Origin of the sequence: Tumebacillus flagellatus (assembly GCF_000714935.1) — a bacterium.
GTDB classification, from domain to species: domain Bacteria; phylum Bacillota; class Bacilli; order Tumebacillales; family Tumebacillaceae; genus Tumebacillus; species Tumebacillus flagellatus.
In genome coordinates this window covers 1-51,088 of sequence record NZ_JMIR01000035.1, presented here as the reverse complement: position 1 = coordinate 51,088, position 51,088 = coordinate 1, and the positions used below count along the sequence as shown (strand labels likewise).

General features: G+C 57.0%; 47 protein-coding genes. 35 read left to right on the top strand and 12 right to left on the bottom strand.

The window, feature by feature from the left end:
• The first annotated feature begins 189 nt into the window (after positions 1–189).
• The 9 genes from EL26_RS19160 (at position 190) to EL26_RS19120 (ending at position 11,555) form a co-directional block, all read left to right on the top strand.
• Positions 190–1,095 (top strand): YitT family protein, encoded by a 906-nt coding sequence (locus EL26_RS19160; protein WP_052036589.1) that lies wholly within the window; start codon positions 190–192, stop codon positions 1,093–1,095.
• A gap of 1 nt (position 1,096) precedes the next feature.
• Positions 1,097–3,097, top strand: coding sequence for a transketolase (tkt, locus tag EL26_RS19155; protein ID WP_038092798.1), 2,001 nt, complete (start codon positions 1,097–1,099; stop codon positions 3,095–3,097).
• Positions 3,098–3,289: 192 nt separating this feature from the next.
• The gene (locus tag EL26_RS19150) at positions 3,290–3,739 is read left to right on the top strand and encodes a cupredoxin domain-containing protein (RefSeq protein ID WP_038092794.1); all 450 of its coding nucleotides are present in this window, start codon (positions 3,290–3,292) and stop codon (positions 3,737–3,739) included.
• Between the two features lie 152 nt (positions 3,740–3,891).
• On the top strand, positions 3,892–4,662 hold the full coding sequence (locus tag EL26_RS24105; protein ID WP_152559330.1) for a VanW family protein: 771 nt from the start codon (positions 3,892–3,894) through the stop codon (positions 4,660–4,662).
• Between the two features lie 90 nt (positions 4,663–4,752).
• Positions 4,753–6,963: a PAS domain S-box protein gene (locus EL26_RS19140; RefSeq protein ID WP_052036587.1), complete on the top strand. Its 2,211-nt coding sequence runs from the start codon at positions 4,753–4,755 to the stop codon at positions 6,961–6,963.
• A gap of 202 nt (positions 6,964–7,165) precedes the next feature.
• Positions 7,166–8,206: an N-acetyl-gamma-glutamyl-phosphate reductase gene (gene argC / locus EL26_RS19135; RefSeq protein ID WP_038092791.1), complete on the top strand. Its 1,041-nt coding sequence runs from the start codon at positions 7,166–7,168 to the stop codon at positions 8,204–8,206.
• Positions 8,207–8,225: 19 nt separating this feature from the next.
• A complete protein-coding gene (argJ, locus tag EL26_RS19130) occupies positions 8,226–9,458 on the top strand; it encodes a bifunctional ornithine acetyltransferase/N-acetylglutamate synthase (protein WP_038092789.1) in 1,233 nt (410 codons plus the stop codon).
• Between the two features lie 16 nt (positions 9,459–9,474).
• A complete protein-coding gene (gene argB / locus EL26_RS19125) occupies positions 9,475–10,380 on the top strand; it encodes an acetylglutamate kinase (RefSeq protein ID WP_038092786.1) in 906 nt (301 codons plus the stop codon).
• Complete coding sequence (locus tag EL26_RS19120; protein ID WP_038092783.1) at positions 10,377–11,555, top strand: aspartate aminotransferase family protein; 1,179 nt, start codon at positions 10,377–10,379, stop codon at positions 11,553–11,555. Before argB ends, EL26_RS19120 begins: the two co-directional genes overlap by 4 nt.
• A gap of 232 nt (positions 11,556–11,787) precedes the next feature.
• Here the strand turns inward: EL26_RS19120 and EL26_RS24100 are convergent, their stop codons facing one another.
• From EL26_RS24100 to EL26_RS24090, 4 genes are read right to left on the bottom strand one after another with little or no spacing between them, the layout of a single operon-like run.
• Positions 11,788–13,029 carry a helix-turn-helix transcriptional regulator gene (locus EL26_RS24100; protein WP_052036585.1) on the bottom strand — a complete coding sequence of 414 codons (1,242 nt, stop codon included), beginning with the start codon at positions 13,027–13,029 and terminating at the stop codon, positions 11,788–11,790.
• Positions 13,026–14,267 carry a helix-turn-helix domain-containing protein gene (locus EL26_RS24095; protein WP_052036584.1) on the bottom strand — a complete coding sequence of 414 codons (1,242 nt, stop codon included), beginning with the start codon at positions 14,265–14,267 and terminating at the stop codon, positions 13,026–13,028. Before EL26_RS24095 ends, EL26_RS24100 begins: the two co-directional genes overlap by 4 nt.
• Entirely contained in the window at positions 14,264–15,514 is a 1,251-nt protein-coding gene (locus EL26_RS19105) for a helix-turn-helix domain-containing protein (RefSeq protein WP_038092780.1), read from the bottom strand. Before EL26_RS19105 ends, EL26_RS24095 begins: the two co-directional genes overlap by 4 nt.
• Positions 15,511–16,746, bottom strand: coding sequence for a helix-turn-helix domain-containing protein (locus EL26_RS24090; RefSeq protein ID WP_052036583.1), 1,236 nt, complete (start codon positions 16,744–16,746; stop codon positions 15,511–15,513). Before EL26_RS24090 ends, EL26_RS19105 begins: the two co-directional genes overlap by 4 nt.
• Before the next feature lie 347 nt (positions 16,747–17,093).
• Here EL26_RS24090 and EL26_RS19095 point away from each other — a divergent pair, with 347 nt between their 5' ends.
• The 11 genes from EL26_RS19095 (at position 17,094) to EL26_RS19045 (ending at position 27,681) form a co-directional block, all read left to right on the top strand.
• Positions 17,094–18,095, top strand: a complete 1,002-nt coding sequence (locus tag EL26_RS19095; RefSeq protein WP_238546151.1) for an ABC transporter ATP-binding protein — start codon at positions 17,094–17,096, stop codon at positions 18,093–18,095.
• A complete protein-coding gene (locus tag EL26_RS19090) occupies positions 18,092–19,072 on the top strand; it encodes an ABC transporter ATP-binding protein (protein ID WP_038092777.1) in 981 nt (326 codons plus the stop codon). The genes EL26_RS19095 and EL26_RS19090 overlap by 4 nt, the downstream gene beginning before the upstream one ends.
• Positions 19,069–20,016, top strand: coding sequence for an ABC transporter permease subunit (locus EL26_RS19085; RefSeq protein WP_038092773.1), 948 nt, complete (start codon positions 19,069–19,071; stop codon positions 20,014–20,016). The genes EL26_RS19090 and EL26_RS19085 overlap by 4 nt, the downstream gene beginning before the upstream one ends.
• Before the next feature lie 12 nt (positions 20,017–20,028).
• Positions 20,029–20,940, top strand: coding sequence for an ABC transporter permease (locus EL26_RS19080; protein ID WP_038092770.1), 912 nt, complete (start codon positions 20,029–20,031; stop codon positions 20,938–20,940).
• A 103-nt stretch (positions 20,941–21,043) separates the two neighbouring features.
• Positions 21,044–21,535 carry a LiaI-LiaF-like domain-containing protein gene (locus EL26_RS19075; RefSeq protein ID WP_038092769.1) on the top strand — a complete coding sequence of 164 codons (492 nt, stop codon included), beginning with the start codon at positions 21,044–21,046 and terminating at the stop codon, positions 21,533–21,535.
• A gap of 78 nt (positions 21,536–21,613) precedes the next feature.
• Positions 21,614–21,865, top strand: coding sequence for a WXG100 family type VII secretion target (locus EL26_RS19070; RefSeq protein WP_038092766.1), 252 nt, complete (start codon positions 21,614–21,616; stop codon positions 21,863–21,865).
• A 37-nt stretch (positions 21,866–21,902) separates the two neighbouring features.
• Complete coding sequence (locus EL26_RS24710; RefSeq protein ID WP_081857339.1) at positions 21,903–23,048, top strand: DNA/RNA non-specific endonuclease; 1,146 nt, start codon at positions 21,903–21,905, stop codon at positions 23,046–23,048.
• A 2-nt stretch (positions 23,049–23,050) separates the two neighbouring features.
• Positions 23,051–23,527: an immunity protein YezG family protein gene (locus EL26_RS19060; RefSeq protein WP_038092763.1), complete on the top strand. Its 477-nt coding sequence runs from the start codon at positions 23,051–23,053 to the stop codon at positions 23,525–23,527.
• A 53-nt stretch (positions 23,528–23,580) separates the two neighbouring features.
• A complete protein-coding gene (locus tag EL26_RS19055; protein ID WP_238546150.1) occupies positions 23,581–24,576 on the top strand; it encodes an ADP-ribosylglycohydrolase family protein in 996 nt (331 codons plus the stop codon).
• 161 nt (positions 24,577–24,737) lie between these two features.
• Positions 24,738–26,015 carry a stalk domain-containing protein gene (locus tag EL26_RS19050; RefSeq protein WP_038092760.1) on the top strand — a complete coding sequence of 426 codons (1,278 nt, stop codon included), beginning with the start codon at positions 24,738–24,740 and terminating at the stop codon, positions 26,013–26,015.
• Positions 26,016–26,022: 7 nt separating this feature from the next.
• The gene (locus EL26_RS19045) at positions 26,023–27,681 is read left to right on the top strand and encodes a CocE/NonD family hydrolase (RefSeq protein WP_038092757.1); all 1,659 of its coding nucleotides are present in this window, start codon (positions 26,023–26,025) and stop codon (positions 27,679–27,681) included.
• Positions 27,682–27,786: 105 nt separating this feature from the next.
• On the opposite strand, the gene EL26_RS19040 is transcribed toward EL26_RS19045, so the two are convergent.
• Complete coding sequence (locus EL26_RS19040; RefSeq protein ID WP_038092755.1) at positions 27,787–28,110, bottom strand: hypothetical protein; 324 nt, start codon at positions 28,108–28,110, stop codon at positions 27,787–27,789.
• Between the two features lie 160 nt (positions 28,111–28,270).
• On the opposite strand from EL26_RS19040, the gene EL26_RS19035 reads away from it, so the two are divergent.
• From EL26_RS19035 to EL26_RS19020, 4 genes are all read left to right on the top strand, one after another.
• Entirely contained in the window at positions 28,271–29,947 is a 1,677-nt protein-coding gene (locus EL26_RS19035; RefSeq protein ID WP_081857337.1) for a thiamine pyrophosphate-binding protein, read from the top strand.
• Positions 29,948–30,168: 221 nt separating this feature from the next.
• Positions 30,169–30,621 (top strand): MarR family winged helix-turn-helix transcriptional regulator, encoded by a 453-nt coding sequence (locus tag EL26_RS19030; protein ID WP_038092752.1) that lies wholly within the window; start codon positions 30,169–30,171, stop codon positions 30,619–30,621.
• Positions 30,618–31,277 (top strand): beta-barrel domain-containing protein, encoded by a 660-nt coding sequence (locus tag EL26_RS19025; RefSeq protein ID WP_038092748.1) that lies wholly within the window; start codon positions 30,618–30,620, stop codon positions 31,275–31,277. The genes EL26_RS19030 and EL26_RS19025 overlap by 4 nt, the downstream gene beginning before the upstream one ends.
• A 411-nt stretch (positions 31,278–31,688) precedes the next feature.
• Positions 31,689–33,398 (top strand): DHA2 family efflux MFS transporter permease subunit, encoded by a 1,710-nt coding sequence (locus EL26_RS19020; protein WP_420802075.1) that lies wholly within the window; start codon positions 31,689–31,691, stop codon positions 33,396–33,398.
• Positions 33,399–33,461: 63 nt separating this feature from the next.
• Here EL26_RS19020 and EL26_RS19015 read toward each other — a convergent pair whose 3' ends face one another.
• Complete coding sequence (locus tag EL26_RS19015; RefSeq protein ID WP_038092746.1) at positions 33,462–34,397, bottom strand: serine hydrolase domain-containing protein; 936 nt, start codon at positions 34,395–34,397, stop codon at positions 33,462–33,464.
• Between the two features lie 100 nt (positions 34,398–34,497).
• Positions 34,498–36,459 carry an ABC transporter ATP-binding protein gene (locus EL26_RS19010; protein ID WP_038092743.1) on the bottom strand — a complete coding sequence of 654 codons (1,962 nt, stop codon included), beginning with the start codon at positions 36,457–36,459 and terminating at the stop codon, positions 34,498–34,500.
• 134 nt (positions 36,460–36,593) lie between these two features.
• Between EL26_RS19010 and EL26_RS19005 the strand changes: the two genes are divergently transcribed.
• Positions 36,594–37,457, top strand: coding sequence for a phosphatase PAP2 family protein (locus EL26_RS19005; RefSeq protein WP_052036582.1), 864 nt, complete (start codon positions 36,594–36,596; stop codon positions 37,455–37,457).
• Positions 37,458–37,607: 150 nt separating this feature from the next.
• Positions 37,608–37,691 carry a putative holin-like toxin gene (locus tag EL26_RS26770; protein WP_420802074.1) on the top strand — a complete coding sequence of 28 codons (84 nt, stop codon included), beginning with the start codon at positions 37,608–37,610 and terminating at the stop codon, positions 37,689–37,691.
• A gap of 125 nt (positions 37,692–37,816) precedes the next feature.
• Here EL26_RS26770 and EL26_RS19000 read toward each other — a convergent pair whose 3' ends face one another.
• Positions 37,817–39,010 (bottom strand): class I SAM-dependent methyltransferase, encoded by a 1,194-nt coding sequence (locus tag EL26_RS19000; RefSeq protein WP_038092741.1) that lies wholly within the window; start codon positions 39,008–39,010, stop codon positions 37,817–37,819.
• Between the two features lie 204 nt (positions 39,011–39,214).
• On the opposite strand from EL26_RS19000, the gene EL26_RS18995 reads away from it, so the two are divergent.
• Together EL26_RS18995 and EL26_RS18990 are read left to right on the top strand one after the other, a co-directional pair.
• On the top strand, positions 39,215–40,855 hold the full coding sequence (locus EL26_RS18995) for an MDR family MFS transporter (RefSeq protein ID WP_052036581.1): 1,641 nt from the start codon (positions 39,215–39,217) through the stop codon (positions 40,853–40,855).
• A gap of 100 nt (positions 40,856–40,955) precedes the next feature.
• Positions 40,956–41,540, top strand: coding sequence for a TetR/AcrR family transcriptional regulator (locus tag EL26_RS18990; protein WP_038092736.1), 585 nt, complete (start codon positions 40,956–40,958; stop codon positions 41,538–41,540).
• Positions 41,541–41,586: 46 nt separating this feature from the next.
• Here the strand turns inward: EL26_RS18990 and EL26_RS18985 are convergent, their stop codons facing one another.
• Positions 41,587–42,141: a GNAT family N-acetyltransferase gene (locus tag EL26_RS18985; protein ID WP_038092733.1), complete on the bottom strand. Its 555-nt coding sequence runs from the start codon at positions 42,139–42,141 to the stop codon at positions 41,587–41,589.
• Positions 42,142–42,172: 31 nt separating this feature from the next.
• On the bottom strand, positions 42,173–42,766 hold the full coding sequence (locus EL26_RS18980; RefSeq protein ID WP_038092809.1) for a DUF2087 domain-containing protein: 594 nt from the start codon (positions 42,764–42,766) through the stop codon (positions 42,173–42,175).
• Positions 42,767–43,275: 509 nt separating this feature from the next.
• On the opposite strand from EL26_RS18980, the gene EL26_RS18975 reads away from it, so the two are divergent.
• Complete coding sequence (locus tag EL26_RS18975) at positions 43,276–43,851, top strand: 5-formyltetrahydrofolate cyclo-ligase (protein WP_038092730.1); 576 nt, start codon at positions 43,276–43,278, stop codon at positions 43,849–43,851.
• Between the two features lie 77 nt (positions 43,852–43,928).
• Here the strand turns inward: EL26_RS18975 and EL26_RS24085 are convergent, their stop codons facing one another.
• Positions 43,929–45,056, bottom strand: a complete 1,128-nt coding sequence (locus tag EL26_RS24085; protein ID WP_052036580.1) for a GGDEF domain-containing protein — start codon at positions 45,054–45,056, stop codon at positions 43,929–43,931.
• A gap of 130 nt (positions 45,057–45,186) precedes the next feature.
• Here EL26_RS24085 and mobA point away from each other — a divergent pair, with 130 nt between their 5' ends.
• From mobA to tatC, 6 genes are all read left to right on the top strand, one after another.
• Positions 45,187–45,837, top strand: coding sequence for a molybdenum cofactor guanylyltransferase (gene mobA / locus EL26_RS18965; protein ID WP_052036579.1), 651 nt, complete (start codon positions 45,187–45,189; stop codon positions 45,835–45,837).
• Positions 45,830–46,333: a hypothetical protein gene (locus EL26_RS18960; RefSeq protein ID WP_038092727.1), complete on the top strand. Its 504-nt coding sequence runs from the start codon at positions 45,830–45,832 to the stop codon at positions 46,331–46,333. The genes mobA and EL26_RS18960 overlap by 8 nt, the downstream gene beginning before the upstream one ends.
• 16 nt (positions 46,334–46,349) lie before the next feature.
• Positions 46,350–47,324: a molybdopterin-binding protein gene (locus tag EL26_RS18955; RefSeq protein WP_038092724.1), complete on the top strand. Its 975-nt coding sequence runs from the start codon at positions 46,350–46,352 to the stop codon at positions 47,322–47,324.
• 61 nt (positions 47,325–47,385) lie between these two features.
• Entirely contained in the window at positions 47,386–47,913 is a 528-nt protein-coding gene (gene mobB / locus EL26_RS18950; RefSeq protein WP_052036578.1) for a molybdopterin-guanine dinucleotide biosynthesis protein B, read from the top strand.
• 29 nt (positions 47,914–47,942) lie between these two features.
• On the top strand, positions 47,943–48,200 hold the full coding sequence (locus tag EL26_RS18945; protein ID WP_038092723.1) for a twin-arginine translocase TatA/TatE family subunit: 258 nt from the start codon (positions 47,943–47,945) through the stop codon (positions 48,198–48,200).
• Between the two features lie 40 nt (positions 48,201–48,240).
• Positions 48,241–49,008 (top strand): twin-arginine translocase subunit TatC, encoded by a 768-nt coding sequence (tatC, locus tag EL26_RS18940; protein ID WP_038092720.1) that lies wholly within the window; start codon positions 48,241–48,243, stop codon positions 49,006–49,008.
• A gap of 450 nt (positions 49,009–49,458) precedes the next feature.
• Here the strand turns inward: tatC and EL26_RS24080 are convergent, their stop codons facing one another.
• Positions 49,459–50,793: a helix-turn-helix domain-containing protein gene (locus tag EL26_RS24080; protein ID WP_052036577.1), complete on the bottom strand. Its 1,335-nt coding sequence runs from the start codon at positions 50,791–50,793 to the stop codon at positions 49,459–49,461.
• Positions 50,794–51,088: the final 295 nt, after the last annotated feature.

The following is a 51,088-nucleotide window of genomic DNA, read 5'->3' as shown; positions in this document are numbered from 1 at the left end:
AGCTTTCCAGCGCCGATGGTACTCGGACCGCAGGGTCCCGGGAGAGTAGGACGTCGCGAGGCGAGTCACGCAACGAGAGAAAGACCTGAGCCGTGCCGGCACAGGTCTTTTTTTGTATCAAGGGTTTTGATATACTCGTGACGTTACTCGCATACTAAGGACAACTGGTGGAACAACAAAGGTGGAGACATGAAGAAGAGACAACGACGCAGCTACAATCCCCGCACGCTTCTGTTTTTAGACTACCTCTACATTACGTTGGGCTCGCTTCTCGTCGGCCTGGCTGTCACGTGGGTGTTCGTCCCGAACAAGACAGTCACCGGCGGGGTCACCGGCATTTCGATCCTGCTGTATTATCTGTTTGGTTGGAAGGTTTCGATTACCTCGCTTTGTATCAACATTCCGCTGTTTTGGGCGGGCTTCCGCTTTCTTGGCGGCCGCGAATTCGCGCTCAAGACGTTGTACGGGATCCTTGCGTTGACGCTGTGGTTGCAATTCTTGGAGCCGCTGAAACAACACCCGCTGACCGAAAACACACTGCTCGCTTCCATCTACGGCGGGCTGTTGCTCGGTGCCGGTCTTGGCATCGTGTTTCGCGGTCGGGCCACCACGGGCGGCACCGATCTCGCCGCACGGTTGGTGCAAAACTACACCGGCATCTCCGCCGGAACTCTCTTGCTTGTCATCGACGGCAGCATCATCACCGCAGCCGGCGTGATTTTTGGCATTGAGCGCGTGCTGTATGCGCTGATTTCCCTGTTTATCACGAGCAAGACGATTGACCTCGTCCAACAAGGCGTTGCCGTCGGCAAGGTCTCCTACATCATCACGGACCGGGAAGAAGAAGTTCGCCAAGCGATCCTCTTCAGCCTCATGCGCGGTTGCACGAAGATGCAATCCTACGGCGGCTTCACCGGAGTCGAACGGCCGATGCTCATGACCGTCGTCTCCCGCGCTGAAGTGTCCCGCCTGAAGGAACTCGTGCGCCAGATTGACCCGCGCGCGTTCGTGATCGTCTCCGATGTACAGGAAGTCCTCGGCGAAGGTTTTACTTTTGCCCAAGAACCGACGGCCCATGACGAAAGGAGCTCTTGACATGTCCGTTAACCTCGACCAACTAGCTATCACCGCGATCCGCACGCTTTCGATCGACATGATCGACAAAGCGAACTCCGGCCACCCGGGCCTCCCGATGGGAGCCGCTCCGATGGCGTATGAACTGTGGGCGCACAAGATGAAGCACAACCCGTCCAACCCGAAATGGTTCGACCGCGACCGCTTCGTCCTCTCCGCAGGACACGGCTCCGCGCTGCTGTACTCCCTGCTCCACCTGTTCGGCTACGACCTGCCGCTCGACCAATTGAAGCAGTTCCGCCAATGGGGCAGCAAAACCCCGGGCCACCCGGAATACGGCCACACCCCCGGCGTAGAAGCCACCACCGGCCCGCTTGGACAAGGCATCGGCATGGCTGTCGGCATGGCGATGGCAGAAGCGCACTTGGCGGCTACATACAACCGCGACGGTCACGACGTGATCTCGCACTACACCTACGCGCTCTGCGGCGACGGCGACCTCATGGAAGGCGTGGCGGCGGAAGCGGCGTCGATGGCCGGTCACATGGGCCTTGGCAAACTGATCGTGCTCTACGATTCCAACGACATCTCGCTTGACGGTCAACTGAGCATGGCGTTCACCGAAAGCGTGCAGAAGCGTTTCGAGTCCTACGGCTGGCAATACCTGCGCGTCGAAGAGGGCACCGACATCGAAGCGATCGGCCAAGCGATCGAACAAGCGCAAGCCGATGCAAACCACCCGACCCTGATCGAGATCCGCACGATCATCGGCTTCGGCTCTCCGAACCGCCAAGGCACCAACAAAGTCCACGGCTCCCCGCTCGGCGCGCAAGAAGCCGAACTGACCAAGAAAGCCTACAACTGGGAGCACGAAGCGTTCGAGATCCCGCAAGCGATCTACGACCACTACGCAACCTTCAAAGCTCAAGGCGAGAAGCTCGAAGCCGAGTGGCACGAGAAGTTCTCCGCGTATGAAAAAGCGCATCCGGAACTCGCGAAGCAGCTGAAGCTCGCGATCGACGGCGAACTCCCGTCCGGCTGGGACGCAGGCTTGCCGGCCTACACCCCGGACGACAAAGCGATGGCCACCCGCGAAACGTCGGGCGCCGCTCTGAACGGCCTCGCGAAACACCTGCCGACTCTCTTCGGCGGTTCCGCCGACCTCGCAGGTTCCAACAACACCACGCTCAAAGGGCTGCCGGTGTTCGACGTCAAGGACTATTCCGGCCGCAACGTCTGGTTTGGCGTGCGTGAACACGCGATGGGGGCGGCGCTCAACGGTCTCGCCCTGCACGGCGGCATCCACCCGTACGGCGGTACGTTCTTCGTGTTCTCCGACTACCTGCGACCGTCGATCCGCCTTGCCGCGCTGATGGGCCTGCCGGTGATCTACGTGCTCACCCACGACTCCATCGCAGTCGGCGAAGACGGCCCGACCCACGAACCGGTCGAGCACCTCGCCGCTCTGCGCGTGATCCCGAATTTGACCGTCCTGCGTCCGGCCGACGGCAACGAGACCAACGAAGCGTACCGCTGGGCGCTCACGCAACACAGCTCCCCGGTCGCGATGGTGCTCACCCGCCAGAAACTTCCGCAACTGCCGGGCACCGGTGAAAAAGCGCGCGAAGGTCTCGCCAAGGGCGCCTACGTCCTCGCCGACGCGGAAGGCGGCGCGCCGCAAGTCATCTTGATCGCGACCGGCTCGGAAGTATCGCTCGCCATGGAAGCGAAAAAAGCCCTCGACGGCCAAGGCGTCGCCACCCGCGTCGTCTCGATGCCGGCGGTCAACCTGTTCGAACAGCAAGACCAAGCGTACAAAGACTCCGTGCTCCCGCCGTCCGTCAAAGCGCGCGTCGCGCTGGAGATGGGCGTCACCGCCGGCTGGCACAAGTATGTCGGCGACAACGGCGCGGTGATCGGCATCGACACGTTCGGCGCTTCGGCACCGGGCGACCTCGTGATGAAAGAGTACGGCTTCACCGTCGACAACGTCGTGCAAACCGTCCAAAAAGTCCTCGGCTAATCACAGTCGGACACTTCCTTTTTTACAAAAAACGCCTTCCGCGCGGAGGGCGTTTTTTCTTGTTTTTCCTAGGGTTATCAGCAGATCTCCCCTTTCACAAATCGTTCATTCTTACAAGATAAACGATCCCCCCAAGGTTGCGGTGCGGGTGTATGATAGGAACGTATGAAACAAGGGAGGCGGATTTTCAGCATGAAAAAATTCACGGTTCTCGCAACGACCGCGGTTGTTGCTTTGGGTATGATTCTCGCTGGTTGCGGCGCCTCGAACGACGCTTCGTCGTCCTCGAACTCTTCCAGCTCCACGACCAACTCGAACTCCGGTTCCTCGACGACCGCTTCGTCCACCGCATCGACCGGTGACGAGCAAGTCGTGCACGTGACCGCCAAGAACTTCGCATGGACCTTGGACAAAACCGAAGTCAAAGTCGGCAAACCGGTCAAACTGGTGATCACCTCTAGCGAAGGCATGCACGCGCTCTCCATCGCAGGCACCGACGTCAAAGACGTCCACGCGATGGCCGGCCAAGAGCAAACGGCAACGTTCACCCCGACCAAAGCGGGCGATCTCGACTTGAAATGCACCCTCATGTGCGGTCTCGGCCACTCTTCGATGGTCACCAAGCTCAAAGTCACCGAGTAATCGCATCGCTTGAACAGTACTTGAAAAAAACAACCCTGCCATGCCCCTGCGGTTTGGCGGGGTTTTTATTTTTCAAGAATTTATAACTTGGACAAACTGTTCTCCGTCCTTCTTCATATACATGGGAAGAGGGATGGAGGGTGTTTGACAAGATGACCACAAACAAAAACACAAACAAGAAGAAAACCAACACGATCTGGTGGGGAGCGTTGCTCTCCACCGCTTTGATGACCGGGGCCGCTTGGTTCGGCCTGACCCAATGGCAAGACGCGCACCAAACGGCGGCCGCCGTCACACAGCCGGTGCCGCCCCAAAACAAACTCGGCCCCGCCGGGGACTTGCGCCCGGACATGGCGGGACTGCCGGACGATGCGTCCACCCGCCAGCACAACGTCGACGTGCGGGCCGCTCAAGAGCGCCACGATGCCTACCTGAAAAGCCTCTCCACCGCGCCGGGCACGCCGATCGGCACGTTCTCCACGTCGCTGGCCGGGCACAACGCCAGCGGCCGCGTACACAACATCATGCTCGCCTGCCAGAAATTCAACGGCAAAGTCCTCCTGCCGGGTGAAGAATTGTCGTTCAACCAAACCACCGGCGACTCCAACAGACCGGAGGACGGTTGGCAGCTCGCCACCGTGATCGTCGGCAAGCAATTTGAGCAAGGCTACGGCGGCGGCATCTGCCAAGTCTCAAGCACGATGTACAACGCCGTGCTGCGCGGCGGCTTGACTGTCACGGAACGCTACACCCATTCTCTTCCCGTCGGCTATGTGGAACCGGGCCATGACGCCACCGTCTCCTACCCCGAACTCGACTTCAAGTTCGTCAACTCCATGCAAACGCCCGTGCGCCTGCAAACGGTCGTGCAGGGGGAGAACGTGACCGCCACAATTCTCGCCTTGCCGCCCGAAACCCTGTAAGAGCCGCCAAAAGCGGTATAACAAGGAGAATTTGTCCGGGCGTTGAATATAGGGGGCGTACTGTTTTGGAGTTTGCAAAGGGGATGCCGTATGTACGACGCAAAGAGAACCCAACCGATGAAATACGACCTCGATTTTTATAGATCTCTATTTGAAAATCATCCAGATGCCGTCATGGCGTGGGCGGATGGTCGCTACACCTTGGTCAACGCGGCGGCAGAAGCGCTGACAGGGTACACGGAAGCCGAGTTGCGGGAGGAAGTTTCCTTTTGCGATCTCATCGAGGAAAGCGAAATTCCGCGCGCGGCAATCTGTATGGAAAAAGCGCTGGCAGGCGAGGCGCAGCAATTTGAAATCAAGGTCGTGCGCCGTGACAAGCGACGCCTTGACGTGCATGTGACCAAAGTGCCGATGGTGATCGACGGGCAGGTGCGCGGCGTGTTCAACATCGTGCGCGACATCACCGAACGCAAGCGGGCGGAAGAAGAGCTGTGCCAGAGCGAGTTCCGGCTCGCCCGTGCCCAACGCCTTGCGAAGTTCGGGTCGTGGGAATGGGACATGGTCACCGACTCCCTCTGCTGTTCTGAAGAAATGCACCGCATCCTCGGCGCGAAGCTCGGCGAGATCAACTCGTACGGCAAATTCATTTCGTTTGTGGTGGAAGAGGACCGCGCGCAGGTGCACGCCACGGCGCAAGCGGCCATCGAAGGCATAACGGTTGAAAACCAGTTTCGCGTTCGCCGTCCCGACGGGGAGATTCGCGTGTTGCATGCACAAGCGCAAGTGCAGTTTGACGAGAACGGAAACCCGTTGGTCATGTACGGCACCGACCGGGACATCACGGAGCAGTTGGAGCAAGAGCGCCGCATCCGCGAGCACGACGAACGGCTCCGCATCATCTCCGAGAACGCGCAAGACATCATCACCTACTCGTCGCCTGAAGGCATTGTCCTCTATGTATCGCCCTCCACGCGCACGTTGCTCGGGTACGAGCCGGATGAAATCATCGGGAAGCACGCCGACACCTACTACCATCCGGAAGACAAACTGCGCATGGCGAACAACGAGTTCGAGCTAGCGGAGGACGGGATGATCTTCTCCTGCCGCATCTTGCACAAGGAAGGCCGCTGGATCTGGTTTGAAACCAGCGTCAAACGCATCCGCGATGAACACGGAGCGGTCGTGAAACTGCTCGGCATCGGCCGGGACATCACCTTGCGCAAACGGGCGGAAGAGCACTTGCGGGCCACGCGCGACCAGTTGGATTCGTTTATCGAAAACAACGTCGATGCGATCGGCCTGCTCGACCGCGAAGGAAAGTTGCTGCGCACCAACCCGGCGTACGAGCGGATGTTTGGACTCAAACTTCGCGAGATCCTCGGGAGTGATTTCCGTACGATCCCGGCGATCCCGGAGAATTTGCGCGGGGAGATGCAGATGCTCTTGGAAAAAGTGCGGCACGGCGAGGCGGTGCTCGGGCACGAAACGTACCGCTTCCACCGCGACGGCACGAAGTTGAACGTCTTGCTCTCCCTCTCGCCGGTGCGCGACGTGGAGGGACGGGTCGACGGCTTCTCGGTTACGATTCGCGACATCACCGAACGCAAACGCACGGAAGAGCTGCTCCTGCAATCGGAAAAACTCGGCATCGCCGGACAGTTGGCGGCGGGCATCGCTCATGAGATCCGCAACCCGTTGACGGCGCTCAAAGGGTTTGTGCAACTGATGCAAGTCGGAAACAACGACCCCAAATACCTCGACGTGATGTCGTCGGAACTCAAGCGCATCGAAAGCATCGTCAGTGAACTGCTTGTGCTCGCCAAGCCGCAAGCCGCCCTGCATAAGCCGGTTCGCTTGCAAGCGGTCCTCGCGCATGTGCTCACGCTGATCGAGACGCAGGCGATCCTCAACAATGTGGAAATCCTCGCCGCATGGGACGCCGACACGCTCCCGACGCTGACGTGCGACGAAAACCAAATGAAGCAAGTCTTCTTGAATTTCCTGCAGAACGCCATCGACGCGATGCCAAACGGCGGACGGGTCACCCTCGACGTGGAACGTCCGACGCCGCGCTCCGTGCGCATCTCCATCGCCGACGAAGGCGTGGGCATCGCACCGGACTTGATGCAAAAACTCGGCGAACCGTTCTACACCACCAAGGAAAAAGGCACCGGCCTCGGCCTGATGGTCTCCAAGCGAATTCTGGAACAGCACCAAGGCCGCTTGCAGATCGACAGCATCTTGAACGAGGGCACGACCGTCCAAGTCTTGTTGCCGTGCCTAGATGATGAGCAGTCATAAATGAGAACAGACCTCTCAAAATCGGGGTCTGTTTTTTAGTTTAATAATAATTACTTGATAGTTGATCGAAAATTCGATATGTTTCAAGTGAGGACAAGCCGTTGCGAGCGGGGGGATTTTTTATACAAAGTCATTGCAACTTTATTCATACACTCGTATAATGATTCGTATCATGAAAACAGAGGCAGAGGTGAGAGAAGAGATGCAAATCGCCATCTTGGGCGCAACGGGCTATACAGGATTGGAAGTGGTGCGCTTGCTGCATAAGCACCCGGAAGCGGAAGTGACGTACGTGTCCTCCGACTCGCAAGCGGGGGCTGAACTTGCAGACGTGTACCCGCATCTGCGCGGCGTGCTCGCGTACACATTGGAAGGAGCCGATCCGGCGGAGATCGCCAAGCGGGCGGACTACGCGTTGGTCGCGTTGCCGTCGGGGGTATCCACGAACTTGGTGCCGGGCTTGCTGGAAGCGGGCGTGCGCGTGATCGACCTCGCGGGCGACCATCGCCTGCCGGACGATGTCTACGCGAAGTGGTACAAAAAACAACCGCCCGCGCCAACCGTCCTGGAGCGTGCCGTATACGGCTTGCCGGAACTCTACAAATCGCAAATCACCGGCGCGTCGTTGATTGCCAATCCCGGTTGCTATCCGACGGCGACGCTGCTCTCGCTGCTCCCGCTGGTGAAGAACGGACTGATCGACCCGCACTCGCTCGTCATCGACGCCAAATCGGGCGTTTCGGGCGCGGGCAAAGCGCTCTCGGCGGGCACGCACTTCGTCGAGGTCAACGAAAACTTCAAAGCGTATAAAGTCGGCGAACATCAGCACATCCCGGAAATCGAGCAAGTGCTGACCGACGTGAACCCGAGCGGGGAAGCGGTGACGATCTCGTTCACCACCCATCTCGTGCCGATGATCCGCGGCATTCTCACGACGAGCTACGCCAAATTGACCGGATCGTATTCCACCGAAGACCTTTTGGCGGTCTACCGTGAATTCTACCGCGACGCACCGTTTGTGCGCCTGCACAGCGCGGGGAACTTCCCGCAAACGCGCGACGTGACGGCGAGCAACTTCTGCGACATCGGACTGCGCGTCGACCCGCGCACGAACCGCGTGACGGTGATCGGCTGCATCGACAATTTGGTCAAAGGCGCGGCAGGCCAGGCGATTCAAAACCTCAACCTGCTCGCCGGACTTCCGGAAACCACGGGACTCCTAAACGTTCCCGTCTACTTATAAAAAGGGGGAGAGAGCTCAGATGAAAACGACCATCGAAAAAACTTCCTGCACCGTGCTCTCCGCAGGCGGCGTCACCACACCGAAAGGCTTCAAAGCGACCGGCCTCCACGCCGGCATCAAGAAGAAGAGAAAAGACCTCGGCCTGCTCGTCTCCGAAGTCCCGGCAGCCGCAGCCGGCGTGTTCACCACGAACCTCGTGCGCGCCGCTTGCGTCACCCAGAACGAACTCCAACTGCAAACCACCCCGTACCTGCAAGCGATCGTCGTCAACTCCGGCAACGCCAACGCGTGCACCGGCGTGCAGGGCGACCAAGACGCGCAGACGATGCGCAATTCCACGGCGAAACTGCTCGGCTTTGAGAACGAAGCGGTCGCGATTGCTTCGACCGGCGTCATCGGCGTGCAGATGCCGATGGAACCGCTCCTGAACGGCATCTCCCAAGCGGCTTCGACGCTGACGGTGGAGGGCGGAGATCTTTTTTCCGAAGCGATTTTGACTACGGACACCTGCAAGAAGGAAATCGCCGTCCAACTGACGATCGACGGCCAACTCGTCACGCTCGGCGGCACGGCGAAAGGCTCGGGGATGATCCACCCGAACATGGCGACGATGCTCGCGTTCGTCACCACCGACGCGGCGGTGGAACCGGCGGCGCTTAAACGCCTGCTCTCGAAAACCACCGACCAAACGTACAACTGCATCACCGTCGACGGCGACACCTCGACCAACGACATGGTGCTCGTGATGGCAAACGGGATGGCGGGCAACGACACCCTCGACGAAGACCATCCGCAATGGGGCGATTTCGTGGAAGCGTTCCACCTCGTCTCGGAAAAACTCGCGAAAGACATCGCCCGCGACGGTGAAGGCGCGACGAAACTGATCGAAGTCGCCGTCAACAGCGCGCCGACCGAAGAGATCGCCACCGTGATCGCCAAGTCGGTCATCGGTTCCTCGCTGGTCAAAACGGCCGTTTACGGCGCCGACGCGAACTGGGGCCGCATCCTCTGCGCGGCGGGCTACTCCGGCGCGAAGTTCGACCCGAACCTGCTCGACATCTTCATCGGCCCGATCCAAGTCGCAGCGAGCGGCATGGGTCTCGTGTTCGACGAGGAAGCGGCGAAGGAAATCCTGCTCGCCGACAACGTCGTGCTCACCGTCAACTTGAACCAGGGCGAAGCGTCGGCGAAAGCGTACGGCTGCGATCTGACGTACGACTACGTGCGCATCAACGCGAGCTACCGGACCTGAGGAGCGGAGGGAGATTATGCAAGCCAGCGAAAGCACCGTTTCTGACAAACTCTCCGTTTCGGAAAAAGCGCAAGTGCTCATCGAAGCCTTGCCGTATATCCAAAAGTTCGCGGGCAAGATCGTCGTCGTCAAATACGGCGGCTCGACCATCCAAGCGGACGGAGACCGTCCGGATCGCATCGACCCGGTGATCCTCGACATCATCTGGCTGAAGCAAGTCGGCCTGCAGCCGGTCGTCGTGCACGGCGGGGGCAAAGCGATCACCAAGATGCTGAACGCCCTCGGGCATCAAGCGCAATTCGTCGACGGCTTGCGCGTCACCGACGGCCCGACGATGGAAGTCGTCGAGATGGTGCTGGGCGGGCAAGTGAACAAGCAACTCGTCGCGGCGTTCGGCGCGGCGGGGAGCCCGGCGGTCGGAATCACCGGCGTCGACGGCCACCTGCTTCAAGTCCGGAAAAAAAACCACCCCGGCGGCGATCTCGGTCTGGTCGGCGAAGTGGCGGGCGTCCAAACGGGCGTGCTGAAAGCGCTGCTCTCCGGCGGCTTCATCCCGGTGATCGCGCCGATCGGCGTCGATGAACACGGCACGCGCTACAACGTCAACGCCGACTCTGCGGCGGGCGCGATTGCGGGGGCGCTGTCGGCGGAGAAGCTGATTCTCTTGACCGACGTGCCGGGCATCATGCAAAACGGCACCGTCCTCTCCGAAGTGACGGCGGCAGACATCCTGCGCCTGATCGACGAAGGCACGATCCACGGCGGGATGGTGCCGAAAGTGGAAGCGTGCTTGAACGCGCTGGAGTACGGAGCACGCCATGTGCACATCTTGAACGGCAACGAGCGGCACGCGCTGCTGCTTGAAGTCTTCACCAAAAACGGAATCGGCACGCTGGTGCGGGGAGGAGAACCAACAGTATGACACATCTGATGAGCAACTACGGCCGTTTGCCGATCTCGTTTGTGCGGGGGCAAGGCACGCGCCTGTACGACGAACAAGACAACGAATATCTTGACTTCACCTCCGGCATTGCCGTCACCAACCTCGGACATTGCCATCCGAACGTGACCGCCGCGCTCCAAGAGCAAGCGGCGACGCTGGTGCACACCTCGAACCTGTTCCAGATTCCCAAGCAAGAAGCGGTGGCGGCGAAGCTGTGCGAGCTGTCGGGCTTGGACCAAGTGTTTTTCTGCAACTCGGGGGCGGAAGCGAACGAAGCGGCGATCAAGCTGGCGCGCAAGCACAGCAAGGAGAAGTACGGCGAGCACAAGTTTGAAATCTTGACGCTCGAAGACGGCTTCCACGGGCGGACGCTCGCGACCGTCACGGCGACGCCGCGCAAGAAGTTCCAAGAGGGATTCGCCCCGCTGATGCCGGGCTTCCGCTATGTGCCGAAAGATCTCGCCGCGATCGAAGCGGCGATTTCGGAGAACACCTGCGCGCTGATGATGGAGCCGGTGCAGGGCGAAGGCGGCGTGTTGCCGCTGACTCCGGAATTTTTGCAAGGGGTTCGCGCGCTGTGCGACAAGCACGGCTTGCTTTTGATCTTCGACGAAGTGCAGACCGGCATCGGGCGCACGGGCACGATGTTTGCGTTTGAGCAGGCGGGCGTGCAACCGGACATCTTGACGTTGGCGAAGGCGCTGGGCAACGGCATTCCGGTCGGGGCGACGCTCGCCAAAGCGGAAGTCGCGTCGGCGTTCACGCCGGGCACGCACGGCAGCACGTTCGGCGGCACGCCGCTGGTGATGGCGGCAGTGCTGGCGACGCTTGAGACGATCGAGAGCGAGAACATCCTGCAAAACGCCAAAGAGATGGGCATCGAGCTCGGCCTGCGCCTGCAAGGGCTGATCGAGCAACACGACTGCCTGCTCGAACTGCGCGGTCTCGGACTGCTGCGCGGCGTGACGATGGACCGTCCGGTCGCGCCGCTGATCAACAAGTGCCGTGAGCTTGGCCTGCTCGTCCTGAGCGCGGGCGAAAACACCCTGCGCATCATCCCGCCGCTCACCGTCACGTCGCAGGACATTCACCTCGCGATCAAGATCTTGGAGCAAGCGGTGCAAGAAGTCGCGCAAGGCGTGGCACAAGCGTAAACGAAAGCCCAAAACCCCCTCGTGTCTGTTGAAAACACGAGGGGGTTTTGTTCTGCTTCGATTTATCAATTCTGAAATCGTACAATAGTAAGGGTCGGGGCAAAATATTTCCACTATAGTATTGATATTGCAACTACCCATTGGTACTATTTTTATGACAAACTTCGTAGAGTGTTGGTAAACGCTCTCCCAAATTTTGGCTCGTGACCTCGACAATCACGGGCTCTTTTTTTTATAGAGGACGGAGCTTGAGGACGGCTTCCTTGCCGATCTGCAGGGCTTCTTTCAGTTCGGTTTGAAAGTTTCGCAAGGAAGAATAGACATCCACCGCTTCAAACGCATACGTGCTCGCGGCATCATAATCCCCGAGAGCGAACTGACAGTACGATGATGTCAGCAGAAAATAGGCGCGCTGTTCGCAAGGCAAGGAGTCGGCGAGCAGAGTTTCCGCTTCTTGCAACAAGACCAAGGCTTCGGGGAATTCATTCCGATCAAGGTGCAGTTTCGCCATTCGCGATTTCGTCATGGCAACGTCACTTGGTTTCATGAGGTCTTTTAGTTTATGCAACTCTTCCTTCAGGACATCAAGTGCAAACTTACGTAAACCGGGTTTCAGTATGTACGCATAACTTTTGGCACGCACGACAAACCAGTACATATCCGACTTTTGAAACCAAGGAATCGCTTCGAAGAACATATCGGCCGCTTTTGAGTGATCGCCTAGATTTTTATAGGTATTTCCCAGTGCGAAGTAACAGCCCCCAACCGCGTAATTGGTTTCGGGAGTTTGGTCAATCAATTTCGGCAGCGCGCGTTGCAGATACGAGATGGCTTCCTGGAAGCGTCCAAGAAATCGCAACGAATCGCCAATGGCATAGAGCAAAGTTGGAACCGTCCGATAGTTTTGCAATTCAGGGTGTTGATGTATGATGTCGGCTGACCTCTTGTAGTGATGCAGAGCCATGACGAATTCCATCCTGCGATGCCAAGCCCCTCCAAGGGTATAATGCAACTGCATCACAAACAGTGGGTTGGCGTTGACTTTGTCTTCCCACTTTTCCGCCATAGAATACAGCACTTGCAAGGCCTGTATCCTAGTGTGATCCTCGACCGTCATGAGAGCCGCTTCTGCATAGGTCAGTTGATCGCGTTGGTAGTCTTGCATCGAGGGGAAGTTTTCTCGAACGCGATACACGAGTTCCAATGCTTTGGCAAACTTCCTTTCCAAATTGACCAACATGATGACCTCTAACCAGGCAGCCACTGTGAGGTCCGGGATCATTTCGACCAGTTCTATAAATTCCGCGTCAAGCGTTTTCGAGAGGCGAAACAGAATCTCCGGCGACGGCGCAAATCTCCCGTTTTCCACGCCCGAGATCGTGGCAGGGGAAACTTCCGCTTTCTCGGCGAGCTCTTTTTGCAGCCAACCGCGAGCTTCGCGCAGGTCTTTGATCTTCTCCCCAAGTGCATTCATGAGGTCACCTCCTGACGCATCCGAAACACCGCTTCCTTGCCGATGCGCAGGGATTCTTGCAACTCCGCAAGAAAAAACCGCAGCGACGCGTACAGGTCCGTCGCTTCAAACGCATAGCGGGAAGCGGCGTCATAGTCCTCCCTCGCCATGTGGTAGAGGGCGCAGTTCAGCAGGAAGTAGGCATGCTCGCCGCGCGGGGGAAGCCCGGAGAGCAGACCCTCCGCTTTTTCCAAAGCGGCTTGGGCTTGTTCGAGGTCGCCGCGGTCGAGGTGCACTTTGGCCATCCGTGTGTGGACAAGTCCCCGGTACTGGGGCGTCAAAGTATCTTCCAACTCCCGCAGCTCCTGTTCGAACACCGCAACGGCATCGTCCGTCTGCTCCGGGTCGAAAAAGGCGACGTAACTGCGGCAGCGCATCTCAAACAACTTCGACTTCGCCTGTTGCATCAATGGAACCGCGTTGCGAAACGCCTGCACCGCTTGCGGCATCAGGCCCAGGTTTTTATAACTCACGCCGAGCGAGAAGTAACAACTCCCGAGCATGAAGAAATTCCGCAGCTTGGTCAACGGCTCGATCGCTTGTTGCAGATGCAGGATCGCTTCGTGATCCCGTCCGAGCCACCGCAAGCAGTCGCCGGTGTTGTAATGCGCCGTCGCGAGCAGTTTGTGTCCCGGCTCCGGCAGCGACTTCAAAATCTCCAGCGCACGGGCGTAATGATGCAGCGCCGTCACGAAGTCTTGGTGCAGGTACCACGCCGCCCCCAATCCGTTTTGCACGCGAAACGCCAAGCGGAGGTCGGTGTGCGCGTTGCCTTCGAGCTTGCGGGACAGCGCGTAGAACGTCTCAATTCCCTGCATCCGGCTTTCCGGGAAGTAAATCAGGCAGTTTGCTTCGATCATCGTCAACTCATCGCGTTGATACTCCAGCATCGTCGGGTGTTCCGTCTGGGCGCGGTGCAGCGTTTGCAACGCGCGGACGTTGTCGCGGTTGCTCAAATACACCGTGGCGATCTCCAAGAGCGTGTCCAATTTCGGCGACGGAATCAATTCCGCCAATTCATAAAACGGCAACCCCAACTCCGCCGCGATCCGATGCACGACGTCCGGTGTCGGAACGAACCGTCCGTTCTCCACCGCCGAGACGGTCGCGGGCGACACATCGGCGCGCTCGGCGAGTTCGCGTTGGGTAAAGCCCCTTGCTTCCCGGCAGAGCTTGATCTTCTCTCCAAGCGAAGTCATCCGCAGGCACCTTCCTCGCGCAGTTTGTAGACCGCTTCCTTGCCGACGCGCAGACATTCTTGCAAGTCGGTATGGAAAAAACGCAACGACGCGTACAGGTCAGCCGCTTCAAACGCATAGGAGCTTGCCGAATCATAATCCCCGACAGCGAAGTGATATTTCGCGTAATTCAAGAGAAAGAACGCCCGCTCCCCGCACGGATGCAAACTTGCGCACAACGGTTCCACTTTTTCCAAAACGGACTTGGCTTCCGCGAGCATGTGCAGATCCAGATAGACCTTGGCGATGCGCGTCGTCGTCACCGCGACGTCCTTGGGCGGCATGCGGTCGCGCAATTCCCGGAGCTCCTCTTCCAAGCGGGCAACCGCATCGAGGGTCAAGTCCGGGTTCCAAACGGACGCATAACTGCGGGCGCGGGTCGCAAACCACTTGGAGCTTTGGTTTTGCGTTTTTTCAAACCACGGAACGGATTGGCGGCACGCTTCTGCCGCTTCTTGCATCCTGCCGAGGTTTTTCAGACTGATTCCGATCGCATAGTAACAGGCGCCGACCGAATAGAAGTGATGCTCTTGTTGGAACAACGGGATCGCTTTTTCCAGGTGGGTGATCGCTTCTTCATCGCGGCCGACATACCGCAAGCAATCCGAGATGTTGTAGAGGACCCGGCCGTACAGCAGACCGCCGTGATCGGGCAAGAAGCTGAGGATTTCCTTGGCGCGGGTAAAGTGGTGCAACGCGGTGATGAAATCGTAGTTCTGGTGCCACGCGATGCCGAGCGTATTCTGCACGCGAAACGCAAACGTCGGATCGGCGTGGGCGGCGCGCTCCGTTTTGGACGAGAGCGCATAGAGCGTTTCAATCGATTGCATGCGGCTCTCCGGCCAAAACAGCAACACATGCGCTTCCAAGCGGGCGAGTTCGTCCGCTTGATACTCCAACAAGTCCGCCTGCTCTTGAAGGTCCTGCACGATGCGCAAAACACGTCCGAACTCCACGTCCACCACCAGCTGTCTTCCGATTTCCAGCGCCGTGTCGACTCTGGCGGGCAGCAAGAGCTCCGCCAACTCGTAAAACTTCACGCCCAACTCCGCCGCGATCCGGTGCACGACGTCCGGCGACGGGACAAACCTCCCGTTCTCCACCGCCGAAACGGTGGCAGGCGACACATCCGCGCGCTCGGCGAGCTCTTTTTGGTTCCAGCCCTTCGCTTCTCGGCAAGCTTTGATCTTCTCGCCCAGTTTGTTCATCCGTTGCCGCCTCCCCGCATGCGAAGCACCGCTTCCTTGCCGATGCGCAGGCATTCCTTCAGGTTGGTGTGGTAGAACGGCAATTGCGCATAGAGGTCGGACGCGGCAAAAGCGGTCTCGCTTGCGAGGTCGTATTCCCCCGCGGCGAGCAGAACCTCCGCTTGAACCAACATCGCATACGCGTACACGCCGGTCGTTCCGTGCGGCGCGGAGAGCTCAAGCGCTTTCATAATCGCGGCTTTGGCGGCGGGCAGGTCATTCAAGTTGAGGTGGACTTTGCCGATGCGCGTGTACGCCAACGCCTCATCCAGCGGTTCAAGCGGAACTTCCAACTGCTTCTGCAACGCCGCCAAGGTCACGTCCGGAGGTTGCCCGGTCAGAAACGCCGCGTAGCCGTCGAAGCGAACTTTCCAATCGAGATGCAAAGCGATTTCGTAACACGCCACCGCTTGCTGATAAGCGCGGGCGGCGCGGACGGGGTCGTTTTTTTCATGGTAGCTTTGGGCGAGCTCCCGGTACATCTCGCCGATGCTGCGCGGCGAATTCGTGGCGTGAAACAGCTCCGCGGCTTTGGCGATGGACGCGGACATTTCGTCTTCGTCGCGCAACAGGTGTGAACAAGCGCTCAAGCTGTGATGAAGCTGGGCGAGCACCAGGGCGTCCGGCACGGGAAGCTGGTTCATCACTTCAAGACCGCGTTTCAGATGATGCACCGCCGTCACGAAATCCCCGTTCTGCATCCAGCCTTCTCCCAGCGCCAACTGCACCCGCGCCACAAACACATGGTCGATTTGCGCCGCGAGTTCCAGCTTGTACACCAGTGCGTAAAGCATCTCCAGCGCGGGCAGCCGGTCCGGTTGGGCAAGCCGGGCACTGGCTTCGAGCAACTGCAACTCGTCTTGCTGGTCTTCCAGCAGCGTCCCGCGCTCGCGGATTTGCGCAATCGTCTGAAGCGCCAGCGCTTCTTCGCGGCGAAGCAACTGCAAGCGGGCGACGTCGAGCAACGCTTCCACCGTGAGTTCCGTCGGCTGATCGACGAGATCGTGCAACGGCAACCCGAGCGCGAGGGCGATGCGCTGAAGCAGGTCCGGCGACGGAGTGAAGCGTCCGTTTTCCAACGCGGAGACGGTGGAGGGAGAGATGCCGGATTTCTCGGCGAGTTCTTTTTGATTGAAGCCTTTGGCTTCTCGGTAGGATTTAAGTTTTGAGCCCAGAGAGGCGAATTGTGACATATTGGGTCGTCCTTTGTCTGAAAAAAGTGATACACTCAGTGTACCATGAAAAAAACGCAAGGGATGCCATTCTTTGCGCCCGATTTTACTCGGATGGGGGGAGCTGGAGCCACGGGGAACGGTCGTTATCGCAATCTATCATTTTCTGGAAGCCAAGGGTGTAACCAACGCGACTCCCTCGTGTCTAATCGTTCGGAGCGCCACCCACACAAGAGACGAATTCGTCTCCCTCTGAACCCCAGTTTCGGCGCTGCTCCTCCGCACAGGGTACCGTGGGAGGATCATTTTTTTACCTGTAGTTATCAGAATATTACCATAAAGAGAGCGAGAGAAAGCGGGGGTTTGATGTGAGTGTACTGCTGGATGTGCGGGACTTGACCGTTGCCTTCCAAAGCAAGGACAAAGCCAAGACGTTGGTCCCGGCGCTCGACGGCGTCTCGATTTCCATCGGGCGCGGCGAGACGCTGGGGCTGGTCGGGGAGTCCGGCTGCGGCAAAACGCTGTCGTCGCTGGCGGTGATGGGTCTGCTCCCCGAATCGGCGCGCGTGCAAAGCGGGCAATTGCTGTTTGACGGCGACGATTTGCTTCATTTAAAAGACGCGGAACGAAACAAAGTGCGCGGCGTGCGCATCGGGATGATCTTTCAAGACCCGATGACTTCGCTCTCGCCGTATTATACGATCGGCAACCAGCTGATGGAGGGATTGCGCTATCACATGGGCATGTCGAAGAAGCAAGCGAAGGAACGGGCGCTCGATCTGTTGCAAAAAGTCGGCATCCCCGGCCCCGAGCGCGTCTTCCACGAATACCCGGAGCAGTTGTCCGGCGGGATGCGCCAGCGCGTCATGATTGCCATCGCGATCTCCTGCGAGCCGGACCTGTTGATCGCCGACGAGCCGACGACCGCGCTCGACGTGACGACGCAAGCGCAGATTCTCGACTTGCTGGCGGAGTTGCAGCGCGAGAACGGCATGTCGCTGATCTTGATCTCGCACGACTTGGGCGTGATCGCCGAGATGTGCAGCCGCGTGGTCGTCATGTACGCGGGGCAAGTGATCGAGCAGTCGGAGGCGAAAGCGCTGTTTGCCGACCCGACGCACCCGTACACGCGGGCGCTGTTGGCGGCGACGCCGCGCATGACGGAGAAGCAGGAGCGCTTCTATCAAATTCCAGGGGCGGTGCCCGCGCCGACCGAATGGGGAACGGGTTGCCGGTTTCGGGGGCGCTGTGAACACGCGACCGCCGAGTGCGGCGAGATGCCGCCGCTCTCCCGTTTGGACGGGGCGCGCTTCGTGCGCTGCTGGTACGCCGCCGGGCAGACGCTGCAAGGGCGGGAGGTGCGCGCATGAGCCAGCCGATCCTCCGCGTTCGCGATCTGAAGATGCACTTCCCTGTCAAAAAAGGACTTCGCACGCTCGGCACCGTCCGCGCGGTCGACGGTCTCTCGTTTGACCTCCACCAAGGCGAAACGCTCGCCCTCGTCGGAGAGTCCGGCTGCGGCAAATCGACGACGGGCCGCGCCGTGTTGCGTTTATTGGAAGCAACTGACGGCTCGATTCAATTCATGGGCGAAGAAGTCCGTCAGATGTCGCGCTCGCGCCTGTTCCAACTGCGCCGCGAGATGCAGATCGTCTTCCAAGACGCGTACTCGTTCCTCAACCCGCGCTTGCCGATCGGCGAGTCGATTCTCGAAGCGATGGAAGTGCACGGCCTGCACACCAAGGAACAGCGCGCCGACAAACTTTCGGAGCTGCTCCAGACGGTCGGCCTCAACGATTCCTACGCTGCCCGTTTCCCGCACGAACTGTCCGGCGGGCAACGCCAGCGCATCGGCATCGCCCGCGCGCTCTCCCTGCACCCGAAAGTGATCGTCGCGGACGAACCGGTTTCGGCGCTGGACGTGTCGGTGCAGTCGCAAGTCTTGAACCTCTTCCAAGACCTCAAGGAACAATTCGGCCTGTCCTACCTGTTCATCTCGCACGATCTGTCTGTCGTTCGTCACGTCGCCGACCGGGTGGCGGTGATGTACTTGGGGAAAATCGTCGAGACGGGGACGGCCGACGAGCTGTTTGAAAACCCGCAGCATCCCTACACCCAAGCGCTGCTCTCCGCCGTGCCGCAACCGGAAGTGGCGGCGACCCGTGAACGGGTGATCTTGCAAGGCGAAGTGCCAAGCCCGATGAACCCGCCGTCCGGGTGCGCGTTCCATACCCGCTGCCCGATTGCGACGGAGCTGTGCAGGCAATCGGTGCCGGCGCTCGAATCAACAACCGGAGACGACCATCTCGTCGCGTGTCACTTCGTCGGCGGGGAGGGCTCGGCATGACGGTGATGCGCAGCGTAACGGGTGTGATCCTGCGCAACGTGCTCGGGTTTGCGGCGGTTTCGCTCTTGATCATCTTGATCTCGTTCTTGCCGTTGGCGGTGAAAGTCATGCCGCACCAAGTGGCGCAAGACGCGATCACGACGAACTGGACGCAGTACTTCAAATCGGTCTGGTCGTACTTCGTCGAGATTGCGCACGGCGATTTCGGCGCGCTGCGGGTGAAGATGACGTGGATTCGCGGCTACATGACGCCGGAGCTCAACGCGCAGATTCTCTCCTACGTGATGGGGATGGCGTCGCGCTCGGCGCAAATTCTGATGTCGGCGGTCGTCATCGGCACCGTGTGGGGCGTGCTGTGCGGGGCGGTGCAGTTTTTTCTGCCGTCGTGGGCAAAAAACTTCCTCGGCGGCGTGAACCAGTTGGTGTTCGCCCTGCCGGATTTGTTGGTGATCTTGCTGCTGCAATTGTTGGTGTTGAAAACGAATGTGCTGTTCGGCCATTATATTTTGGGCGTGGCGGACTTCGGGGCGAATCAAATCTTCGCGCTGCCGATGCTCTGCATCGCGGTCCCCGTTTCGGCGATGGTGTACCGCTACATGGTGAACGCTTGCCGGGAAGCGCTGTCGCAGGAATATGTGCGCACGGCAAGAGCAAAAGGGCTGCCGGAACACCGGGTCTTCATCAAGTATGTCATGCGCCCGGCGCTCGATTCGATTCTCGCGGTGTTGCCGAAAGTGGTGGCGTTTGCGGCGTCCGGTCTCGTCATCGTGGAGCGTCTCTTGAACATCAAAGGGGTGACGTGGTGGTTCCAAGCGCGGGCGAACGTGCCGGAATTGGCCAAACTGCTCGCCACGATTCTGATGTGTTTGGCGGCGTTCGTGATCGTCGTCAACTTGATCTCGTCGCTTCTGCGTCTGTGGGTGAACCCGGCGCTGCGCAAATAGGGGGTGCAAACCATGAACAAATCTCTCGCGTTCGGGCTGTTCGGCTCGATCTTGCTCTTGCTTGCCATCGTGTTTGGCCCCGCCGTGGCGCCGTACACGATGGACGATGTGCATCCGTTCAAAAAAATCCAACAGGCCGACGGCACGGAGAAGATCGAACCGGCTCCGCAACCGGCCGACTCTGTGAACAAACTGGGAACCGACCAAAACGGCCGTGACATCCTCTCGAAACTGTTGCGCGGGGCGCGCATCACGATCACGTTTGCCGTGGGCGTCGCGCTGTTGCGCACGGTGATCGGGTTGCCGCTGGCGTACTTGGGGGCGTCGTTCCCGAGGACGGTCGGATGGTTGAACGAAAAGCTCAGCATGGCGTTTACGACGGTGCCGTCCGTGTTGATCGTGTTTCTCGTCGTGATCGTGTTCATCTTCTCCGACGCGATCACGCCGATGTCGATTCTCTGGTTGATGAGCGTATTGATTGCGCTGGTCGGACTGTTCCCGACGGCGTTTGTGATGCAGGCGAAGATCGAAGCGCTGATGAAGAGCCCTTTTATGGAAGGGCAGAAAGCGATCGGTACCGGTCGCTGGCGGATCTTGCGCAAACATCTGATGCCGCACTTGTCGACGTTCCTGATGGTGTTGTTGGTCAGCGAAATTGCGCAGACGTTGTGGCTGGCGGGGCAGCTCGGCGTGCTCTCGGTATTCCTCGGCGGCTCGATGCTGGAACCGGGCGGCGGCCCGATTAACATGCGCTATCCAGAGGAGTGGGCGGGGTCGATCGGCTATTCGATCAACGCGTTCCGCTCGCATCCGATGGTGGTGCTCTGGCCGGTGTTTGCGCTGTCGTTTGCGATTCTGTCGTTTAACTTGTTGGCGGAAGGCATCCGCAAAAACCACGAGCGCAAGTGGGGAATCAGCCTCTAGGACGCGCCCTTTCCGTCTGCAGGCGGAAGGAGAAAACCGCCAACAGCGCGTACTATAAAGATAAGAGAAATTAAAATCAGATACAGGTGAGGGTGAATAAGGAATGGAGCGTCGTTTTGCCGGTGTTATGCTGTTGGTGGTGGGAGCCGTGCTCGCGTTGGGAGCGTTGGGTCTGATCACGATCTCGATGTATTACTTGTGGCCGTTGTTCATGATCGTGCCGGGGATTTTGTTCCACGTTCGCTTCTTCATGTTCGGAGGGCGTGACCCTGGTGTGTTGGTGCCGGGCGGCGTGTTGACGGTGATCGGTTGCTTGTTCCTGTTTTGCAATTTGTTTGGCTGGGGCATGCTTCACGGTCTGTGGCCGATCTTCGTCCTCGCTCCGGCGGTTGGGCTGTTTGAGCTCTATCTGTTCGGCGGGCGCAATCCGGGGCTGTTGGTTCCGGTTACCGTGTTGACGTTGGTGGCGGTGGTGTTCCTCGGATTCAACGCGCTCAACGGCATGTTCGGCGGCATTCTCGGCCTCGTGCTGGTAGGGGTCGGCGCTTGGGTGCTGTTCGGTCGAGGCGGGAAGAAGAAGGACAGCTTTTTTTAAGCAGTCAAGCAAGGGAAACGCTCAGTCCGGGTGGCTGGGCGTTTTTTTCCTGGGATTTTGAGTGAGGGGTGAGGGAAGATGTTGCAAGCAGACCCTTATTCCCTGCGGTATGCGGCCGCTCGTTTTCGAGGTGGAGCCGAGGAAATGCGGCGATACGCCTCGCGGGTGACGGGGTATCAATCGCAGGTGGTCGGTTCTGCATGGACGGGTGACGCAGCACAGACGTTCGCTGGTCGCAGTGAGCAACAAGTTGGATATTTGAAGCAACAGGTTGACGTCTTGGATAGTGTGGCGGTCGTTCTGGTCTCTTTGGCGGACAAGTTGAGTTAATATCCAAGATCTTCGCAGACAAGCCGAGTCTTATGAGGTGGCGAGTTGGGAGTACAGCGGGGAGTCGCAGGATGACCTGCACCACAGGCAGAATCTGGCGCATCAAGCGGCACGTCTTCGTCATGAGGCAGACTCGGAAGCAGAAGCGGCAGATTCCTGGGCGGCGGGAATGTTTCACGCGCTGTGGTCTTCGGTGCCGGATGTGGTCGTCTTGCCGGAAGCTGTGTGGAGCTATATGAAGCGACATCCTGACTTGAGAGAGCAGGATGAGGGAACGACGGAGAAGCTGTCGGTAGCGGATCTCCGGAGAGCAGACGACGAATACAACATGGACCGAGGGCGGATGTATGACGCTCTTCGCGGGTATTACCTCTCGAAACAGCCGGATTATCTGCCGGAGAGCACGCGTCGGAATGCCGTTGAGCAGGACATGGTTTATTATTACGATCTGACCAATGAGCAACTTTACGATCGTCTGCAAGACCTCATCCAACAAGATGAACAAGCCGCGTACTACCAAAGCCTCATCCACGACCCGGACTTCGATGCAGAAGCAGCGGTCAAAAACGACCCTGGATACGTGGATTATATCAAGGAACAATCGGCTCAGAATGAAACTCCGGGTTCCATGACGTCATCTGGGATGATGTTTCTCGCAGGGATGGTAAAAGCTATGGGTCCGAAGTATGGTTCGGATCGAGGGGGAGGCGGTGAGCAATATACGCGGGAGGGCCGGAAGAAGGTCTTGAAGCCTAATAATCAGTACGAGTCGAACGGCTATCTGTACACAACGGACGATCAGGGACGAATTGTAAAGGTAGAAGGGGAATTAGACTTCGGAACAGCCAAGAGGAATAAGTATGCCCAAGGTAATGACTTTAAAGGCGATCGGCTTCAAAACGATGACGGCGGGCATCTCATCGCCAGCATGTTCAACGGGTCGGGGAATCTCGATAACTTGGTGCCGATGAACAAGGACATTAACAGGGTGAATGGTAAGTGGTATAATCTGGAGCAAATGTGGAAGCGAGCGTTGGAAGCAGAACCTCCAAAAAACGTACGTGTAACCATTCAACCAATTTATGAAGGCAGTTCTCAAAGACCGATCAGTTTCAAAGTAACCTACAAAATTGACAATGATTTTCCAAAAGTCATTCGAATTGAGAACAAAGCAGGGGGCTAAGAATGGAAACCAAACGAATGGAAGAAATGTACCGCATAATTGGGCAAACGTTACACGAAATCATTCCCGGTGAGTGGAAGAAAATTGTTCTGTATGCAGAGGTATTGGACGATTCATCCGAGGTATTCTTTTATTTTCAGACACCTCAAAATGATGAATTTGAGTATTCACACCTCATACCGGAACTTTATGGTGTGGATGAAACGATCTATACGGATATCTTGTTTGAGTTGCATGATCACTTCCGATCCTTGCAAAATGAATTTATGCAGCAAGGGCAGTCTGTTTGGAGTAGTTTGACTCTGGTTTTGGAAAGCACAGGAAAGTTTAAGATTGACTATGACTATCAAAATCCCGTGGAATCCGAACTAGATGATTACCAGCGTCAATTTGTTTGGGAGTATCGAAATCTTGGAAAATGGCCGAAGAGTGAAGACAACCAGAAATGGTTAGAAGATCATTTGAAAAACAAAAGATGATTCTGAACAATAACACCCGGTCTGCACCATATCTATAAGAGGAGGCTATCCAATTGTCCGAAAAAAGCAGTCAAAACGAGTGCATCCACAGCAAAAAAGACCAAGTCATCGGCGGAGTCCTTGGCTTGGCAGTTGCGGACGCGGTTGGAGTGCCTGCGGAATTCAGTTCCCGTGAACGTCTGAAAGCCAACCCGGTTCAAACTATGGAAGGCTACGGGACACACAACCAACCGCCGGGCACTTGGTCCGACGACAGCTCGATGACATTCTGTCTGCTGGAGAGCTTGTGCAAGGGCTACGACCTCGACGATCTGGCGGACCGCTTTGTTCGTTGGTATCGGGATGCGTATTGGACCCCGCACGGAGTGGTGTTCGACATCGGCATTGCAACTTCCAAGGCGATCTCCAAGCTCATGCAGGGAGTTCCCGCTGTTCAAGCAGGCGGAACGTCGGAAAGCGATAACGGCAACGGCTCCCTGATGAGAATTTTGCCTCTTGCCTACTTCTTGGAGTCGGTGGAGGACGAGCAGAAGCGTTTGGAGATCATCCATCAGGTATCCGCCGTCACGCACGGGCATTTGCGTTCTCAGATTGGGTGTGCCATCTATGTGGAGATGGCTTTGCAACTGTTGAAGGGGCTACCCCCGCATCTGGCATACGTCAATATGCAGGAAAACGTGCTGAAGTATTACTCGAATGGCGGGCAGGAAGTTGCGGATGAGTTGGAAAACTATGATCGGGTTCTTAAGGGGAAAATTTTCCGAGCGCCGCAAAGTACGATTCGCTCCAGCGGGTACGTCGTTCATACCTTAGAGGCGGCTCTCTGGTGCTTCCTTCAAAATCTCACATACAAGGGCACCGTGCTTGATGCAGTAAACCTCGGAGAAGACACGGACACGGTCGCGGCCGTAGCAGGCGGTCTCGCCGGAATCTACTACGGACTTCAATCCATCCCCGCCGAATGGGTGGAGGGTCTCGCACGCAAGACAGACATCCTCCTTCTCTGCGAACGATTTTACAACGCGGTGTACCAAGAAGAGAAAAAGTGAGGGTTCGCATAACTCCCTGTGAAATTTGGCAGGGGGTTTTTTTACTATATGACATCTCTGTTACGTAGTCTGCCAGTCTCATCCCTGTCATACTTTTCTGTGATAAGATGTTAGAAACTAGCATTCTACCCACCTTACATAGAAAAGTAGGAGAGCGATATATGAGAACCAAGAGAAGCGTTTCCGCACTGATCGCAGGCTTGTTGTTCTCAAGCCTCGCTGCCACCCCTTTTCCGGCACACGCAGCGCCGGTTGCATCTGACGAAGAGGCGAAGATCTTGATCCAACTCGACGGGGTCGCGCTGCCGGCTCCGGTCGATCCGATTCAATACCACGCCCGCACGATGGTCCCGTTTCGCACGATCGGAACGGCGCTCGGCCTCGACATCCAATGGGACGACGCCACCCGGACCGTGACGGCGACCGGCCCGGGCAAGGAAGTCAAATTGAGGGTCGGCACCACCACGGCGCTCGTCAACGGTCAACCGGCGGCGCTCGACGCCGAGCCGATTCTCGTGCAAGACCGCGTGCTGATCCCCGTGCGTTTCCTCAGCGAGCAGTTCGGCGCGAAAGTCGGCTGGGACGAAGCGACGCACACCGTCCAGATCACCTCGCAGCCGCGCCAGATGGAAACGACGGTGTTCTACGGACTCGGGTCGTATGACAAACGCAACTACTTGGCGAAGTTCAACAACACAGCGCTGACGTGGAGCATCCTGAACAGCGACGGCCGTCTCGACGTCGCCCAATCGGAATACCGCTGGCCGACCGACGGTGCGGACGAGCTGCTCCAAGAAGTGCGTTCCGAGCAAGTCGGCACCCAACTCATGGTGTTCTCCGAGAACAAAAGCGGCGAGATCACCAAGCTGATGACCAACCCGGCGCTGGCGCAACAGTTCGCGAACGACCTCGTGAAGAAACTCCAAGACCAAAACCTCGACGGCGCCATGCTCGACTTCGAGACCCTCGGAGACCCGACGAAGGACGACGTGAAGACCGTGCGCGCCCAATACGCCGCGCTGGTCAAGCTCATCGCCGACACACTCCATCAACAGAACAAAAAACTAAGCGTCGTCATGGCGCCGCTCAACGGCTGGTACCAAGGCTACGACTACAAAGAGATCGCCAACAGCGCCGACGAGCTCTACATCATGGCGTACTCCTACGTGGACGACAAACTTCCGCAGCCGAACGACCGCATCTCCGAAGCGATTCAAGAAGCGCGGGAATTTGTACCCGCCGACAAACTGATGCTCGGCATCAACGCCTACAGCGAAACCCCGCAAACCGTCAAGGATAAAATCGGCCTCGCCAAGCGCTACAACTTGCGCGGCGTCGGGTTCTGGATTTTGGCGGTGTTCGATCCGGACTTCATGAAGGCGATCGACGACACGTTGATTTTGCACGACGAAACCAAGGACGTCATCCTAGGGGGCTGATCAACTTATGAAAACCCGTACACAATGGGGCATCCGCATCCCGATGCGCGACGGCATCACGCTTTCCGCCGACCTCTATCTGCCAGAGCTTGAAGGGTCCTACCCGACGATCATCTCGCGCACCCCTTATGGAAAAAACAACGACATCACCATCGCCAACTCCCGCTACTACGCCTCGCACGGATATTCCGTGCTGGTCGTGGACGTGCGCGGGCGCGGCGATTCGGACGGCGTGTTCGTTCCGTATCGCAACGAAGGCGTGGACGGCTACGACACGATTGAATGGGCGGCGGCGCAACCGTGGAGCGACGGCAACGTCGGCACGATGGGCGGCTCGTATCTGGGGCGCATCCAATGGCTGGCGGCGTTGCAGCAACCGCCGCATCTCAAAGCGATGATTTCGGCGGTTTGCCCGTCCGACCCGTTTGTGGAGTGGCCGACGGGGATTCCGACGCCGCACCATCTGTGCTGGTTGTTTTTGACGAGCGACCGTTCGATGCAGAACATGCACGCGCTGGATTGGCACTCGATTTACGACCATCTGCCGCTTGTGACGATGGACGAATTGACGGGGCGCGACATGCCGTATTGGCGGGAAGAGTTTGAGCACGTCGGCTTGGACGAGTGGTGGAAGCACATCGCCTACCAAGACAAGTTCGAGCAGTTGGATCTCCCGGTGTTGCACATCTCCGGCTGGTATGACGACGAGCAAGTCGGCACGCCGCTGAACTACATCGGCATGACGAACCGCGCCAAGGGCGAAGTCGGGCGCGCGAACCAGAAGATGATCATGGGCCCGTGGGATCACGGGATCAACAAATCAACGAAACTCGGTTCGGTGGAGTTCGGGCCGGACGCGGTGATCGATCTGCGTGCGCAACAGGTTCGTTTTTTTGATCGCTGGTTGAAGGGCGAGGCGAACGGGTTGGATGCGCAGCCGAATGTCAGCTTGTTCGTGATGGGCGAGAACAAGTGGCGGCAGGAGACGGAGTATCCGCTGGCGAGAACGGAGTTTACGCGCTACTACCTGCACAGCGGCGGCAACGCGAACTCGCGCTTTGGCGACGGGGTGTTGCGGACGGAAGCGCCGGGGGCGGAGTTGCAAGGGGCGGCGGTTGATGCGTATCGGTACGACCCGAGCCGGCCGTTTCCGTTTTTGACAGACGGGACGTCTTCGCAGATCGGCGGGCCGGATGATTATGCGGCTTTGGAGCAGCGGGCGGACGTTTTGGTGTACAGCACGGATGTGTTGGAAGCGGATACGGAAGTGACGGGGCCGATTCGGATGGAGCTGTTTGCGGCGTCGAGCGCGGTGGACACGGATTTCATGGTGAAGTTGCTCGACGTGCACCCGAACGGGTTTGTGCAACGCTTGACGGACGGCATGGTGCGGGCAAGATTCCGCAACGGGATGGAGCGCGAGGAGTTGATCGAGCCGGGGCAGGTGTACCGCTACGAGATCGACTGCTGGCACATGTCGCACGTGTTCCTTGCGGGGCATCAGATTCGCATCGAAGTGACGTCCAGCGCGTTCCCGAAGTACGACCGCAACTTGAACACCGGCGCGCCGCTCGGGCAAACCACGGAGATGGTGGTGGCAGAGCAGACGGTGTATCACGAGGAAGCGAGACCGTCGGCGATCGTGTTGCCGATCATTCCGAGATAACGTTGAGAAAACCTCCTGCGTGCGCGTGCGCAGGGGGTTTTTTTCATATACACAAAAAAAGACGGGCCCTCCGCCCCCGGCGGAACCCGTCTTTCCGATTTCCGTTCAATCCACTTCATACCCCAAGGTCTCCAGCACTTCTTTGCAAGCCTTCTGTGCAAAAAAGCACAGGGTCTTGGAGACGATCCCGACAACTTTGTATTCGGTACCGTTGCTGTCGAGCATCATCCAATCGGTAATCTCCTTGGAAATCGGAGAATAGTGACAGAGGATGCTATAGTCGAAATCATTGCTCGTCAGCAACCGTCCTTGCACCGAAATTCCGCCGAGATCGAACGTGATTTGCTCAAGCCGGAACCGATGGTCGATATGGTTGATCGGCAAAATTTTCGTTTCCACTTTATTAATCGTTTCGCGAAGGGTCGCCATTCCTCACGCCTCTTTCGTTAATCAAGTAATGAGTAATCTAACACTTATTGAGTGAGACTATTGTACCAGAAACAGCATCATTCAGCATCGTATCTTACACCTATTTCAAGGATACCCTATTCATGACTTTTGGTATAGAAGGAGTTGGATTTTTCATACAATGGCATCCCTACAAAAGCAAACCACCGCTCCTCTGACAACCCCGTCCCCGACGACCACGCTCACCGTCGCGCATACCATCGTGCAACAATTGCAAGCGTGGGGCGTGGAACGCATCTACGGAGTCGCCGGCGACACGTTCCTCGACTTCCTCGACGCCCTCGACGGCTCCGGTCTGCAATTTATCGCCGTGAAGCATGAATCCACCGCCGCTTTCATGGCGTCCGCCGAAGCGAAACTGACAGGCAAACTCGGCGTCTGCCTCGCTACCAGCGGCCCCGGCATGGCAAACTTGCTGAACGGTCTCGGAGACGCGTACCAAGACCAAGTGCCGGTGCTCGCCATCACCGGCCAAGTCCCGACGAACTCGATCGGCACCGACGCCAAGCAATACCTCGATCAGCAAGTGTTCATCGAACCGCTGGCCGCCTACTCCGCGCTGCTCGCTTCGCCCGACGCGACGGTCGAAGTGTTCACCAAGGCGATTCACACCGCGTTGGAGCGAGGCGCCGTCACGCACGTCTCCGTTCCCAAAGACCTGTTCACGCAAACGCAATCGACGCCAATCCGCAAACAACCGCAACTCGTGCGCGGCACGGTTCAATTCAACCCGCAAGACGTCGACCGTGCGGCGGCGATTCTCCAATCCGCCAAACAACCGGTCGTCGTCGCGGGCATTGGCGCGCGCAACGCGGCGCAATCCGTGGAACAACTTTGCGAAACCCTCGGAGCCGGGCTGATTCTCTCGCTCGGCGCGAAAGGCTTGATCGACGAAAACAACCCGCATCTGCTCGGCGGCATCGGCAAAGCGGGCAGCCCGTACGCCGCCGACGTGCTCAAGCGCGCGGACGTCGTCCTCCTCGCAGGTGACACTTGGTGGCCGCAAGACTACGTCCCCCGGAACGTCCGCATCGTCCAAGTCGACTATGCGGCAACTAACATCGGCACGAAATTCGACGTCGAACTCGGACTGGTCGGCGACACGAACGTCATCCTCCCCGCCCTCGTCGAGAAACTCCAAGGCCATGAAAAAAACCAACAGTGGCTTACCGAAATCCACCAAGCGCGCGAGCAATGGTACGCCGAAACGGAAGCAGAAGCCGGCCACGAAGGCTCCCCCGTCCACCCGGCGCGCCTGATCCGCGCACTGGAAAACACCGTACGCCCCGACGCCGTGCTCTGCGTGGACACGGGCGACCACACCGTTTGGTTTAACCGCATCTTCCGAAGTCACGGCTCGAACCAGGACGTGCTGTTCTCCGGCACATGGCGTTCGATGGGCTTCGGCCTGCCCGCCGCGATGGCGGCGCAACTTTGCCAGCCGAACCGCCAAGTGGTGGCGCTCGTCGGCGACGGCTGCCTCGGCATGAACTTGGCGGATCTCGCCACGCTCGCCCGCTACAACCTCGCCGTCACGGTCGTCGTCGTCAACAACGGCTACTTGCAAATGGAGACCGACCGCCAAAGAGTCGGCAACCACAGCCAACTCGGCTCCGATCTGACCAACCCCGACTTTGTCCAAGTCGCCGAAGCCTGCGGGCTGGCGGGTTTCCGCGTTCAAGACAGCCGCGAGCTGGACAGTGTCCTCTCACAAGCGTTGTCTTTGCCGGGCCCGTCCTTGGTCGAAGTGAACACCGCCGACGTGATCTTCCCGAACATCACCAAAAAAGAAGCGTAGACGACCTTCTTCTATAGAAAAAACCCGCTCTCGCCGGCGGGTTTTTTGCATGCATGACGCACTTTCCTAAAGGAAATGTTAAAAACGGGCGAAGTGTCCATTCTAGGTTGACAGAACGAAAAAGCCGTCTATAATTTTCATTATCGAATCATTCGCATGCGAATCATTAGGTATGCAAAAAATGTCGACACGAAAGTTTCTGTAAGGGAAGGGGGCGGCTCATGGACGAGATCAGCGAGATCATTGCCTCTCTTCGTGAACTGAAACGCGTGTTCTTCCGCCTGATGCAGCAAGATGCGGAAGCGGTGGGGATCACGGGTCTGCAGTTGATGGTCATTCGCACGTTGGCGCACCATGAGAACATCACCCTGAACGAACTCGCGGAAAAAACGCAACTGACCGCAAGCACGATGAGCGGCGTTGTCGACCGCTTGGTCAAGGCGGGCTTGGTCGGGCGGGAACGCTCCGAACACGACCGCCGTGCGCTGGTCTTGCATCTAACCGATGCGGGGAGAGAGAAGCTGGGCGATGCCTTTGGGCCCCTGTCGACGTTTTGGCGACGGCTGGAAGCCGGAAGACACCGTCTCTCGGAGCAAGACATACGAGAACTGCTCCGCTTGCATCACGAACTGATCACCATACTTACCACGGAGGAAGGGGAAACAGAGAAATGAATTCTATGCGTCGTTTGATTCTCGTGAACGTTCTGTTGCTCGTCATCTTGATCGGGGGCGGCTTTGCCGGGTACTACTTCTACAACCAATCCGCTACCTACCTGAGCACGGACAACGCCAAAATTGACGGTCAATCCGTCTCCATCGCAGCTCCGGCGGCCGGCAAACTGGTCGATTGGAACGGCGAAGTGGGCAAAACTTATGCGGCGGGCGACCGCGTCGGCGTCGTCGAAACGATGAACGCGGCAACCGGCAAACCGGTCGACGTCGATGTTGTAGCTCCGCAAGACGGCACCATCGCGCAACAATCGGCTGTGAAAAACTCCTTTGTCGGCGCAGGTCTGCCGATCGCGTACTCGTTTGACATGGACCACCTGTGGGTCACCGCCAACATCAAGGAAACCGACATCAACGATGTCAAAGTCGGCCAAGACGTAGACATCGACGTCGATGCGTATCCGGGCACCACGCTCAAAGGAAAAGTGCAAAAAGTCGGCCTCGCAACCGCGAACACCTTCTCGCTCTTGCCGACCTCGAACGCAACCGGCAACTACACCAAAGTGACCCAGGTTCTTCCGGTCACCATCACCCTTGACGGCTACAAAGGCCTCGATCTTGCACCGGGCATGAACGTGACAGTCCGCATCCACAAGTAGGGCGGTGATTCAATGAACACCGGATACCTCATCGGGTACGTTGTGCTTTGTCTCGTCATTCTCGGCGTGGCAAACGCAGCGATGCGCTCGAAGAAAAAAAACCAAGCACCGGTGCGGGTGACAGAGCCTGATGTGCAACAGGCAGAAGCCACTTTGCAATCCGATGACAGCTATGAACCGATCCCGGAATTGACCGAGGAATTTACGGCAGAAGCGCGGGAAGCGCTTCACGTCGAGCCGGTGGATGAACCGGTTTTCAACCAAAGTCCGCTTCCTCCGCGCTCGGAACGTCACAAAACCGAACCGCCGCTTGCTCCGTCTGAGGAAGAGGTTCTCGAAACTCCGGTTGCGGAAGCTGTGGAAGAAACCACGCAACCGGCTGAGGCTGACGTTGCACCGCAGGAGGAAGAAATCAAACCGGCCGCCGCAGCGGTCACTCAGGAAGAGACCAAACCGGAAGCAGTCAAACCGGAGGCAACCAAACCGGAGGCAGTCAAACCGGAAGCAACCGCTCCGGTTTCGAAAGACACCAAGCCTGCCGCAGCGGCGGCAGCACCGACCGCTCCGGCTGCGTCCGGCGCGCGTCAAGACATCCACGTCGGGCGTTTGCTCACCGTCCTGCTGCTCGGCGCGTTTGTCGCGATTCTCAACCAGACGCTGATCAACGTCGCGCTGCCGCACATGATGAACGACCTCAACGTGTCGGCAAACGTCATCCAATGGCTGGTTACCGGCTACATGCTGGTCAACGGCGTGTTGATTCCGATCACCGCCTTCTTGATTGAACGATTCGGAGCGCGCAAGCTGTTCATCGCCGCGATGAGTTTGTTCACACTCGGCGCCGTCATTTGTGCGATCTCCTCGAACTTCTCGATCATGCTGGTCGGGCGTTTGGTGCAAGCGTCCGGCGCCGGGATCATCATGCCGTTGATGATGACCGTGTTCTTGACCGTCTTCCCGCCGGAAAAACGCGGCAAGGCGATGGGCCTGATGGGGATCGCGATGATCTTCGCTCCGGCCGTCGGCCCGACGCTGTCCGGTTGGATTGTGCAAAACTACTCGTGGCGGATTCTGTTCATCCTCGTCATCCCGATCGGCCTGCTCGACTTGGGCCTCGCGTTTGCCTGGATGAAGGACATCACGAAAACCTCGCGTCCGAAATTCGATACCGCCGGGTTTGTGTTCTCCACGCTGGGCTTCGGCGGCGTCCTGTACGCGTTCTCGGAAGCGGGTTCGCAAGGCTGGACCTCTGCAGAAGTTCTCCTCACGCTCATCATCGGTCTCATCGCGCTCGTGCTGTTCGTCTGGCGCGAGCTGACGGCGGAACAACCGATGCTCGACCTGCGCGTGTTCAAGTTTGACGTGTTCACGCTGACGACGATCATCTCGTCGGTCGTCAACATGGCGATGTTTGCCGCGATGATTCTGCTGCCGATCTACCTGCAGAACATCCGCGGGTTTACGCCGCTGCAAGCCGGTCTGTTGATGTTGCCGGCCGCGCTCCTCATGGGCGTGATGAGCCCGATCTCCGGCGCGATCTTCGACAAGATCGGGGCGCGCTTGCTGGCGATCGTCGGCTTGCTCGTGACCGTGTGGACGACATGGGAATTTACGAAACTGACCTCGGACACCACCTATGGCCACATTCTCATGCTGTATTGCCTGCGCATGTTCGGGATGTCGCTGTTGATGATGCCGATTCAGACGGCAGGCATGAACCAGCTGCCGCGTCAATACCAAGCGCACGGCACGGCGACGGGCAACACGGCGCGTCAGGTGGCGGGGTCGCTCGGCACGGCGTTGCTCGTCACGATCATGACGAACCGCACGCAGTTCCATATCGCGAACTACGCCAACGAAATTACGTCGACCAACCCGATTCTCTCGACGCACTTCTCGCAGATCGGAGCGGGTCTCGCGTCGGCGACCGGGCTTCCGACCCAATACGGGTCGTCGATCGCCACCCAGATGATCTACGGTCTCGCGATGAAAGAAGCGACGATCAACGGCATCAACGACGCGTTCATGTACGCTACCGGCTTCGCGGTCGTGGCGTTGGTTCTCGCATTCTTCATCAAGCGCGTCCAACCCGCATCGGGAATTCCGAACAAGAAGAAATAAAATATCCCCCGCACATCGGCGAGTCCGAAGGTGCGGGGGATTTTTTTATCGAATGGATGGGGTCTATCGGGAGAGCTGTACGGCGAGATTGCCAAAATCGCGGATGTCGCGCAGGTAGTAGTAGCCCGGCGGGTTGCCGATTTTGTTGTACATGCGCACGGCGACCATGTCGAGAGCGGGGATGACGAGCACTGCGCAGCCGTTGACGCCGAGGATTTGAAACGATCCGCGCGGGACGTGCTCGCCGATCTCCGAGCGCGCGCAGAACTCGTCCTGCACGTACCAGCCGTAGCCTTGGCGGGGCAAGTCTTCATCCAGCAGCTTCGGCGTCTGCACGGAGGTGGCGCGTCCAAAGACCCCCAGTTGTTCCTTGTGCAACAGCCCCCATCTCGCCAACTCGCGCGCACTGACGTACAGGTTGCAATCGGGCTTCAATTGGAATTGCTCCGTGCCGTTGTCGAACGCGTCCGGCACCAGATTCATCTCGTCGGACACGCAGGTCTCCCAGCCGGTTTCGCGAAACCCGTTGGGCTTCAACACGCGCTCTTGGAGCAGTTCGGACACGGATTGTCCGGTCTGTTGCCGAATCAGTTCCAGCAACATGTCAATTCCGGTGTTCACATACTGCCAGCCCTTGCCCGGCGGATGATCGCGCACGATCCGGCCGTCGGGTTCGGTGTGCATTCCATGCGTGTTCGTGACCAGATGACGAAGGGTGGTGCTGTCGAGGTTTTCGTACGTCAAGTAGTCGCTCACACGGTCATCGAGGCTGCCGATCTTGCCGTCCTCTTGCGCAAGGGCAAGTGCCAAGCCGATATACGATTTGCGGACGGAATGGACGTGAAAGCGCGACGACGGCCCGATGTCGGTCCCGTTGTACCACTCCATGACGTCTCCTTGCCGCCAGATGTAGAGCGCCGATGCCGTGGCGCCAATCTGACGTTGTACGCGCTCGACGTAGGTGACGAGCGGGCTGTAACGTTCTGTCAGCAGATTCATTCGGATCACCTCACTCCTACATTCGGCGCAAAAAAAACTTCCACCTGCCAAGAGGTGGAAATTTTTTAGTAAGTTTCTCTTAAGAGTGATTCCAGATTGCCTACTCTCCCGCCGCTTCCAGTTCCGCCCACTCTTCCATCAGTTGGTCGAGCTCTTCCTTGGCGGTTTGGAGCGCGTCGTTTTTCTCGGCGGCGAGTTCGTGGTTGGAGAACACTTCCGGGAGGCAGAGGTCCGCTTCCAGCGCCGAGATCTGTTCTTCAAGTTCCGCGATGCGCGTTTCGACTTTGGCGAGGCGGTCGAGGCGGCGTTTTTCGATGCGTTTTTGTTCCTTGTCCGCTTGGCGGCGGGCTTGGGCGTCGTCGAGGGGGATTTCGGCAACCGCTGTGCCGGTTTTCGCTTTGGCGTTGGCGGCTTCCTGCGCTTCTTTCTCGCGCTTCTCCGCTTCGATTTGCTCCAGCTTCTCCAGATAGTCGTCGTAGTTGCCGAGGTAGGAGGCGACGCCGTTCTCCGACAGCTCGACGACGCGGGTGGCGAGGCGGTTGACGAAGTAGCGGTCATGGGAGATGAACAGCAACGTCCCCGGATAGTCTTCCAGCGCGTTCTCAAGCACTTCCTTGGAGAGCAGGTCGAGATGGTTGGTCGGCTCGTCGAGGATGAGGAAGTTGGAGTTCTTCAGCATCAATTTCGCGAGCGCCACGCGGCTGCGTTCGCCGCCGGAGAGCGACCCGACCAATTTCTGCACATCGTCTCCGGAAAAAAGAAAGTTGCCAAGCACCGTCCGCACCCGCGTCAAATCGAGGTGCGGGAACGCGTCCCAGACTTCGCCCAGCACGGTTTTCGACGGGGTGAGGTCCTCTTGCTGTTGGGTGAAGTAGCCGACGGAGACGTTGGTGCCGAGCTTCAGACGGCCCGCGAGCGGGTCGAGTTTGCCGTTGATCGCTTTCAGCAGCGTCGTCTTGCCGATCCCGTTCGGGCCGATCAGCGCCACGCGTTCGCCGCGCAGGACTTCGAACGTGATGTTTTGGGACAGGACTTTCTCGCCGTATCCAAGCGACACGCCGTCGACTTTCAGCACTTCGTTGCCGGACTGCTTGTCGATGTTAAACGAGAAGTGCGCTTGCTCCGTGGAGAGCATCGGGCGGTCGATGCGCTCGATCTTGTCCAGCATCTTGCGGCGGGATTGCGCGCGCTTGGTCGTGGTGGCGCGGGCGATGTTGCGCTGGATGAAGTCTTCGAGCTTGGCGATTTCCGCTTGCTGTTGGTCGAAGCGCTTCTGCTGTTGGGCGAGTTCGGCGGCTTTCTGCTCCAAGAAGTCGGAGTAGTTGCCTTTCCAACGGCGGGTTTTGCCGCGTTCCATCTCGTAGATCACGTTGATCAGCGAATCGAGGAAGTAGCGGTCATGGGAGACCATGAGCAGAGCGCCGGGGTAGTTTTTGAGATAATCTTCAAGCCACGTGAGCGTGCGGATGTCGAGGTAGTTGGTCGGCTCGTCGAGGATCAGCAGGTTCGGCTGAGTCAGCAAGTGTTTGCCGAGCAAGAGCCGGGTCTTCTGCCCGCCGGACAACGAGTTGACGAGGCGGCCGTGCATCGCTTCCGGGAAGTCGAGGCCGTGGAGGATGGAGCGGACTTTGGCGTCGACTGCGTAGCCGTTTTGATCGGTGAAGTCTTGGGTGAGGCGGGCGTACTGTTCGGAGTATTGGGCGAACAGGGTTTCGTCTTCGTAGACGGAGGGCTCGGCCATTTTCCGTTCGAGATCGCGCATCTTGGTTTCGAGTTGCTTCAGGTCGGCGTAGACGGAGACCATCTCGTCCCAGATCGTTTGGTTGGAGTCGATTTGCGAGTGCTGGGCGAGGTAGCCGACGGTGGTTTCCTTGCCGATATGAATTTGGCCGGAGTCGTACGACATTTCACCTGCGATGATTTTGAGCAATGTGGACTTGCCGGCGCCGTTGACGCCGATCAGCCCGACGCGTTCGCGGTCTTGGACGACGACGGAGGCGTTCTCCAAGATCACGTCGGTGCCGTAGGATTTTTTTATGTCATTCGCTTGCACGAGAATCATATAGGATCACCTTATCTCTTTCAAAACTGGTTCTTTTTAGTGTAACGCACATGAAGGGGAAAAAAAAGCCTAGTCGCGCGCGTGTCCTCATATGTATGAAAGAAGAGCATCGAGGACAAGGGGGCAAGTCGGACGTGACACAAGTGGAGATGTTGCAGGCGATTCAGACCGTGGCGTCGCCGTGGATGGACAAGTTGATGATCGGGTTTTCGTTTATCGGGGACGAGGAGTTTTACATCGCGACGGTGCCGTTGATTTATTATGCGGTGAACAAGCGGGTGGGGATTCGGCTGGCGATCGTGCTGGCGTGTTCGATGTTTGTGAATGCGTGGTTGAAGTTTTTCTTCTCGACGCCGCGGCCGATCGGGGTCGAGGGGATTCGCAGTTTGTACACGTCGTCGGCGACGGGGATGTCGTTTCCAAGCGGGCATTCGCAGGGATCGGCGACGTACTGGGGGTATTTGGCTTCCGTCGTGAAGAAAAAGTGGTTTGCGCTGCTGGCGGCGTTTGTGATCTTGACGATCATGTTTTCGCGGTTGTATTTGGGCGTGCACTGGCCGATTGACGTGGCGGGTGGTTTGGTGTTCGGGTTGTGTTTCGTCAGCGGAATGGCGTGGGCGGACGCGACGTTTGTGCGCAAGCTCGGGCACAGCGTGAAAGTGGCGCTGGGGTTGTTGTTTCCGTTGGTGTTGCTGGCGTTTTACCACCAGACGGACGGGATGAAGTTGGTGGGGTTTTTGCTGGGGGGGTGGATCGGGTATTTGTTGGAGAGCAAGCGTGTGGGGATGCAATTGCCGAAACGTTGGCAAGATCGAGTGGTGCCGACGCTGCTCGGGTTGTTGCTCGTCTTCCTGCTGCGCTTCGTCTTAAAAACCGCCCTCCCCGAAAACGGAGTCATGGACCTGCTCCGCTACGCCTTCGTCGGCTTCGGCGCGACGCTGGGGGTACCGTGGCTGTTTGTGAAGCTGGGGTGGTATCCGGGGAAGAAGGGCATTTAATGAAGAAAGCAGCATCCAGTAAGTCGGATGCTGCTCTTTTAAGCATTCCAAACTATAATTTCCCTATGGTATAATTCGAACTAGCACAATTGAATAACGGCTCGCAGCAAGGGTGGTTGGCTCATCTCCGTATGTAAGGAGGTGAGCAGAATGACAGTTTTCGAGGCACTTTACCTCATGCTTACCTTCGGACTTCTGATCGTAGCAATTCTGTCGTTTAAAAAACAAAAATAGACCGCCTGAGTCTGCCCGATTCGCGCGGTCTATTTCCCAAAAAAATAGAGAGCCAACCACCCTCAAACGAGGGTCATTCCTTTGTGCAATCGACCGTAGGTGTTACCCGCACCTAGGGTCTTTCTTTATTTTAACATATCCACTTGCGGAATCTCAAGACGGTCCGCGAGCGCCCTTTCCAGATAGGGCTCAATGTGCAGGAAGCGTTTGAATTCTAGATAGCTCTGCACCAGCTTGTCCCGCTCCGCGGCGGTTGTTTTGCTTTTCACGGCGCGGATCAGGAGGTTTTTCGGCGTGTGCTCCATGTCGATGAATTCGAGCAGCTGCGTTTTGTACCCAACGATGTCCAACAGGTGCGCCCGCACCGAATCGGTCGCCAGCGCCGCAAACCGCTCCTTGATGATCCCGTGCCGGAGCATCGGCGAGAGCGTCTCGTTCTCCACTTGCGCAAACAACTCATGCTGGCAGCACGGCACCGACAGAATCACGTCCGCCTCCCAACGCACCGCTTTCTCCAGCGCCGCATCGGTCGCGGTGTCGCACGCATGGAGCGTCACCACCATGTCCACGCGGTCCAACTCGTTGTACTGCGCGATGTCGCCCACGAGAAACTTCAAATTCTCGCCGTACCCGAACCGCGCGCACATCGCGTTGCAATGCGCGATCACGTCTTCCTTCAGATCCAACCCGATCACGTTCAAGTTCAACCCGCGAATCTCGTGCAGATAATGATACAGCGCAAACGTCAGATACGATTTCCCGCACCCGAAGTCCACGATGTTCAGCGTCCGCTCCTGATGAAGACTCGGCACCACATCCTCGATCATCTCCAAGAAACGATTGATCTGGCGGAATTTGTCATACCGCTTCGCCACGACTTTGCCTTCCGCCGTCATCACGCCCAACTCCACCAAAAAAGGAATCGGCGTGCCCTCTTCCAGCAGATACTGCTTCTTGCGGTTGTGCGAAAGCTCCACCCGAGTGCGGGTAGGGGCTTTTTTCAAGATCGTGACTTTGCCTTTCTTGGAAATCAACACTTGGTAATCGGCGTCCGCCGTGTGCAGGAGGCCCTGCTTGAACACTTCCTCAAATAGAGCCAGCATCTTCTGAGCCGCTTCACTCGGAGTCAAATTCTCGTGCTGAACCTTCTGGCTATAGTAGTAGCTGAACTGGTAGAACAGCTCGTCTCGTAACTTCACCGGCTTCACATCGACTTTGGAAAAACCCGCCGGGTCTTTCTTGCGGACGTTGTTGAGCGTCGCTTGCGTCAGCGCTCCGTCCGGTACTTTCTCCAGCAGCAGTTGCTCTAAGTTCTCCATCCAAAAATCTCCCCGCTCTTCATGTTGACTCAACAGGAACAGAATACCTTATTTTGCTCGGGAGGTCGAATGTGCAACCACCCATTTTTTTGAAAAGAGTTGACACTGACCTGCGGGTCATTCTATAATAGCTCTCGTGACTGACCCGTCAGTCATCACCGAACAGACAAAGACCAACCAAGTAGGAGTAGGAGTGATACACACATGTCAGAACAAGCTGTTGGAGCACAACCGACCGATCTGGCCGCACCGAGCAAGAAACGGACGCTGGTCATCATCGGGTTGTTGCTCGGATTGTTTTTCTCGTCTCTTGACCAAACGGTTGTCGGCACCGCGATGCCGACGATCATCGGGCAACTGGGTCACATCGAACTGTTGACCTGGATTACCACCGCATACTTGTTGACGTCCACCTCGGTCGTTCCGATCGCCGGGAAGCTCGCCGACATCTTCGGCCGCCGCTCTCTGTACCTGATCGGGATGATTATCTTCATCATCGGTTCCGCCCTCTGCGGCTTGGCCGATTCGATGATGCAATTGACGATTTACCGCGCGATCCAAGGGATTGGCGGCGGGATGCTGATGCCGCTTGCGATGACGATCATCGGCGACATCACCACCGGCGCGTCCCGCGCGAAGTTCCAAGGGATGTTCATGGCAGTCTTCGGTCTCTCTTCCGTTCTCGGCCCGCAATTGGGCGGCTGGATCGTCGACCACTGGAACTGGAGCTGGATCTTCTACATCAACCTTCCGTTTGGCATCATCGCTACCGTGTTCATCTGGTTCGGCCTTGAAGGTGCGTTCCAGAAGAAGGAAGTCTCCATCGACTGGTTCGGCATTTTCACGATGGTCATCTCCATCGTCTCCTTGCTCTTGGCGCTCTCGCTGGGCGGCAAGAACTATGCGTGGGGCTCTTGGCAGATCATCTCGCTGTTTGCAGGTTTCGCCGTGTTCTTGATCTTCTTCCTGATCGCGGAAAGCAAAGCGAAAGACCCGATCTTGCCGCTCAGCCTCTTCAAGAACAAAACCTACTCGATCGTCAACTTGATCGGCTTCCTCATGTCGCTTGGCATGTTCGGCGCGCTGACGTTCACTCCGCTGCTCATGCAAGGCGTTGTCGGAATGTCGGCGACGAAAGCCGCGTCCACGATGACCCCGATGATGCTCGGGATGATCGTCACCTCGATCCTCGGATCGCGCCTCTTGATCAAAGTCGGCTTGCGTCCGATGCTGGTCGCGGGTATGGGGATCATGATGGTCGCTTTCGCTCTGTTCGGCCAACTGGGCCTCGACACGACGCAATTGAAAGCTTCTATTGAAATGATCGTGCTCGGCCTTGGCATGGGCTTGATCATGCCGTCGCTCGGGATTGCGTTGCAAGAAGCGTTCCCGATGCAGATGCGCGGCACGGTCATGTCGTCCAACGCGTTCTTCCGCTCGATCGGCGGCACCGTCGGGATCGCGATGCTCGGCGCGGTGTTCAACCACCGTTCGATCGGCGACATCGGCAACAAACTCGACCCGATTCTCAGCCAGATGGGCCCGAATTCCGAAAAACTGCTCGACATGGCGCACAACAACCCCCAAGGTCTGTATTCCTCGCTGTTGAACGCCGACTTCTTGAAGCAACTGCCGAAGCAGATTTCCGATCTGTTTGCGACGCAAGTGACGCCGATTCTGAAAGACTCTTTGCTCGACTCCCTGCACTCGATCTACGGCGTTTCGATCTGGTTCTGCGCCGCCGGTTTGATTGTCTCGCTGTTCGTGGGTAAAATGAAGATCAGCGGGAATAACGCCAAACCGCAGCAAGAAGTGAAACCGGCTCAAACGGCCGTCCAAGAATAAACACCGTTTCAGACTTCATCCGAGATTCAACCTGAGCGCCCCTCACACGGCACTCAGGTTGAATCTATATAGAAGAGGTGCGAGAAAGAGGGGGGATCACGTGGAAATCACAGACAAGCGCGAACTGATCTTGCAATCCGCCGCCCGCGCTTTCGGAACCAAAGGGTTCCACGATTCCAAAGTTGAGCAAATCGCTGCAGAAGCAGGCGTGGCCAAGGGAACGGTCTATCTCTACTTCAAGGACAAGCAAACGTTGCTGTTCGAAGTCATCCACTATTTTCGGGAAAAATACATGCGAGAACTTCTCGCCGCTACCGAGCCTCATGAGAGCGCACGGGATAAAATCTTAGCGTACACCAAGTTTCACATCAAGCAGTTTCCGCAAATGGTCAGGTTCCACAAGTTGAACATGGAACAACTCACACAGATGCATAAGGACCGCGAAGTCCTCACCCGTATGCGCGACGAGCAAAACCGCAACTTGCGGGAGCTCGCCGCGATCATCCAGCACGGCATCAACCGCTGCGAATTCCGCGCCGTCGACCCGATTGACGCCGCCTTGATCTGCTGGGGTGCGATGCAAAGCAGCGTCCATTGGGCGATGATCAACGAGATCGAGGATATCGACGAAAGCAACGCCGAGCGCATGGTCGATTTGCTGATGCAAGGGTTCGCCAACGGATAAAATAACAAAAACGCATGGACACGGAAGGGGGTGCCCATGCGTTTTTCTATTTGTGCCAGTCCTCTTGCGTGACGGCGTAGATGTTGTGGTCTTCCCACTTGCCGTTGATCTGCAAGTACCACTTCGACAGCCCTTCAAAACGGAACCCGACTTTCTCCACCACGCGGATCGACGCTTGGTTCCACGGCATCACCGCCGCTTGAACGCGGTGCAGACCGCCGTCGGTGAGCGCAAAGTCGACCGCGAGCGCGACCGCTTCCGTGGTGTAGCCCTTGCCGTTGTGCCGCTGGTCCATGAAGTAGCCGATCGTGCAGTTTTTCCACGCGCCGTAGACGATGTTGCTAAGCGACACGCGCCCGACAAACTCGTCCGTCTCCCGCAAAAACACCCCGAACGTATATCCCGTCTGCTCTTGCCAATGCAGAATGTCGTCCTCGATCCGCGCTTGGTAATCTTCCAAGCTCAACACCAACTTCGCCCGAATCGGCTCATACGTTTGAAAAAAATCCAAGTTCCGCGTCCGCACTTCATACAGCGCCGCGGCGTCGCTCCGCTTCATCGGGCGAATGTACACCCGCTCTCCGTCTCTTCGCAAGTTCATGCTGTCTCCTCCTCGAAGCCATTTGACTCCCTTATTCGATTTTCGCCCACATCTCCGGCGGGTTCAGCTCATACAGCCCGTTCTCGCGGTACATATAGTGATTGGCGATAAACTCGCGGCGAATCGTCGCGCAGTCGTCGTGGTAGTTGCGTATGTAGTCGTTGATCTCCGATTCCGTGTACGTCCGACCTGCTTTCAAGCCGCGCAACAGGTGCTCGAAGATCATCAGTCGCTTCTTGCGCTGCGCCGGGATCTGCTTGAGGCGGCCGTTCGCGTCGAAGAAGTTGTCGAGCACCGCTTGGCGCTGCTTGTCGGCTTTCTCCGCCTGCGTCTCCTCGTCGTCTGCGAGTTCCGGTTTGTTCACCAAGTCGACGATCGCGAAGGCATGCTGTTCCAACACGTCCTTCTTCAGCGAGAAGTAGATCGTGTTTTTGTCCCGATGTTCGCGAATCAACCCCGCGTCGCGCAACTTCGTCATGTGGTGCGTGATCGTGGACGGCGTGACGCCCAGTTTGCCTGCCAGCGCTTGCCCGTGCAAAGGGCCGCCGGCGAGCAGGGCCAAGATGCGGATGCGCGTTAGATCGGCCAACGCTTTGTGAAACTCAAACAACCGATTCAGTTGCATCGCGGCGGCCACCTCCTTTTTTCCAAAAAAGAAAAGCCGATCACCCGGACCGGCTTCTCTTAATGATATCAAATTCCCATGTACTTGGACAGAATCTGTGCGGCTTCGGCGCGGGTCTATGAACGTGTTGGCAGCCGTTTTGAACGTGAACAGGACGTCGCTCGCCAACGCATGTCCGTACGCGTCGTGCAACCCGTTCGGCCCGCCGGCGATCTTGATCGTGTAGGTTTCGTTTTTTCCAACGGGGCCTGTAAGGACAAACGGCATCAACGTGTAGGGGCTGGTTTGATAGTCGTCAAACGCGAACGTCGTCGCGATGCCGTGGCTGTCGGTGACGGTGGTGAATTTTTTGACCTCGGCGGGGTTTGCGGTGATGTTGAAGTGCAGCGTCAAACGGGAAAATCCGCGCTGGATGGTGTCTTTTTTGCTAGTGTGAGGATTCGCGGGAGATTCAAGCAGGGCAAATCGTTCCATGCTATCATGGAAGAGACACGACAGGAGGGATCGCCATGAACCCCGCGGAAAAAAAAGCACTGCGCCGCCGTCTGCTGGATGAACGTCAGACTCTTTCAGTGGAAGCGCGCGCCGCACTCGATCAAAAAATCCTCAACCGCCTCCTCGCGCTGCCGGAGGTGCAGGCGGCGAACACGATGCTCGTCTACCTCGACTTCCGCGCCGAAGTTTCTTCACGCGGCTTGATTGAATGGGGCATCGCCCAAGGCAAGACGGTCTGCGCCCCCGTCACGATCGTCGACGAACGCCGCCTCATCCCCGTGAAGCTGCGTTGTGCAGACGATGTGATTCTCGGCGCGTACGACATCCGCGAGCCCGCGAACCGCTCCGACACGGTGGACGCGGAAGAGATCGACCTCGTCGTCCTCCCCGGCGTCGGCTTCGACCGAGAAGGAGGCCGCTTGGGCTACGGCGGCGGGTATTACGACCGCTTCCTCCCGAAGTTGAAGCCGGGCACTCCGCGCATCGCGGTGGCGTACGAGTTGCAAATGCTGGACGCCGTTCCCTTGGAACCGCACGACGCCCGCTTGGATGCGGTGGTGACAGAAGCCCGTGTGTATAGGCGGATGTAACCCTGAAAAAACTGCGGATAACAGCAAAAAACAGCACGGAAACGGCGTTTGCCAATTCCGTGCTGCTTCACTAGACTTTACATTGTCGGGGTTTTGCAAGACGCGAGCCCCTCGTCATATTTGACCGTGCGGTTTTTGCCGCCGCGCTTGGCGGCGTACATCGCTTGGTCGGCGCGGTCGATCATCTGCTGGTGGGTGCTGCAGTTCTCCGGGAACGACGCCACGCCGACCGAGACGGAGACGTTGAGCAACTCGCCCGTCGGGATCGGCACCCGCACTTTTTCGATCTCCGAGCGCACGCGCTCCGCCGCTTCGTACCCGGCTTGCAAGTCGGCGTCGGGCACCAACAGCGCCAACTCTTCACCGCCCACGCGGCAGGGCACCCAATACGTGCCTTGCGAGACCTGCAGCAAACGGCTGGAAATCGAGCGCAGCACTTCATCGCCGACAGAATGTCCGTACGTGTCATTGACGCGCTTGAAGTTGTCGATATCGAACAAAATCAACGCGACCGACTTGCCTTGCTGTTTGGACTTTTCGGTTTCCACGATGATTCGCGTGTGAAAATAGTTGTGGTTGTGGAGCTTCGTCAGCTGATCCAGCACCGCCATCTGGTGCAGGTCAAACGCATACTGTGCCACTTCGCGGTTCATGCTCTCCATCTCGCGCTCCAAGCGGTCTCGTTCCGCTTGAGCGCGGCGTTCCCGCTCCTCCGTCGCTTGTCGCTGATGCTCGACATACGACATCACCGGGAACAACAGCGACACCGCGAGAAACATCACCGACCGAAACACGATCGCTTGCCACGTCACCGTTCCCGGCGACAGCAAGAGCGTCACCAAATAGACGGCGTTGACCGCAACCGTGAACGCCAAGTTCAGGGCGTATGAATCTTCATGAATGTAAGACGCAATCGCCATTGTCAGATAATAATAGTAGTAGAGATCACTGTCCAGACCGCCGCCGAGATAGACCATGCCGGAGACGACGAAGAGATCCAGCACTTTGACCGCGTGCCAAAGGACGTGGCGGTTCTGCCAACGTCGATACGTAAGCAGAAGACCAAGCGATGTGCCTGCAAAGTAAAAAAACGCGCCCACCATGGCGGGATTCCCCGCAAATAGCAACAAAAGCAACGTCAAAAAACAACGTGCCATGACCAAAAACGCTTCGTAATTGGTCAGGAATCGAAGGATGGTCAACATGGCGAGTACGACTCCTTTCCTGCAAAACGTCTGTGGGCTTCAAAGGGTCTTCCAGATACTTGTAGTGTAGCATAGGCACCTTGTATATGACAGTAGCCCTAGAGGAGAAAATTACATTCCTATACTTACTATGAACAAATTAAATGAAATTTCGGTTGCAAAAGGAATCATTTTATCCGGCGGCAAGTCGATGCGTATGGGTGTGCCGAAACAGTGGCTGACGTTTGCCAACCGTCCTTTGTTGATGCATTCTTATGATAGACTGAGGACGGTATGCCAAGAAGTCATCGCGGTTACGAATGATCCGGTTGACGCACGCCGTATGCGGGACTTTGGTCTTGCTTCGATCCGGGATGTTTATCCCGGTCAAGGGCCGTTGGCGGGCTTGCATGCAGGGCTTCAAGGGATGGAGCCGGAGCGGGCGGCCGTGTTGCTGAGCTGCGATCTGCCGTTTCTGCGCGCCGAAGTGTTGCGCGATTTGCTGGCGGAGTTGGAGGGAGACCCGGAGTTGGACGCCGTGGTGCCCTGTGAGGGAGGAGACGGACATCTCTTTCCGGTTTGTGCCGTGTATCGGGCTCGCGTGCGCGAAGTTGCAGCAGCCCAGTTGGCGCAGGGCGAGAATGCGATGCGGCGTTTTTTGGCGAAGTTGAATGTGCTCTACATACCGACGGAGCGGTGGGCGGGAGGCGCGCCGGATCCGTTTTTGAACATGAACACGCCAGAGGAGTATGAGCGGGCGTGTATCTTATGGAAGAGAGAAGGATTTGAACAGCATGAGTGAATACTTGTTGGCTTTGGGATATGGCGGCGACCGGGAAGCGGCGGCGTGGTTTGAGTGGAATTTCCGCTGCAAAATCGGCGAGGAGAAGAAAAGCGACTTTGCCGCGCGCGACAAATTCCTCCGCGAGTTTATCGCCGGGACGGAGAACGGCCAAGAGTACGCGATCGTGGCGGAAGACCCGCAGGCACCGTTTGTGCGCGCGTTTGCGGAGTTTGGCAAGGAAGCGCTGCGGGAGCACCGCGACCTGTTCGTTTTTTACATTCTCGAAGATGCAGAGAACCCGAATTCGCGCTTTAAGCTCTATTTGAAAGCGGATGATCCGGAGTCGGAACTGCCGGAGCATCAGATCTACTGCGACGGCTTCGACGTGCCGCGCGACGCGCTGATGTGGATGCAGCAAAACGTCGGCTGCCGCTTCTACGTGACGGAAGACCGCTCGGAGATGATGGTGGAATTCCCGTACCAAGGGCCGGAAGAACTGCCGGTGCTGCAATAAGAGAGGGGGAGCTTCTGTGAAAAAGGAAGTCCGCGTCGAAGACGCGATCGGGATGCGCCTCGCGCACGATTTGACACGCATCGTCCCGGGAGTCTTCAAAGGACGGGCCTTCACCAAAGGCCACATCCTCCGCGAAGAAGACATCCCCGAACTGCTCAAGATCGGCAAAGAACACATCTACGTCCTCGAATTGGGCGCGGACGAACTGCATGAGGACGACGCGGCGCTGCGCATGGCGGCGGTGCTCGGCGGCGAGCACATGACGTTTGAAGACCCGCACGAGGGCAAAGTCGTGCTGAAGTCGGCGATTCAAGGCTTGCTGAAAGTCGACATCGAGTGCCTGACCCGCATCAACTCGATCGACGAAATCGCCGTCGTTTCCAGAAAAAACAACACGGTGTTGGAGCCCGGCGATAAGATTTGCGGCTTGCGTGCCATCCCGCTGACGGTCGGCGCGGAAAAAGTCGAAGCGGTCGAAAAAATTGCGCGGGAAATGAATGTGTTTACAGTCAAACCGTTTCGAGCTTTGCGCGTCGGGGTCGTGACGACCGGTTCGGAAGTGCTGAAGGGCCGGATTCAAGATAAATTCGGCCCGGTGGTGCGGGCGAAACTGGAGAAGTTCGGCTCCCGTGTGATTGAACAGAAGATCGTCGGCGACGCGGTGGACGACATTCGGGCGGCGATTGAAGCGTTTCATGCGGAGGGAGCGGACATGGTGCTCTGCACGGGCGGCATGTCGGTGGACCCGGACGATCGGACGCCGGGCGCGATCAAAGCGGCGGCGACGCACGTTGTTTCGTACGGGATGCCGGTGTTGCCGGGTTCGATGATGATGCTGGCGTACCGCGAAGGGATGCCGATCTTCGGGCTGCCGGGCTGTGTGATTTTTGACGAGTTCACGTCGTTTGATATGTTGCTCCCGCGCGTGCTCGCGGGCGAGACGGTCACACGTCAAGAAATCGCGGAGCTCGGACACGGCGGGTTGTTGTAATGAAAAAACGAATCAGTCGCGTGCTGGGGAGTCGCGGGCGCGGGAATCTCGGGAGTCTCGCATGACCCGCCGGGTTCCCGCTTTCGCGGTCGTCGGCTATAAAAACTCCGGCAAGACCACGCTGGTGGCGAAGCTCGTCGCGGGATTGACGCAACTCGGCTATCGCGTGGGCACTTGCAAGCACGACGGCGCGCATGAACTGCGGTTGGACGCGGAGGGGACGGACTCTTCGAAACATCGCGGGGCGGGTGCGGACGTGGTGTTGGTCGCGGGACGGACAGAGGCTTTTTGGCAGAGGACGTATCGAGAGGAACCGCCGCTGGACGCTTGGTTGGAGCAGTTGTCCGACCCGGCGCTGGGGCTGGACGTGATCGTCGTGGAAGGCTGGAAACGATCCGATTTGTCCAAGATCGTCCTGCCCTCGGCGGAGAAACTTGAACAGTTGTCGAACGTTCTCGCCTACGCTGTCGAATCCAGTCGGCCCCCGATTGCGGACGAGGGTGCGGGAGTGTATGATAGAGAAGATGTCGAAGGTCTGATCCATATGATCCTGGCGCGGGTTCTGCGTAACGCCCCGCCGTCCCACTAATCATACTCCCGCAGGAGGTACCGTATCGCATGTTTTCCAACATTGGATTTCCGGGATTGATTCTGATTCTCGTCCTCGCACTCATCATCTTTGGCCCGAACAAGCTGCCGGAAATCGGCAGAGCATTCGGCAAGACGCTCAAGGAATTCAAATCGGCGACCAAGGGTCTCACCGAGGATGATGAAGTCTCCGTGTCTCCGAAGAAAGTCGACGTCGTCAAAACCGAACAACTCCAAACTCCGCAGCACGTGCATACCGACAGCGCGGCGCAAGCGGAATCGAAGTAAGAATTCCTCCCCCGATTTGGGTTAAGGAGTGAACAACCCGTTGAGTCAAGAGGAACAACCGTTAGTCAGCCATCTGTCGGAGTTGCGCAAGCGGATCATCTGGGTGCTGGTCATTTTCTTGATCTGCCTGATCATCACGTTCGTGTTTGTCGACCCGATCTATAACTTCTTGGTCAACGACGCCAACCGGATGTTTCCGGAGCTCGGTCCGATCAAGTTGACGGTGCTCGGTCCCGGCGAGATTCTCAAAGTCTACTTCACCGTCGCCGGCATGGCGGCGATTGGATTGACCCTGCCGTTTTTGCTGTATCACGTTTGGAAGTTCATCCAGCCGGCGCTGGAGGAGCGGGAAGCGAAAGTGGCGTTCCGCTACATCCCGCTGGTGCTCGGCATGTTCATCGCGGGGATTTGCTTCGGGTATTTCCTCGTGTTTCCGCTGCTGTACAAGTTCCTCTACGAACTGGGCTCTTCGCGGTTCACGATGAGTTACACGGCGAGCAACTATTTCTCGTTCATGAACATGATGGTGTTGCCGTTCGGGTTTATCTTCGAGATGCCGGTCGCGGTGATGTTTTTGAGCCGGATCGGAATTCTCGCGCCGCAAACGCTGATCAAAGTGCGCAAGTACGCCTACTTCGTCATGGTGATCATCGCTTCGATGATCTCCCCGCCGGAGCTGACCTCGCACTTGGCGGTGGCGACGCCGATGATTTTGCTGTATGAAGTGTCGATCTTGATCTCCAAATGGTCCTGGAAGAAGCGGGCCGCCATGCTCGCGGCGCAGGAGCAGGAATATCAAGACGCGTAATACGAGAGAAAAGGATCGGGCCAAGGGCCCGGTCCTTTTTTGTTGCGCTGAGACTTTGATGGATGCAAAATGGCCCGCAAACACTCATTTGGTGAAATGAGCACTTGCGGGCCATTTTGAAGTGAAAGAGCCGATCTCTGAAGAACTTTCGAGGACATAACGTAGTCAGAGACATCCGCTAGATCATTCCAGGAAATGAGTTCATCATTCTTATCAGTTGTATTCAAACAGTAACAGAGGGGGCATGGATCGTCAATCAGATAGAGATGGAAGAAGAGTTGATTTTATAGAATAAGAAAAAAGCACCGGATGGGCGCTATAGGTGAGAATTATTTTGCATGACTCCTTTTGGACCAATCAGATCGTCATAAGCAATTGCTTTTGTAGTGGATGAGTACGCGTTCCATAAGGTGCAGACTCCAAACACTAGGATGACGAGTAGGATTTTTTTCATAGGATTCCTTTCCCTTCATACAGGATCGAAAAGAGTTCACTTCGTTTTTTCTCCCAAGACAGTGCATTTTGAAAATCTCCTTGATGTTCATATGCACCAACAACAATTTCTATGACTTCAATTTGATCTTTCAATGCACCTATTTTACCAAAAAATTCGTAAGACATGTTGGCGAAATTTATTGCTTGGATGTAATTACGGATGGTGTATTCAAATAATGTGCGAATTTTATAAAATTCTGCTGTTACGCCGCAATCTGTGATGGATTGAGACAATACAATATTTTCGGCATCTGATAAATGTTTATAAGCCTGCTCTTGATGATTATGCTTCAGATGAATTTTTGCAATTTTAGAGTGAACAAGAACGAGTCGAGGAAAATCACGAAGTGAGCGATAAGCATCCAAACATTCTTTGAGTTGGTCTAGGGCAAGAGTTGGATTGTAGTGTGCTGTCACTTCAGAAGCATTAGCCTGTTGAACAATGATTGCCTGCTTTAATTCACTTTGTGCCTCTAAGATGATTTTTGCAATTTGAAAGCACTCTGTCGCTTTTTGGAATTCTTTCGAATTTTTATACGAGATACCTTGATGGTAGATAGTATGTGCCAAGTCAACAAGACAATTGTTATTTTTATAATATTCGTGGGCGAGTTTAAGATAGCTCAAAGCGTCTTCTGGATTCCCTCTGCGCAGTAAAGTGGTTGCTACGTTAAAAGAAATATGAGCAGATAACATAGTTTGGGTTGGGAATCGCAATGTGTAGTCAAAGGCTTTTCGATAGTTGTAATAGGCATTGGTGTAGTCTTGACGTTGATGATAGACTTTGCCGATATTGTTTCTGATTTTTGCTAAAAATTCTGCGTCGTGGTAATTGTCGGATTCTAACTTGTTCGTTAATGGTTGTAAAACGTCCAACGTGTCAGAATATCTTTGTTGCTGATATCGACATTCCGCCAAGTGAACAGTCAATATCATCCGTTCCTTATCATTCAGATCGGGATGCTGGATCAAACTTTGAATATAAGATTCTGCCTCATCAGGCTGATTTGATTCCAATAAAACCTCAATCAACTTAATTCGGCTCACGATCTCCATATGCTCTTCTTCACCAAGAAGCAATTCACGGATCGGTAATTTGAATGCGGCGGCCATTTTGTTCAAGAGAGCAGGAGAAACATCCTCTCGTCCAGTCTCAATTTGGCTGATCCAACTCATGGTTACTCCGCACATCTTGGCCAATTTTGCCTGAGAAATTTCACGTTCCTTGCGGAGCCGTCGGATACGTTCCCCTAATGTTTCTGTCGTTTCATGTTCTTTCGTTTGATACATGAGTGACCACCACCGTTCACAAATTCTCCAAACTATTATATTGGATTTCCTCTTTTCACTCAATGCATTTCATTAATTATGATGATTCTTTTAGTTTAGTTGAGAATTGCTGAATTTCACGCCGAGGATTTACGATCACGGATAGAGAGCGTTTGGTGTGCGCATGTTCTTAATTCAGATAGGAGGTCAGGAAGAATGGAAACCTTCGGGCAACGTCTTCGTCAGTTCCGCATGAAAAAAGGCTTGACGCAATCGCAATTAGCAATGGGCATCGTCACGCCGTCTATGCTTTCAC

Bases quoted from the DNA above. Each gene is read 5' to 3' on its own strand.
- EL26_RS19035 (WP_081857337.1), top strand. From the start codon at position 28,271: ATGGCATCCCTACAAAAGCAAACCACCGCTCCTCTGACAACCCCGTCC.
- EL26_RS19050 (WP_038092760.1), top strand. From the start codon at position 24,738: ATGAGAACCAAGAGAAGCGTTTCCGCACTGATCGCAGGCTTGTTGTTC.
- EL26_RS19080 (WP_038092770.1), top strand. From the start codon at position 20,029: ATGAACAAATCTCTCGCGTTCGGGCTGTTCGGCTCGATCTTGCTCTTG.
- EL26_RS18960 (WP_038092727.1), top strand. From the start codon at position 45,830: ATGAGTGAATACTTGTTGGCTTTGGGATATGGCGGCGACCGGGAAGCG.
- EL26_RS19105 (WP_038092780.1), bottom strand. From the start codon at position 15,514: ATGAACAAACTGGGCGAGAAGATCAAAGCTTGCCGAGAAGCGAAGGGC.
- EL26_RS24095 (WP_052036584.1), bottom strand. From the start codon at position 14,267: ATGACTTCGCTTGGAGAGAAGATCAAGCTCTGCCGGGAAGCAAGGGGC.
- EL26_RS24080 (WP_052036577.1), bottom strand. From the start codon at position 50,793: ATGTATCAAACGAAAGAACATGAAACGACAGAAACATTAGGGGAACGT.
- EL26_RS18980 (WP_038092809.1), bottom strand. From the start codon at position 42,766: ATGCAACTGAATCGGTTGTTTGAGTTTCACAAAGCGTTGGCCGATCTA.
- EL26_RS19120 (WP_038092783.1), top strand. From the start codon at position 10,377: ATGACACATCTGATGAGCAACTACGGCCGTTTGCCGATCTCGTTTGTG.
- EL26_RS19070 (WP_038092766.1), top strand. From the start codon at position 21,614: ATGTTGCAAGCAGACCCTTATTCCCTGCGGTATGCGGCCGCTCGTTTT.
- EL26_RS19040 (WP_038092755.1), bottom strand. From the start codon at position 28,110: ATGGCGACCCTTCGCGAAACGATTAATAAAGTGGAAACGAAAATTTTG.
- EL26_RS19160 (WP_052036589.1), top strand. From the start codon at position 190: ATGAAGAAGAGACAACGACGCAGCTACAATCCCCGCACGCTTCTGTTT.
- argC (WP_038092791.1), top strand. From the start codon at position 7,166: ATGCAAATCGCCATCTTGGGCGCAACGGGCTATACAGGATTGGAAGTG.
- mobA (WP_052036579.1), top strand. From the start codon at position 45,187: ATGAACAAATTAAATGAAATTTCGGTTGCAAAAGGAATCATTTTATCC.
- EL26_RS19045 (WP_038092757.1), top strand. From the start codon at position 26,023: ATGAAAACCCGTACACAATGGGGCATCCGCATCCCGATGCGCGACGGC.
- EL26_RS24085 (WP_052036580.1), bottom strand. From the start codon at position 45,056: ATGTTGACCATCCTTCGATTCCTGACCAATTACGAAGCGTTTTTGGTC.
- EL26_RS19030 (WP_038092752.1), top strand. From the start codon at position 30,169: ATGGACGAGATCAGCGAGATCATTGCCTCTCTTCGTGAACTGAAACGC.
- EL26_RS24100 (WP_052036585.1), bottom strand. From the start codon at position 13,029: ATGAATGCACTTGGGGAGAAGATCAAAGACCTGCGCGAAGCTCGCGGT.
- EL26_RS18985 (WP_038092733.1), bottom strand. From the start codon at position 42,141: ATGAACTTGCGAAGAGACGGAGAGCGGGTGTACATTCGCCCGATGAAG.
- EL26_RS19010 (WP_038092743.1), bottom strand. From the start codon at position 36,459: ATGATTCTCGTGCAAGCGAATGACATAAAAAAATCCTACGGCACCGAC.
- tkt (WP_038092798.1), top strand. From the start codon at position 1,097: ATGTCCGTTAACCTCGACCAACTAGCTATCACCGCGATCCGCACGCTT.
- EL26_RS18945 (WP_038092723.1), top strand. From the start codon at position 47,943: ATGTTTTCCAACATTGGATTTCCGGGATTGATTCTGATTCTCGTCCTC.
- EL26_RS19140 (WP_052036587.1), top strand. From the start codon at position 4,753: ATGTACGACGCAAAGAGAACCCAACCGATGAAATACGACCTCGATTTT.
- EL26_RS19085 (WP_038092773.1), top strand. From the start codon at position 19,069: ATGACGGTGATGCGCAGCGTAACGGGTGTGATCCTGCGCAACGTGCTC.
- EL26_RS24105 (WP_152559330.1), top strand. From the start codon at position 3,892: ATGACCACAAACAAAAACACAAACAAGAAGAAAACCAACACGATCTGG.
- EL26_RS19090 (WP_038092777.1), top strand. From the start codon at position 18,092: ATGAGCCAGCCGATCCTCCGCGTTCGCGATCTGAAGATGCACTTCCCT.
- EL26_RS19075 (WP_038092769.1), top strand. From the start codon at position 21,044: ATGGAGCGTCGTTTTGCCGGTGTTATGCTGTTGGTGGTGGGAGCCGTG.
- mobB (WP_052036578.1), top strand. From the start codon at position 47,386: ATGACCCGCCGGGTTCCCGCTTTCGCGGTCGTCGGCTATAAAAACTCC.
- EL26_RS19060 (WP_038092763.1), top strand. From the start codon at position 23,051: ATGGAAACCAAACGAATGGAAGAAATGTACCGCATAATTGGGCAAACG.
- EL26_RS19025 (WP_038092748.1), top strand. From the start codon at position 30,618: ATGAATTCTATGCGTCGTTTGATTCTCGTGAACGTTCTGTTGCTCGTC.
- EL26_RS26770 (WP_420802074.1), top strand. From the start codon at position 37,608: ATGACAGTTTTCGAGGCACTTTACCTCATGCTTACCTTCGGACTTCTG.
- EL26_RS19150 (WP_038092794.1), top strand. From the start codon at position 3,290: ATGAAAAAATTCACGGTTCTCGCAACGACCGCGGTTGTTGCTTTGGGT.
- EL26_RS18975 (WP_038092730.1), top strand. From the start codon at position 43,276: ATGAACCCCGCGGAAAAAAAAGCACTGCGCCGCCGTCTGCTGGATGAA.
- EL26_RS19000 (WP_038092741.1), bottom strand. From the start codon at position 39,010: ATGGAGAACTTAGAGCAACTGCTGCTGGAGAAAGTACCGGACGGAGCG.
- EL26_RS24090 (WP_052036583.1), bottom strand. From the start codon at position 16,746: ATGTCACAATTCGCCTCTCTGGGCTCAAAACTTAAATCCTACCGAGAA.
- argJ (WP_038092789.1), top strand. From the start codon at position 8,226: ATGAAAACGACCATCGAAAAAACTTCCTGCACCGTGCTCTCCGCAGGC.
- EL26_RS18995 (WP_052036581.1), top strand. From the start codon at position 39,215: ATGTCAGAACAAGCTGTTGGAGCACAACCGACCGATCTGGCCGCACCG.
- EL26_RS19015 (WP_038092746.1), bottom strand. From the start codon at position 34,397: ATGAATCTGCTGACAGAACGTTACAGCCCGCTCGTCACCTACGTCGAG.
- argB (WP_038092786.1), top strand. From the start codon at position 9,475: ATGCAAGCCAGCGAAAGCACCGTTTCTGACAAACTCTCCGTTTCGGAA.